This window comes from Paenibacillus sp. J22R160 (assembly GCF_059692135.1).
Window position 1 is genome coordinate 57,672 of record NZ_JCAUAU010000008.1, and the last position, 57,671, is coordinate 115,342.

The 57,671-nt window shown below is 45.2% G+C and carries 51 protein-coding genes (2 of these 51 cut by a window edge); 35 read left to right on the forward strand and 16 right to left on the reverse strand.

Features of this window, described 5'->3' with window-relative positions; all coding sequences use genetic code 11:
• The 4 genes from AC58UW_RS18455 to AC58UW_RS18470 form a co-directional block, all read left to right on the forward strand.
• On the forward strand, positions 1 to 128 hold the end of the coding sequence (locus AC58UW_RS18455; protein WP_497422076.1) for an ABC-F family ATP-binding cassette domain-containing protein. The gene continues 1,612 nt to the left of window position 1, outside the view; 128 of the gene's 1,740 nt are visible here — the last part of the coding sequence; the start codon falls outside the window, past its left edge; its stop codon occupies positions 126 to 128.
• 355 nt (positions 129 to 483) lie between these two features.
• Entirely contained in the window at positions 484 to 1,680 is a 1,197-nt protein-coding gene (locus AC58UW_RS18460; RefSeq protein WP_497422077.1) for an MFS transporter, read from the forward strand.
• A 152-nt stretch (positions 1,681 to 1,832) separates the two neighbouring features.
• Positions 1,833 to 4,997 (forward strand): ATP-binding cassette domain-containing protein, encoded by a 3,165-nt coding sequence (locus tag AC58UW_RS18465; RefSeq protein WP_497422078.1) that lies wholly within the window; start codon positions 1,833 to 1,835, stop codon positions 4,995 to 4,997.
• Positions 4,998 to 5,113: 116 nt separating this feature from the next.
• Complete coding sequence (locus AC58UW_RS18470) at positions 5,114 to 5,581, forward strand: DUF8821 family protein (RefSeq protein ID WP_497422079.1); 468 nt, start codon at positions 5,114 to 5,116, stop codon at positions 5,579 to 5,581.
• Positions 5,582 to 5,656: 75 nt separating this feature from the next.
• Here the strand turns inward: AC58UW_RS18470 and AC58UW_RS18475 are convergent, their stop codons facing one another.
• From AC58UW_RS18475 to AC58UW_RS18495, 5 genes are all read right to left on the reverse strand, one after another.
• Positions 5,657 to 6,463, reverse strand: a complete 807-nt coding sequence (locus AC58UW_RS18475) for an inositol monophosphatase family protein (protein ID WP_497422080.1) — start codon at positions 6,461 to 6,463, stop codon at positions 5,657 to 5,659.
• 7 nt (positions 6,464 to 6,470) lie between these two features.
• Complete coding sequence (locus AC58UW_RS18480; protein WP_497422195.1) at positions 6,471 to 8,180, reverse strand: ABC transporter permease; 1,710 nt, start codon at positions 8,178 to 8,180, stop codon at positions 6,471 to 6,473.
• A gap of 15 nt (positions 8,181 to 8,195) precedes the next feature.
• Positions 8,196 to 9,209 (reverse strand): ABC transporter ATP-binding protein, encoded by a 1,014-nt coding sequence (locus tag AC58UW_RS18485; protein ID WP_497422081.1) that lies wholly within the window; start codon positions 9,207 to 9,209, stop codon positions 8,196 to 8,198.
• Positions 9,210 to 9,320: 111 nt separating this feature from the next.
• On the reverse strand, positions 9,321 to 10,427 hold the full coding sequence (locus AC58UW_RS18490) for an extracellular solute-binding protein (protein WP_497422082.1): 1,107 nt from the start codon (positions 10,425 to 10,427) through the stop codon (positions 9,321 to 9,323).
• Positions 10,428 to 10,707: 280 nt separating this feature from the next.
• Positions 10,708 to 12,873 carry an extracellular solute-binding protein gene (locus AC58UW_RS18495; RefSeq protein ID WP_497422083.1) on the reverse strand — a complete coding sequence of 722 codons (2,166 nt, stop codon included), beginning with the start codon at positions 12,871 to 12,873 and terminating at the stop codon, positions 10,708 to 10,710.
• A gap of 155 nt (positions 12,874 to 13,028) precedes the next feature.
• On the opposite strand from AC58UW_RS18495, the gene AC58UW_RS18500 reads away from it, so the two are divergent.
• The 8 genes from AC58UW_RS18500 to AC58UW_RS18535 all read left to right on the forward strand — a co-directional run bounded on the left by AC58UW_RS18500 (position 13,029) and on the right by AC58UW_RS18535 (position 22,923).
• Entirely contained in the window at positions 13,029 to 13,901 is an 873-nt protein-coding gene (locus AC58UW_RS18500; RefSeq protein ID WP_497422084.1) for a glycerophosphodiester phosphodiesterase family protein, read from the forward strand.
• A 241-nt stretch (positions 13,902 to 14,142) separates the two neighbouring features.
• Positions 14,143 to 14,526 (forward strand): penicillinase repressor BlaI, encoded by a 384-nt coding sequence (gene blaI, locus AC58UW_RS18505; protein ID WP_497422085.1) that lies wholly within the window; start codon positions 14,143 to 14,145, stop codon positions 14,524 to 14,526.
• A gap of 2 nt (positions 14,527 to 14,528) precedes the next feature.
• The gene (locus tag AC58UW_RS18510) at positions 14,529 to 15,956 is read left to right on the forward strand and encodes a M56 family metallopeptidase (RefSeq protein ID WP_497422086.1); all 1,428 of its coding nucleotides are present in this window, start codon (positions 14,529 to 14,531) and stop codon (positions 15,954 to 15,956) included.
• Between the two features lie 33 nt (positions 15,957 to 15,989).
• A complete protein-coding gene (locus tag AC58UW_RS18515; RefSeq protein WP_497422087.1) occupies positions 15,990 to 16,433 on the forward strand; it encodes a DUF488 domain-containing protein in 444 nt (147 codons plus the stop codon).
• A 145-nt stretch (positions 16,434 to 16,578) separates the two neighbouring features.
• Positions 16,579 to 19,008 (forward strand): EAL domain-containing protein, encoded by a 2,430-nt coding sequence (locus AC58UW_RS18520; protein WP_497422088.1) that lies wholly within the window; start codon positions 16,579 to 16,581, stop codon positions 19,006 to 19,008.
• A gap of 132 nt (positions 19,009 to 19,140) precedes the next feature.
• Positions 19,141 to 20,613 carry a spore germination protein gene (locus AC58UW_RS18525; RefSeq protein WP_497422089.1) on the forward strand — a complete coding sequence of 491 codons (1,473 nt, stop codon included), beginning with the start codon at positions 19,141 to 19,143 and terminating at the stop codon, positions 20,611 to 20,613.
• Positions 20,614 to 20,641: 28 nt separating this feature from the next.
• Positions 20,642 to 21,739 (forward strand): GerAB/ArcD/ProY family transporter, encoded by a 1,098-nt coding sequence (locus AC58UW_RS18530; RefSeq protein WP_497422090.1) that lies wholly within the window; start codon positions 20,642 to 20,644, stop codon positions 21,737 to 21,739.
• On the forward strand, positions 21,736 to 22,923 hold the full coding sequence (locus AC58UW_RS18535; RefSeq protein WP_497422091.1) for a Ger(x)C family spore germination protein: 1,188 nt from the start codon (positions 21,736 to 21,738) through the stop codon (positions 22,921 to 22,923). The genes AC58UW_RS18530 and AC58UW_RS18535 overlap by 4 nt, the downstream gene beginning before the upstream one ends.
• Before the next feature lie 63 nt (positions 22,924 to 22,986).
• Here the strand turns inward: AC58UW_RS18535 and AC58UW_RS18540 are convergent, their stop codons facing one another.
• Positions 22,987 to 26,058 (reverse strand): chondroitinase family polysaccharide lyase, encoded by a 3,072-nt coding sequence (locus tag AC58UW_RS18540; protein ID WP_497422092.1) that lies wholly within the window; start codon positions 26,056 to 26,058, stop codon positions 22,987 to 22,989.
• Positions 26,059 to 26,396: 338 nt separating this feature from the next.
• Between AC58UW_RS18540 and AC58UW_RS18545 the strand changes: the two genes are divergently transcribed.
• From AC58UW_RS18545 to AC58UW_RS18560, 4 genes are read left to right on the forward strand one after another with little or no spacing between them, the layout of a single operon-like run.
• On the forward strand, positions 26,397 to 27,413 hold the full coding sequence (locus AC58UW_RS18545) for an SDR family oxidoreductase (RefSeq protein ID WP_497422093.1): 1,017 nt from the start codon (positions 26,397 to 26,399) through the stop codon (positions 27,411 to 27,413).
• 22 nt (positions 27,414 to 27,435) lie between these two features.
• Positions 27,436 to 27,804 carry a DUF4180 domain-containing protein gene (locus tag AC58UW_RS18550; RefSeq protein ID WP_497422094.1) on the forward strand — a complete coding sequence of 123 codons (369 nt, stop codon included), beginning with the start codon at positions 27,436 to 27,438 and terminating at the stop codon, positions 27,802 to 27,804.
• Entirely contained in the window at positions 27,794 to 28,753 is a 960-nt protein-coding gene (locus AC58UW_RS18555) for a hypothetical protein (protein ID WP_497422095.1), read from the forward strand. Before AC58UW_RS18550 ends, AC58UW_RS18555 begins: the two co-directional genes overlap by 11 nt.
• Before the next feature lie 17 nt (positions 28,754 to 28,770).
• Positions 28,771 to 29,139: a VOC family protein gene (locus AC58UW_RS18560; RefSeq protein WP_497422096.1), complete on the forward strand. Its 369-nt coding sequence runs from the start codon at positions 28,771 to 28,773 to the stop codon at positions 29,137 to 29,139.
• A 63-nt stretch (positions 29,140 to 29,202) separates the two neighbouring features.
• On the opposite strand, the gene AC58UW_RS18565 is transcribed toward AC58UW_RS18560, so the two are convergent.
• Together AC58UW_RS18565 and AC58UW_RS18570 are read right to left on the reverse strand one after the other, a co-directional pair.
• On the reverse strand, positions 29,203 to 30,048 hold the full coding sequence (locus AC58UW_RS18565; RefSeq protein WP_497422097.1) for an aldo/keto reductase: 846 nt from the start codon (positions 30,046 to 30,048) through the stop codon (positions 29,203 to 29,205).
• 178 nt (positions 30,049 to 30,226) lie between these two features.
• A complete protein-coding gene (locus tag AC58UW_RS18570; RefSeq protein WP_497422098.1) occupies positions 30,227 to 31,972 on the reverse strand; it encodes a sigma-54-dependent Fis family transcriptional regulator in 1,746 nt (581 codons plus the stop codon).
• Positions 31,973 to 32,210: 238 nt separating this feature from the next.
• Between AC58UW_RS18570 and adh the strand changes: the two genes are divergently transcribed.
• The 7 genes from adh to AC58UW_RS18605 all read left to right on the forward strand — a co-directional run bounded on the left by adh (position 32,211) and on the right by AC58UW_RS18605 (position 38,367).
• Complete coding sequence (adh, locus tag AC58UW_RS18575; RefSeq protein WP_497422099.1) at positions 32,211 to 33,731, forward strand: aldehyde dehydrogenase; 1,521 nt, start codon at positions 32,211 to 32,213, stop codon at positions 33,729 to 33,731.
• A gap of 13 nt (positions 33,732 to 33,744) precedes the next feature.
• Positions 33,745 to 34,107: a DUF779 domain-containing protein gene (locus AC58UW_RS18580; protein ID WP_497422100.1), complete on the forward strand. Its 363-nt coding sequence runs from the start codon at positions 33,745 to 33,747 to the stop codon at positions 34,105 to 34,107.
• 439 nt (positions 34,108 to 34,546) lie between these two features.
• On the forward strand, positions 34,547 to 35,839 hold the full coding sequence (gene rpoN / locus AC58UW_RS18585; RefSeq protein WP_497422101.1) for an RNA polymerase factor sigma-54: 1,293 nt from the start codon (positions 34,547 to 34,549) through the stop codon (positions 35,837 to 35,839).
• Between the two features lie 213 nt (positions 35,840 to 36,052).
• Positions 36,053 to 37,246 (forward strand): Alp7A family actin-like protein, encoded by a 1,194-nt coding sequence (locus tag AC58UW_RS18590; RefSeq protein WP_497422102.1) that lies wholly within the window; start codon positions 36,053 to 36,055, stop codon positions 37,244 to 37,246.
• Positions 37,243 to 37,677, forward strand: coding sequence for a hypothetical protein (locus AC58UW_RS18595; RefSeq protein ID WP_497422103.1), 435 nt, complete (start codon positions 37,243 to 37,245; stop codon positions 37,675 to 37,677). The genes AC58UW_RS18590 and AC58UW_RS18595 overlap by 4 nt, the downstream gene beginning before the upstream one ends.
• Positions 37,678 to 37,713: 36 nt before the next feature.
• Complete coding sequence (locus AC58UW_RS18600) at positions 37,714 to 38,172, forward strand: hypothetical protein (RefSeq protein WP_497422104.1); 459 nt, start codon at positions 37,714 to 37,716, stop codon at positions 38,170 to 38,172.
• A 12-nt stretch (positions 38,173 to 38,184) separates the two neighbouring features.
• A complete protein-coding gene (locus AC58UW_RS18605) occupies positions 38,185 to 38,367 on the forward strand; it encodes a hypothetical protein (protein WP_497422105.1) in 183 nt (60 codons plus the stop codon).
• A gap of 270 nt (positions 38,368 to 38,637) precedes the next feature.
• On the opposite strand, the gene AC58UW_RS18610 is transcribed toward AC58UW_RS18605, so the two are convergent.
• From AC58UW_RS18610 to AC58UW_RS18625, 4 genes are read right to left on the reverse strand one after another with little or no spacing between them, the layout of a single operon-like run.
• Positions 38,638 to 39,648: a FecCD family ABC transporter permease gene (locus AC58UW_RS18610; protein WP_497422106.1), complete on the reverse strand. Its 1,011-nt coding sequence runs from the start codon at positions 39,646 to 39,648 to the stop codon at positions 38,638 to 38,640.
• Positions 39,645 to 40,643: a FecCD family ABC transporter permease gene (locus AC58UW_RS18615; RefSeq protein WP_497422107.1), complete on the reverse strand. Its 999-nt coding sequence runs from the start codon at positions 40,641 to 40,643 to the stop codon at positions 39,645 to 39,647. The genes AC58UW_RS18610 and AC58UW_RS18615 overlap by 4 nt, the downstream gene beginning before the upstream one ends.
• 22 nt (positions 40,644 to 40,665) lie before the next feature.
• On the reverse strand, positions 40,666 to 41,601 hold the full coding sequence (locus AC58UW_RS18620) for an iron-hydroxamate ABC transporter substrate-binding protein (protein ID WP_497422108.1): 936 nt from the start codon (positions 41,599 to 41,601) through the stop codon (positions 40,666 to 40,668).
• Positions 41,549 to 42,397: an ABC transporter ATP-binding protein gene (locus tag AC58UW_RS18625; protein ID WP_497422109.1), complete on the reverse strand. Its 849-nt coding sequence runs from the start codon at positions 42,395 to 42,397 to the stop codon at positions 41,549 to 41,551. Before AC58UW_RS18625 ends, AC58UW_RS18620 begins: the two co-directional genes overlap by 53 nt.
• A gap of 175 nt (positions 42,398 to 42,572) precedes the next feature.
• Between AC58UW_RS18625 and AC58UW_RS18630 the strand changes: the two genes are divergently transcribed.
• The 5 genes from AC58UW_RS18630 to AC58UW_RS18650 all read left to right on the forward strand — a co-directional run bounded on the left by AC58UW_RS18630 (position 42,573) and on the right by AC58UW_RS18650 (position 46,460).
• Positions 42,573 to 43,622 (forward strand): NAD(P)/FAD-dependent oxidoreductase, encoded by a 1,050-nt coding sequence (locus tag AC58UW_RS18630; protein ID WP_497422110.1) that lies wholly within the window; start codon positions 42,573 to 42,575, stop codon positions 43,620 to 43,622.
• Between the two features lie 79 nt (positions 43,623 to 43,701).
• A complete protein-coding gene (locus AC58UW_RS18635) occupies positions 43,702 to 44,496 on the forward strand; it encodes an amino acid ABC transporter substrate-binding protein (protein WP_497422111.1) in 795 nt (264 codons plus the stop codon).
• A gap of 12 nt (positions 44,497 to 44,508) precedes the next feature.
• A complete protein-coding gene (locus tag AC58UW_RS18640) occupies positions 44,509 to 45,189 on the forward strand; it encodes an amino acid ABC transporter permease (RefSeq protein WP_497422112.1) in 681 nt (226 codons plus the stop codon).
• A 14-nt stretch (positions 45,190 to 45,203) separates the two neighbouring features.
• Complete coding sequence (locus AC58UW_RS18645) at positions 45,204 to 45,977, forward strand: amino acid ABC transporter ATP-binding protein (protein WP_497422113.1); 774 nt, start codon at positions 45,204 to 45,206, stop codon at positions 45,975 to 45,977.
• Positions 45,978 to 46,100: 123 nt separating this feature from the next.
• Positions 46,101 to 46,460, forward strand: coding sequence for a hypothetical protein (locus tag AC58UW_RS18650; RefSeq protein WP_497422114.1), 360 nt, complete (start codon positions 46,101 to 46,103; stop codon positions 46,458 to 46,460).
• 83 nt (positions 46,461 to 46,543) lie between these two features.
• Here AC58UW_RS18650 and AC58UW_RS18655 read toward each other — a convergent pair whose 3' ends face one another.
• Positions 46,544 to 46,975: a VOC family protein gene (locus tag AC58UW_RS18655; RefSeq protein WP_497422115.1), complete on the reverse strand. Its 432-nt coding sequence runs from the start codon at positions 46,973 to 46,975 to the stop codon at positions 46,544 to 46,546.
• A gap of 252 nt (positions 46,976 to 47,227) precedes the next feature.
• Here AC58UW_RS18655 and rlmN point away from each other — a divergent pair, with 252 nt between their 5' ends.
• On the forward strand, positions 47,228 to 48,310 hold the full coding sequence (gene rlmN, locus AC58UW_RS18660; RefSeq protein ID WP_497422116.1) for a dual-specificity RNA methyltransferase RlmN: 1,083 nt from the start codon (positions 47,228 to 47,230) through the stop codon (positions 48,308 to 48,310).
• 293 nt (positions 48,311 to 48,603) lie between these two features.
• Here the strand turns inward: rlmN and AC58UW_RS18665 are convergent, their stop codons facing one another.
• On the reverse strand, positions 48,604 to 49,119 hold the full coding sequence (locus tag AC58UW_RS18665; protein WP_497422196.1) for a hypothetical protein: 516 nt from the start codon (positions 49,117 to 49,119) through the stop codon (positions 48,604 to 48,606).
• Positions 49,120 to 49,356: 237 nt separating this feature from the next.
• On the opposite strand from AC58UW_RS18665, the gene AC58UW_RS18670 reads away from it, so the two are divergent.
• Positions 49,357 to 50,016 (forward strand): glycosyltransferase, encoded by a 660-nt coding sequence (locus AC58UW_RS18670; protein ID WP_497422117.1) that lies wholly within the window; start codon positions 49,357 to 49,359, stop codon positions 50,014 to 50,016.
• A 59-nt stretch (positions 50,017 to 50,075) separates the two neighbouring features.
• Here AC58UW_RS18670 and thrC read toward each other — a convergent pair whose 3' ends face one another.
• Both thrC and AC58UW_RS18680 read right to left on the reverse strand, forming a co-directional pair.
• A complete protein-coding gene (thrC, locus tag AC58UW_RS18675; protein ID WP_497422118.1) occupies positions 50,076 to 51,464 on the reverse strand; it encodes a threonine synthase in 1,389 nt (462 codons plus the stop codon).
• Positions 51,465 to 51,600: 136 nt separating this feature from the next.
• Positions 51,601 to 52,305 carry a hypothetical protein gene (locus AC58UW_RS18680; protein WP_497422119.1) on the reverse strand — a complete coding sequence of 235 codons (705 nt, stop codon included), beginning with the start codon at positions 52,303 to 52,305 and terminating at the stop codon, positions 51,601 to 51,603.
• Between the two features lie 178 nt (positions 52,306 to 52,483).
• Between AC58UW_RS18680 and AC58UW_RS18685 the strand changes: the two genes are divergently transcribed.
• The 5 genes from AC58UW_RS18685 to AC58UW_RS18705 all read left to right on the forward strand — a co-directional run.
• Complete coding sequence (locus AC58UW_RS18685) at positions 52,484 to 54,226, forward strand: ABC transporter ATP-binding protein (RefSeq protein WP_497422120.1); 1,743 nt, start codon at positions 52,484 to 52,486, stop codon at positions 54,224 to 54,226.
• Between the two features lie 22 nt (positions 54,227 to 54,248).
• Entirely contained in the window at positions 54,249 to 55,997 is a 1,749-nt protein-coding gene (locus tag AC58UW_RS18690) for an ABC transporter ATP-binding protein (protein ID WP_497422121.1), read from the forward strand.
• Between the two features lie 625 nt (positions 55,998 to 56,622).
• On the forward strand, positions 56,623 to 57,066 hold the full coding sequence (locus AC58UW_RS18695; RefSeq protein WP_497422122.1) for a MarR family winged helix-turn-helix transcriptional regulator: 444 nt from the start codon (positions 56,623 to 56,625) through the stop codon (positions 57,064 to 57,066).
• A gap of 98 nt (positions 57,067 to 57,164) precedes the next feature.
• On the forward strand, positions 57,165 to 57,566 hold the full coding sequence (locus AC58UW_RS18700; RefSeq protein ID WP_497422123.1) for a DoxX family protein: 402 nt from the start codon (positions 57,165 to 57,167) through the stop codon (positions 57,564 to 57,566).
• 69 nt (positions 57,567 to 57,635) lie between these two features.
• On the forward strand, positions 57,636 to 57,671 hold the start of the coding sequence (locus AC58UW_RS18705; RefSeq protein ID WP_497422124.1) for a ring-cleaving dioxygenase. The gene runs 918 nt beyond the window's last position; 36 of the gene's 954 nt are visible here — the first part of the coding sequence; the start codon lies at positions 57,636 to 57,638; the stop codon falls past the right edge of the window.

Genomic DNA, 57,671 nt, shown 5'->3' on the forward strand with positions numbered 1-57,671 from the left:
ACTATCTAGAAAATGAACAAAATAAAAAATCACTTGAAATGAAAATAGAATTGGCTTTAAAAGATACGAATTTTGAACTTGCAAAAGTATTGGTTGATGAGCTAGAAGAGCTGATTAAGTTGCTTTAATAGTGAATTAGTCCGAGTTCAACGATGAAACATGATGATGGCGGAAAAGCATCAATAAAAGAGACACTGATGGATAGAATCTCAGTGTCTTTTTGCTGCATTGATTTCTTAATAGCTCTTGCCAAATTGCAGCTCCCCTTTTTGGTTCAAGATAACTTCCGGTTGGCCCTTTTTTATTGACATGAGACAGATTTGTCTGTATTATTCTATTATAAAAAACAGACCTGTCTACCTCATTATCCAAGGAAGCAGGCACTGTCAAACTTTATAATAAGAGATCGAAAAGAGGGAAGATTAAACTATATCGCTTTTTTCGCCAAGTAACTTATTATTTTCACAAAATGGAGGATGACTAATGAAAGGCAATTCAACTAAAGCTGCATTTTGGATAGTCGCCTGGGTACTCGTGCTCTGTTTATGGTCGAGCGGGGCCCCTTCCATTGTGTTTCCTATATACGCAACGGAGTGGCACCTTTCCAAATCAATAACGACAGGCATCTTTGCTATGTATCCAATTGCCATCATTTTGGTGCTCGTTATAGTAGGTAATATTTCAGATTACATCGGACGCCGAGTCACGTTGATTGGCGGACTTATTTTTCTCCTCTTAGGCGCATTAGTCTTTGCATTAGCTCCGAACATGCACTGGCTGTTTGTCGCTCGAGCGCTGCAGGGCTTAGGGGTTGGATTGACATCGGGGGCTGGAGGGGCAGCGCTTGTAGAGTTTAATCCATCGTCGAACACGAAATTTCCCGGATCGATAAACACGATTACTCAGGCAGTCGGTGTATTCATTGCACAAATTCTCGGTGCAATTCTAATTAAATATGCGCCATTTCCGCTACATTTAAGTTATTGGGTGTTATCCTTACTTATATTTGTCAGCATTATCCTTTGTTTCTTCCTTCCGAATAATCAAACACCTCGATCCGATGGTAAATCGAACTGGAAACCAGCGGGGGTTAAGGTGCCAAAAGGATTATGGGGCATTTATCTCATAGCAGCATTAGCGGTAGGAATCGGCTTTGCCTACGGGGGTATATTTTTATCTCTTGGAGCTCAGATTGCGCGCGATCTTATTGGGACGAAAGACATTCTTGTGATCGGCATGGTATTGTCGGTTTTGAGTTTGTTAATCGGGGTAGGTGCTACCCTTGCAGGACGAACGAGTCCGATACCTTCAATTCGTACCGGAACGGTGTTGATATTCTTGACATTGGTTCTTCTCGTCATGTCGTCGGAGCAGCATTCTTTCATCCTATATGTCATTTCGTCGATTTTAGGCGGACTTGGCTATGGATTCTCGGTAACTGGAGGGATCGCACTTGCTGTCATGCATGCGTCTTCCCAACACCGAGCGCAGTTTTTATCCTCCGTTTTTGTCGTTTCTTATCTGTTTCAAGGAGCTAGCGCATTTGGCGGCGGTGTAGCTTCCACCGCATATGGCTTTGGCCCCGCGATATGGATGCTTTCAATTGTCGTCGGATTCATTGCTCTCATTACGCTGTTGTTTACGATGATAATCCGCCAGAAAGTGGCATTTGCCATGTAGGTTAAAAGTTGTAGAAGTAGACCATCCTCTCAAACAGGCTGGTCTACTTTTTTGTCATTTTCCAACATAACCTCAATAAAAAAACATTCCTAGCATTTAACAGTGTGCTAACATGGAAATAATAAGTGTAAAAGAAAAGAAAGGATGTACTTATGAAAATCATTCAATTAATTTCGAACAATATTCATCGATTAGATGCCGATCTCCCAGTAGATAAATCGTTAGGAATTGCTGGTCTATCTGGATCCGGTAAAACAACGTTTTGCCAAACCATTGGCGAGGAATCCAAGAAACGTCTCGTTTCTTTATTGCCAAAGGCGGAATATCAGTATTTATTTCCCGAGATTATGGAAACTAATTTTAGCGCGATTAAGATGGAAGAAATGCCTTTAGTCCTTTTTCTCGGAAAATCATCGATCTCATCTAATCCTCGTTCAACCATTGGCACACACACGGGCGTTTTTAAAGAGATTCGCGAGCGTCTAGCCGAACAATTCAATCTTTCTCCAGAAGTGTTTTCCTTTAATAATGCCTTAGGTTGGTGCCCAGATTGTAAAGGACGCAGTACGACTCAAAATGTAGAATGTTCCAAGTGCCAGGGCAGGCGCTACAATCAAGAAGTTGAGCAATACAAAATGGCATTATTGAATAAACCACATAGTATTTCTGATATCAATAACTTGAGCATGGAAACGATTCTTTCTCTTGCAGAGGAATTACAGATCAGTGAAGGAAAGCAGCATATTCTCCAAAATATCATTAATATGAATATTGGTTACTTAACATTAAATCGCATTATGGGTACATTGTCAGGTGGAGAGATAACCCGGATGTACTTGGCAGAATTCATGGCAACGAGTGAAAATACAGTTATTATTATTGATGAAATCTCTGTGGGTCTTGACCACCAAACGCTACTGAAAATCTTAGAACAGATTAAACAATTAGGAGATAAGAATCAGATTTGGCTCATTGACCATTCCGACACGGTGCTGGATACGACAGATGAGCAATTATTCTTTGGACCTGGCAGTGGGAAATACGGTGGAAAGATTGTTGAAGAATCACCGCGGCCAGCACCTATTATTTCGGCACGCAATCAAGCAGTACCGACAGAATTCTATCAATTTCAAGATCTGCATTGTCGTAATATTCAAATGGCTAACATTGAGATTCCGAAAAATAGACTTGTAACCTTTACGGGAGAGTCCGGTTGTGGTAAATCTACGCTTGTTAATGAGTGTATAGTGAAAGATTTTCAGACACGTTATCCCAAAGATAAACTGGTCGTGGTTGGGCAAGATCGTAACCAGTCGATTTCCAGCAGGTCCACCGTTGCGACATTTCTTGATATTAAAAAGAAGCTCACCAAATATAGCGAGGACATTGATGATATTTTTCAGCGCTCGATTGAAGATATTATTGATGAGCTGCCAGTTGAAGACATTGCTCATAAACGCTTGAGCTTATTGAACAAACTAGGTCTCGGTTATTTGACGTTGGAAAGAAAAACACAGTCCCTATCGACGGGTGAATTTCAATGTGTCCATTTAGTTTCTGAGCTGTTTGCGAACGCAAGAAACCCGCATATGCTTTTTATTTTTGACGAGCCTTCAAAAGGTTTATCTCAAAATATTTTAAACCAATTTATTGATAGTGTCAGGGACATTCTGGAAGATGAGTCGGTCTCCATCCTGATGATTGAACATAATGCATATATGCTGGAAAGCTCTGATTTTATCGTTGATTTCGGCAAAAGGCAGGTTGAGCCTGTTAGGCACCTAGACGTTGTCAGTCATGAGGACTATTATCGTCAGAAAAATGGGGAAGAGCATAGTACTCCATCACCTATTTCCTCTACACTCAAGTCGCAACAAGGGATTCATTACTTGCAAGAAAATCATTTGAACTATTTTAAAAAGGCAGAAAACGTCTATAAGGGTGGAATCTTAAAAAGTCTATCGCCAATCGCCCGTGTGATTTATGGTGAATACGAATCTGAGACGATTGCACCGGTTATCGCGATTGATCTTGAGCGACACCTGTATAGTCAATATAGTTTTCTCTATGAAATAGGCGGACTGATCAACCATATCGTGGCTGCTCATCCGACGAATAAAGATACAAGCAGCTTTGATTTCTATTATCAAGATAATCATTGCCCTAGCTGTTCGGGTCGCCGCGTCATTGAACAATTCGATATGACTATTCTCATGCAAGACAAAACGGTGCCATTCTGGGATGGCATGTTACTTCCAGAAGTCATGGATGTCTTGAAATACTATCAACATGCCAAATTGCACTTCCTTTTTGAAGAGATAAAGAATGAGCTTGGTCATGATATGGGAAAAAGCTTCAATGAAATGTCCGAAGCCGAGAAGAATACGTTTTTATATGGTTACTGGGAAAAGTCATTTTATGATCGAGCAGGGAAGGCCTCGAGAACATGGGAAGGCTTTAATTTCATCCTTGGGCGTTATATGGTTATTTCGAAAAATATTCCTCTCAAAGAGGCTATGAAAGCCTCCAAAGAAATGATTAACTGCCCAGTTTGTCATGGAACCGTGTTAAAGCATCATAAAAAGCTAAAGTTCGGCAGCACGGATATTCGTGAGGTTATTCAGCAGCCGATTGATCAGGTCATACAAACCGTAGGGAATCTGCCAGAACTAGAAAAGCTAAAATCAATCGTCGGCGGCGAGCTTGCACTTACCGAAGAAGTCTCCTTACTACCTAGGGAAACACAAGTTGCGCTGAAAATGCTAGAATTGGAACTTGCCAGCTTTGTAGGCTATGAAGTGGTTTTACAAAATGCTGTGCCTTTTTGGAATAAGATTAAAGGTAATCTCGAGGCCATCAGCCGTAAAAACACGATTACCATCTGTGATTTTCCAGATATTGTAGAAACGAGAGAAAGTATTATTGATAAGTATTTTACGAATGGCAAATATAAAAAGCTAACTTATGTCTATGAGGCGTTTGGTTACGCTAAAATTGTTACCCAAATTAATAAGATCAAAGCCAGTCATCCATGCCCATTCTGTGGCGGTAAGAGAGTCATTTCAGAAGATGGGCTTCATGATGGCGTACAGAAATTATCGGTGCCATGTGTAAGCTGTTATGTAAGTGGCATCAATGATGAAGGACGCAAGGAAGTCGTAGAGGGCATCGATGTACAAACGTGGCTAACTGGTAAAGTAAGAGATGTTGTCGCGGAAAGCTCACGCACGGAGGCAGTTGCGGATATTCCTATTTTCAATCGGATTCGTGAGTTGAATAAACGAGATATGATGGCTGTGTATCATAGTCTGAAGTGAATGAAAAGTTCCTCTCAACCCATTTTTGATATAATATGAATAGAACAACCGTTTATTTTTTGGTCAAATATGGAATCCTATTAATACCAAATAATGAGAGAAAACGAGGGATGGAAATGTCGTATATCGTTGATTTTAAAAATGTGTCTACGGTAGGTTTAGAGTCTTCACCTGTAGCAGAAGCGCTTGCTGGTTTACGCGCGAATGAAGCCCGTTATTTCATGAACAAATACAAGCATGAATTTGAGGTTGTACCAGCTAGCGAAAGTCAGGAAAACCTTGATTATGCGAACAAAATTTTGAAAGAACGTGACATTGAATTTGCTGCCAAACCTTTAGAAACGTCGCGTTTTCAAGTGGAAAATATTCAATTTACCTACGTTTTTTACGAGGATGGTCTTTCGATTAATGTGATGTATACGGTTGATGACCCCAAGAAGCGGGCTGTTGGTTTTAAGCTTTCTGAGGGGATGGAGGTACCAAAGGAGCTAGAAACGAAGTTTAAATTTGCTAGACAGAAGTCCAAGTTAGCTGGAACCATTCGAGGCTCGTTCTTCGTAATTAAAGGAGAATATTCCTATTAATTGAAACTTGAATAAGAGGGTGCCCTGCCAGCATTCATGGCTTTTGGGGCACCCTCTTTTACGCTTCATATCGTTTCACGCTTCCTGAACGGCCTTATTTAACGATCGGATGATTTGATCATGAAGGACCATGCTCGCCGCGGCCACGCCACCGCTGTATAACATGTCAATGTCACTTCCCGCTAAATCCGAGAATTTGCCTCCAAGCTCCTCTAGTACGATTCGGCCTGCCGCATAATCCCATGAATTGACGTGATATTGGACGAAACCGCCTAGCACTCCCATCGCCATATCGTTCAGTTCCATGGTAGTCGCTCCATAGACCCTTACACCCCGAACTTTGGTTGCCAACTCATATAAGTGCCCCCAATGCTTCATCTCATCCGTGTTTCTCCAAGGCGTGTTTATCGCAAGCAACTCATTCTCGAGCAGACTGTCCGTAGGGAGGGGATTCAGTTTCACGTCATTAACGAAAGCACCACTTCCCTTGTGAGCGTGATACAGATTCCCAGCCATGACATCATATACAAGACCGAACACTCCGCGATTAATTTCACCAAATGCTAGGGAAATAGCAAAGTCTTTTTTACGATTAATGAAATTGCTCGTCCCATCGATAGGGTCAATGATCCATACATAAGGGCTTTCAGAAAGCCGATTTCCGACGTTCTCCTCGCCGACAATATTATGATCGGGATAGTGTTCAATGATTTTGCTCACTAAAAAGGTCTCGATCTCACGGTCAACTTCTGTCACGACATCGGCATGACTTGTTTTCTGCTGAAAGCTAGTAGTGCTTTCTTGCATCCTTGTTTTAATGATTTCCCCGGCTTCCAATACCCAAGCAGTGGACTTCAGATAGATTTCATACTCCTCGCGCATGATGGACTCACTCCTTCGATTTTCTTCCGTAGACGAAGTACAGAATAATGCTGGATATTATCATCAAGATAACGGAGTAAACAAAAACTAGTGCCTGTACATCACCTGATGCTTGTTCGCTTGTACTATTTTTGATTACAATACCTAACGGCTGTAGTAAGGGGTGGAATAAGAAAACCGTTAGATCATAATCAGCCAAGTGCCCGTTGAAATTCATGGCCCATACCGCCAAAGTAGAAGGCAATATGATGGGCAGGAGTACTCTTCTGAACGTGTAGAAGGCACTGGCGCCTAGGCTTTTGGCTGCATCTTCCAAGGAGCCGTCTATGGTGAAAAAGGCAGCTCGTAACATTCTTATTGTAAACGGAATTTGGACAATAACATAGGCAATTAATAAAATCCACACAGTTCCTGTCAGGACCTTATTCAGTACGATTAGCTTAGGAGAATCATAGGTGATAATCAGTCCTAAGGCGATTAGTGTCGAAGGCAATAACCAGGGTATTAACATGGCATACTCTAACAGGGTTGAGAACATATTTTTGTACTTATGAAGAATCCGTGAAACAACCAACGCTAAAATCACCACAAGGATGGACGAAACGGATGAATAAAAGATACTAACGCCATACGGCTTAAAATCACTGAAATGCGTAATTAATCTTGCATAGTTATCGAATGTGAAATGATTCACGGATAAGGTAGCGGAGGTGATACTGAAGCTGTCTGTGAAGGAGAAGATAACAATTGAGACCACAGGCAGCACATATATAATAAACAACAAGTACGCTAGTGCATGCACAATCGTATTGACCAACTTGTTATTAATTTTTTGTTTTACGATTTGCGATTTCACTTTTGAAATCGAAATATAGTTGCCGCCTTTTTCCACTTTCCTCATGATGGTTAATAGAATTAACGTAAACACACCTAGAATAATGGCTAGAAGTGAGGCCATATCCCGTGAGGTGACGCTTTGGGCAAAGGCTAATATCATAGGGTTAATCGTTTGGAAATCTCTACCCCCAACGACTAGTGGAGCTGAAGTGGCACTTAAGCCCGTGAGAAAGATTAAAACAGTGACCGCGAACACCGTAGGCTTTAATACAGGAAATACAACTCTTCTTAAAATGTAGAAGGAAGAGGCTCCCATGTTCTTAGCGGCTTCAATGGTTTGATAATCAATTTTCTTAATGGCATTGGATAGGAAAATAACATGATTGGAAGTAATGGCAAAAGTCATGACATATAGAACAGCCCAGTAACCTGTAAACCACGTAGCATTAAAATCAGGGAAGAGATGAACTAGAAATTTTGTTACAATGCCTCGTTCTCCATAAATAAATTTATAGCCAAACACGAGCACGATACCGCTGTAAATAAGTGTTGTCGAATAACCTAAACGTAACAGCTTAGCGCCTTTAATATCAAAGTAATCGATGACAAGCACTAAAAAGGTGCCAATAACATTAACAGTAACGATAAGAGAGACAGCCAGAATAAAACTATTCAGTAAGCTTTTTAATGCCCTGGTTGAGAGCAGAAGCTTCTGAAAGGGCTCAAAGGATAGGTGACCATCTGCAAAGAACGTCGCAAATAGTAGATTGATGTTAGGATATATTAAAAATGCAGCAATAAACCATACTAACAAGACAGCAGTTATGATTCCGATGATTTTACCGGAAAACAGAGCTTCTTTCAAACTATTTAGTTTCAACACAAGAAGCCCCCCTTAATATTGCTTAATATCATCAGAATGAATAAAGATCTCGGTTTCATCACCTATTGCATATTTCGTCATACCGTCTTCTTTTTCCATATTTTTAATCGTCGACCCGCCAATATCGAATGTGTATTTGGTATAAAGTCCATAATACTCAGCATCCACCACTTTAGCTTGTAACTTAGCCATGCCAGGAGCAGCTGAGCGAGCAGAGGAGTGCACTCTTTCTGTTCGTACGTAAGCAGCTTTCGACACATCTAGAGGTTTGCTGATTTGAACTTTGATTTTCTCCAGAAGGCGAGAGTCGAGAAGATTGTTGTCCCCAATGAAATTGCATACAAATTCGGTAGCCGACTGATTGTAAATTTCCGAAGGAGTTCCTACTTGCTCAATAACACCTTTATTAAAAACGGCAATTCTATCGGATAAGGATAAGGCTTCTTCCTGGTCATGTGTGACATAGATGGACGTGATTGCGAATTTCCTCTGCAGTTTTTTCAGTTCGTTTCGCAATTGTACGCGTAAGCTTGCATCCAGATTGGAGAGAGGCTCGTCCATAACAAGAATACTCGGTTTAAGTACTAAAGCTCTTGCAATCGCCACGCGCTGCTGCTGACCGCCGGATAGCTCAGATACTTTTTTAAGTAACTGCTCATCGCTTAAATCGACTTTTTGTGCAATATCTTTCACTTCAGCTTCAATTTGTTGTTTGGGTAACTTTTTAACTTTCAAGCCAAATGCGATATTTTCAAAAACATTTAACGTTGGAAATAGGGCGTAGTTCTGAAATACCATGCTGATTTCTCTTTTTTCGACGGATAAATTTGTAATATTTGCCCCATTTACATAAATACCGCCGCTTGAAGGATTTACGAATCCGACGAGACTTCGTAGTGTCGTTGTTTTCCCGCAGCCAGAAGGACCCAATAAGGTGAAAAATTCCCCTTCTTCGACTTTCAAATTTAAATTCTTCATGGCGACGAAATCACCGTATTTAATTTCAACATCTTTAAATTCAATCATCTCTCGCACTCCCTGCTCCTAGTAGACACATGATTTGCAAAAAAAATCATCGAGCAGATTGATTCTGTAAAGCGATATACAGAACCAATCTGATGGATGGATTTTCAGTCATTATGGTAAAAGCTGAAGTTCAATTTTCTCTACCCATTTATTGATGTTTTTTGCTACGAAGGACCAGTCAATGTTTTGTGCTTTCAAAGAAGCATCAAGATCTTTGATTTCTTTAGCTGCGCCTGCAAGAGCTTTCTCATTTGCCGGCATGCTAGTGAACTTTTTCGACCATTCTAGTTGCACATCTGCACTTCCGAACCAGTTTACAAATTGTTGCGCGGTGTCCATATGCTTCGTTCCTTTAATGATTGCAACTTGCTCAACAACAAACGGAACTCCGTTAGCTGGTTTCACAATGCCTGCTTTAACACCGTATTTTTCCTCGCGTGTCGCGATGCCGCTTGACCACATTGGACCTAATGGGGATTTACCACTTGCCAGGTTAGCATAGAAATCTTCACCTTGTGCAGCATGATAACCAAATTTCAAGTAGTTTTTAATCTGATCCCAGCCCTCTTTAGAAATGCCATACTCGCCGTTTGGATCTTGATATCTGACTAAAATACCTGCAATAACAGCTCGAATTGTTCCTCCGCCAAAAGCAGTAGGAGCATCATATTTATTGTGGAATTCATCCTTCGTCCAAAGATCAGTCCAATCCTTTGGCGCTGTGTTCTCATCATAAAGTTTCGAATTGTAGATGAGGAGAATGGCTTGTTTAACTAAGGAATGATAATAATCATCTTTATCGTTCAAACCTGCTGTAACTTCATCGGACCAAGTAGGCTTGAATTTCTCTAATAAGCCTTGCGCTTTAAAACCTTCATAATCGATTGTGCTTAATCCGAAAACCACATCCGCCACAGGATTGTTCTTTTCAGCGATTAAACGATTGGTAATTTCTCCACCACCGGCTTCTACAAATTCCAGTTTATAACCTTGCGCTGCAGCTTTCTCTTTCAGCCAATCGCCTCGGCCATCAGATAAGGAGTTTGAATAGATAACTAACGATTTGCCATCATTTTTAACGGCTGCAGGGGTAGTAGATGCCGTTGATGCATTATTTGAAGAATTTCCTGCTGAATTATTATTTCCACAACCAGCTAAAAACATCAGTACCGCTAACATAAGCCCCGTCATGATTAACACAGATTTTTTAAAATTCATGGTTTTACTCCTTTTTATTGAGAAAGTTGATTTACCTGTTCATCTTAATTACAGCCATAGGATTTGAAACCTATCACCTCAATTCAATCAAATTGGAACGTGTCATTTTATTTCATTTTTATTATATTAACCACATTGGAACGAGTCAATGAGTTTGCAAAGAATTAACTTGGCGCTTACATTGCCCAAACATTTGATTCATTTTTATGGAGACCTCTCATAAATCTTGGATATGAAAAAACCCACCTTTGTTTAAAAGGTGGATTCTAATAGTACCTATTTATTGATGCGAGAATAACGTTAAGTTGTTGTTGATTTGCTCAATGGTCTGTTCCATAGTAAGCCGATTATTTATAGCATTTTCAATCGATAAGCCGATTATTCGCTCGACCTCTTTGGTATTAAATCCGTCACCGTTAGAGAACTTCGTATCGCGAATCCCTTCCACATTCGCTTTGTTCGCTTCGTACAACCAAGGGTAAAGCATGGATATCGTTTGATTGTTGCAAACATTAGGGTTTGCCGAAGTTCCACCTAATAACGTGATTTGCTCTGCAATCTCAATCTTATTAACCCAATTTATGAAACTAACCGCTTCTTTCATTCTTGGAGTATGCTTCGTGATCCCTATCACGCCTCCGCCTAAGATCGGCTTATCGCCAGGCACGGGAGCCGAACCCACAAAGTGTCCATAGTCACTATTCGCAATCCTGGAAACGTGGTTCATGAACCCGATGACCATGGCGGTTGTACCTCTGGTGAAGCTATTGACAGACTCTCCCCACCAAGACTCGTTAATTTTCTGCGCAACGGAAACCGTTTCTAAATAGTTAGTAAGAGCTTTGCTCGCAATTTCTGCATGTAATTTAAGTTCATTTCCCTGTATTAACTTGCCGTTCTCCGCGTAGTATCTTGTTAAAAATTCTAAAGCGATAATTTCCGACTTGCCTAAGGTAACGCTCGTACCAAACTCAGTTGGCGAATGTTTGAAATATGATTTCGTAAAGAACCTAGTCAAATCTGTATAGGAAGCAAAATCTCGAGGAATGGTTAACTGTTTCTTGTACTTTTCGTAATACATGCGCTTGATTTTCGGATCTTCGAATAAATCTTTGCGATAAAACAGCATTTGAATACTAGGATCGAATGGAACCGCATAAGACGTGCCTTCAATCTGTGAGTAATTTTCTTTCATATGCAACGGCAACGACTGAATGAGCTGGTCCAGATGATTGTCCATCTTCATTATTGGCTGAAATACGTCCTTCCCGAACCAAGGAAGCCAGGCCATATCCATACGAACGATATCGTAATGACTAACATTCGTTTTATCAGTAAGAATTTGGTAAATTTCTTCAAATGATTTAATATCCAATGTGACTTGTATGCCCGTACTTTTGGTGAACTGCGGGAGCAGCTTTAATAGTGCATCCGTAGTCGGACTAATAATGGTTAGTATCGCAAGCGAGCTTTTCGAATGAGGTTTCTCCAATAATGTCCAATTCGATATACCGCTGTTATCCATAACCATTTTTTCGGCTTTCTTCGGATGGTTGACTTGTTCGATTAAACGTTCAGCGATTTCGCGGCCTAACAAATGATAGTTTTGTTGATATACGATTAATTCATCTGTAAATGAGGATTGAGCAATGCCTAGACTTAAAATTTTTGGAGGTTTTTGCATGGAACCGAAGAAATGCGCATTTTTCAGCCAATTCGCTTTACGCAAGCTTGTCGTGATGACAAGATCCGGAGGTTCATTTTCGAAGAACTCGAAAGATTTAATGTGCGATTGGTTTAAATGGGCATGAAGCATATTTTTTATCTCTACACCCTTGGCATTTTGAACGATCGCATCAACAAAAAGTTTCTCACTCGAAAATTTCATTTCATCAGAGAAAATACCGATTGACGTATACTCGTTTTCTTTGATAAAGGCACTAACCTCCTGGCCAGCCTTCTCAAAATCAAAAGAAATAAACTGTTCGGCATTTTGGAGCTGTCTATTTATAAAAACGACATTTTCTTTGGGGATATCCACTTCTTCATAGTACTCATTCGCATTATCTAAGCAGGAGATGGTTACAATGCCAGTAACACGTTCTTCGGCAATTGCTTTAATAATACTTTTTTCATTATTCGGCAAGTCATAGGTGATATATAAATGGGTGCGGTACCCTAAATTAGTTAACGTTTTATCTAAACCTTTGTACAGTTGAACATATTCATCGGATTCAATCGTGGGAACAATGATAGAAACGGAGTTGGTTGCCCCTGATCTTAGGGATTTCGCCTTATAGTGCATTTTATAGCCTAATTTTTTCGCAACTTCTTCAACTAGCTGAATTTTTCTAACGCTGACGTTGCCTTTCCCGTTCAGAACATTAGATGCTGTGCCATGCGAAACTCCTGCTGCTTTTGCAATATCTTTTATTGTAATTGTCATATCACACTATAAACCTCCTCGACTTCTACCCTTCAATATTAACTTATTTTACTCCCAACGCAAACAATAACGTAATGAGAATCAATTTATTGACACGTTCCAATATTGAGTGTTATCATGTGTATGATCAAAATTTGGGGTGAGGGTGGAACAGGATGATCGGGAAAAAAGCGTACAACCACATCAACGCTTTATTGAATAAACAACTGGATGAGCGTGGCGTATTAATTGCAGTTCATAGAGGAAGTGCGACAGGTAATATCATCGAAAATACCATTCCAGCGTTAAAAGCTGCCCTTCAACTCGGTGGAGATATGCTGGAGATTGATGTATTTAAATCCACAGATGGTAAATTCTTTGTTTTTCATGATGGGGCGGAGAAAAGACTTCTCCAACAGCCCGATAATGTTAAAACAATGGATTCGAAGAAAATCGATAGCTTAACTTATTTCAACAAAGATAATGTAAGAAACAATTATAAGGTAGAACGACTTGAGGATGTCCTTGCTTATTTTAAAGGAGATGCTCTCATTAATATTGACCGCGCTTGGGATATTTGGCCTGAATTATTGCCTGAGTTGGATAAATACGATATGGCGAATCAGTTAATTCTAAAAGGACCCGTTGTAAAAGAACAATTGGACTTCTTGGATCAGTATGAAACGAAATATATGTTCATGCCAATCACCCATTCCTTAGACGACATTGAGACTGTGCTTACTTATCAAAACCTCAATTTAGTTGGACTGGAATTAATCGCCACTTCGGAAACTCATCCTTTATTCCAAGATGAAGTCATCGAAAAGCTGCACAATATGAACTTATTTGTATGGGCGAACGCAATCACTCTGGATGATGAGACCGTATTATTCGGTCGTTTGGATGATGATATCTCCATTATTCAAGATCCCGATCTAGGGTGGGGTAAGTTATTTGATAAGAAAATCGATGTAATTCAAACAGATTGGCCAACATTATTAGCGTCATATCGGACTCGTAGGACTGAGCCAAGCAAAAACCTTAAGTAACATCTCCACGGAGAAATAAAAGCACCCCGATTAGGGGTGTTTTTTTTTTTGATACAATAGATTTTGAAGTAATTTATAATTAAAAACGGACAATAGCAGGATGAAGAAGTGATCTTTCGATGACACAGGGTGGTTTTTTTCGATATTTTACGACCAATCGTTGAACTTGACAAGAATGGATTACAAATGTAATACTGAGTGTGTATTACATTTGTAATCCATAAGGAAGGAGGTAGCTAATTTGAAAACTGTCCCTCATATTACGGATGCTGAATGGGAAGTTATGAAAGTGCTCTGGAACCAATCACCACGTACGGCGAATGAAGTGATTGAAGCTATGCAGGACCAGACGGATTGGAAGCCCAAAACGATTCGAACCCTGTTGAACAGATTAACGCAGAAGCAGGCCCTGTCATTTACGCAAGAAAACAGAGTGTATGCCTATTTCCCTTTAGTTTCTGAGGGTGAGTGTGTGAAATCAGAGACGCAATCTTTTCTAAAAAGAATGTATGGCGGTGCTTTTAAGCCGATGCTGGTTAACTTTTTGAAGGAGGAGCAGCTTTCGGAGGAAGATATTAAAGAACTAAAACATATTCTCGAAAATAAATCCGAAAGGAAAGGGTGAAAGTGAACCAAACCAATGAACTCCTCAAGGGTATATTTGAATGGATTTTGTCTGTATCGGTAATGGCAGCTATTACGGTCGTGTTGATCATGCTGACTCAGCGTATCTTGCATAAACGGATAAAACCTAGATGGCACTATCTCATGTGGTTGTTGGTGATGGTGCGACTTCTCCTACCCTGGGACCTGGAAAGCGACTTAAGCATCTATAATTGGATATCTTACCCTGATAGCATGCACGAAATCGACTCAGCGGTTCAGATAGGAATGCACGAGGAATTTGTTGCAGTGGAATCAGCCGGTCATATTTTGTACAGGTATTCCATGTATGTATGGCTGCTTGGTATTGTCGTATTTGGTATCTATACATTTGTGATCAACCGTAAATTTGCGCTGAAAATAACAGAAGAAACGAGTCCGATAACAGACATCGGCATCCTGCAGTTGTTCACTCAATGTCAAAAGCTTATGTCGGTACATAAACCGGTCACGCTAGTCGTATCGGATCAATTGACGATGCCGACTCTATTTGGATTCTGGAACCCACAATTAGTTATACCGCAGAGGGTGGTTAACAGCTTAGATCAGGAACAAATACGGCATATCTTTCTGCATGAACTGGCACATTGTAAACGAAATGATATTGGAGTTAATTGGATCATGCAATTTTTATTGATTATTCATTGGTTCAATCCTGTCCTTTGGTACGCGAATCAACGCATGCGTGAAGATCAGGAGATTGCAAGCGATGCGTTAGCACTTTCTTATCTTGAGCCAGCGAAAAGAGAGAGTTATGGATATACGCTCATTCAATTATTAGAAAGCTTTACACGTCCTGTTAGCGTACCTGGAAATGTTAATTTATCTGGCAGCAAATCTCAGTTAAAAAGGAGAATTATTATGATTAAACAGTTTCAATTTAATTCGTACCGGTGGTCGTTCGTTGGGTTAGCCGCTGTTCTAATAATTAGCGGTTGTTCATTGACGAATGCTAATGTGGATAAGCAGTCTTCAGCTCCATCGAGCTCGCCGACTGTTGATCAAAAGACGACGGATACAACAAATACAAGTACACAAACAACAGATACGGATAAAAAGACGGAAATGCAAACAACAGGTGAAACAAAATCAGCTGACTCTGTGACACCAACTACGCCACCGACAGCTACTGCCGAAGAGGCAAGGTCAATAGCTGCCGCTTCAAGGGCCAACGAGTCGAAACCATCACCCACAGCATCGGTCGAGGAGTTGAGGCGAGCTGCCGCAGCTCAAGCCGTGGAGAAACCGAGACAAGCGAGCGAGGTAACGCCAGCACCACCAACCCGTGATGTAAAAAGGCCTACGGCAGTGCCAGTACCAGCACCCGTTACTCGACCAGCACAAGCCGAACCAAACACGAGAGTGCTAACTCCGGAGCCGGTGGCTCAATAATAATTCATTGGATAATTAGGGGTGAAAATGACCATGAGCAGCGTATATACGATCGGTTTTGCTGAGAAATCCTTACGAACATTCGTGAATCATTTGCGCGAAAATCAAGTGACCAAGGTTGTTGATACCAGGCTTAATAATGTGTCGCAGCTAGCGGGCTATGCGAAAAAGGAAGATTTAACCTACATCTTGGAGCTAGTAAACATCAAATATGCACACGAGCTTGATTTAGCACCAACAAAAGAGCTTCTAGAAGCTATTAAGAAGAAGCTAATTGCTTGGGATGAATTTGAAAAAATCTATGTAGATTTGATCGCGGAACGTAAGATAGAGCATAAGATGGATGTTTTTCTTGGGGAAGAGGAAGCCGTGTGCTTCTTATGCAGCGAACATAAACCGCATCAGTGTCATAGACGGCTGATTGTTGAATATTTGAGGGAATTTAACAAGGACATTCAAATCCACCATTTATACTAAATGGCATAATCTGTGTCGAAAGGGTTAACTGTGAATCAGTTAGCCTTTTTTTACATGATAGGATGCTATTTATCTCTCTATAAATCAGGTAATATATATATTATATTTAAATACCAATATTTTATAGTTGAAATGAGGTTTAGAAGTGCATCATCTGCATGGTACATACGATATGGTTTTAGTTGCATTTTCCTATGTGGTTGCTGTCGTGGCATCCTATACAGTCCTCGATTTAGTAGGAAGAATCAGCACTTCCAAAGGGGTATCTCGCTGGTTGTGGCTCCTTTTCGGAGCGATCGCAATGGGGCTCGGCGTATGGTCCATGCATTTTGTCGGGATGCTTGCATTTTCGCTGAACGTTTCAGTTGCTTATAACTTAGTCAATGTCATACTTTCCGTCGTGGTCGTTATCGCGGCTTCTTTCCTTGCCTTGTATGTGGTTGGTCGAAGTCAGTTATCCTGGCATTTATTGCTTGCAGGAGGACTGCTGCTTGCAACGGGCATCTCGGCAATGCATTACATTGGGATGGCAGCGATGGAAATTAATATTACCTATAAGCCTGTTTATTTCGTTTTATCGATTCTCATTGCTGTTGTGGCATCCATTGCGGCGTTGTGGCTAGCTTTCTATTTCCGTAAGGGTACAGAGCCAAGTAAAATGTGGAAGAAGCTAGGCAGCGGCTTAATCATGGGAGCTGCCGTAGTTGGCATGCACTATACGGGCATGTATGCAGCGCAGTTTCAAGTGCTTGATGCCTTAGACGAAACCAAGGGTATGTTTCTGGATCAGAAGCTTTTGGCATATACGATCGCGGGAGGTACGCTGTTCACTTTGGGTTTATCGCTTTTTGGCATTTATATTTCCAATCGATTGTCACGCAAAGACAACGAAATTCAGGAGCATGAAAAATGGTATAAATCCTTATTTGAAAATAATCAGGATGGCATCATTTCGATCAATAGGAAGTATCGCATTATTGGGTTCAACTCAGCTGTAACGGAACTCACAGGGCTAACCAGTGATTGGTTCCGCAATCAAACGATAGACAACATCTTACCTTTCATTGTGCCGGAGGATCAGGAGCGCACGAGGGAGATGTTCGTAAAGTCCCGAGACGGAGAGATGCAGACCTACCAGACTGCGATTATGCACGAGCAAGGACACCGCGTCGAGCTCAGTGTGATTAACGCCCCAGTCATCCTAGATGGACAGGTTGTCGGCAGCTATATCATTGCCAAAGACATTACGGAAGAAAAGCAGTCCAAAGAGAAGATCCAACATCTCGCCTTTCATGATGAGTTGACGGGGATGCCCAATAGGCGAATGTTCAATGAAGTGCTGAGCCAAATGATTGATAGCGATGCTAAGCAGTTCGCTGTCATGGTGATGGATCTGGATCGGTTTAAATTAATTAACGATTCGCTTGGGCACACGTATGGAGACCAATTTTTGCAGGAAATGTGTGAACGTATCCGTCAGTGCATGGAGGGTATGCAAGTGACCTTAGCCCGCATGGGTGGAGACGAGTTCACACTGCTCTGTGACAGCAGCTACGCAAGTGACCAAGTTGCAGATTTGGCCGAACAAATCATTAAAGCGATTGGCGTACCCTATCGACTTAAAGAGAATGATTTCTATGTCACAGCAAGCATCGGTATAGCCGTATATCCTAACGACGGCGCTGATGCGATGCAGTTGCTCAAGAATGCGGACACTGCCATGTACGAAGTGAAGAAAAACGGCAAGAACGGGTACCAGTTCTATACGGGCGAACTGAACGCGCAATTGCAGGAGAAAATTGAGCTGGAAGTAGATCTGCGTCAGGCCATTGCGCGCAAGCAGCTATTCTTGAATTATCAGCCGCAGATTCGCGCCGGGGATAGCCAGATGATTGGCGTCGAGGCGCTCGTTCGTTGGAATCACCCGACGAAAGGCACGATTTCTCCAGGCGTTTTCATTCCCATTGCAGAAGAAACAGGCATTATTTATGAAATGGGCACCTGGGTGCTGAGAGAAGCTTGCCGGCAAATGAAAGAATGGCATCGTGGAGGCGGACCTCTGATTCCTGTTTCCGTCAATTTATCCTCGCAGCAGTTTCATCAGACCAATTTGGCGATGTACATTAAGGAAATTCTAGAGGAAACTGAACTTGAGCCGCAATATTTGGAGCTGGAAATTACGGAAAGCATGATGATGGATGCATCTGTTTCTAGAAGTATTTTAAATGAATTGACGGAATCGGGCATTCGGATCAGTTTGGATGATTTCGGAACGGGATATAGTTCCTTGAGTTATCTGAAGCTTCTGCCGATCCACAAGCTCAAGATTGACCGTTCGTTTATCCGCGATATTACGGAGAACAATAATGATAAAGCGATAGTTGCAACGATTATCTCCATGGCGCAGCATTTGAATATGGACGTCATTGCGGAAGGCATCGAGACGAAGGAGCAGCTGGATATTTTAATGGATAATGACTGTAAAAAGATTCAAGGTTATTATTACAGTCGGCCGCTGCCTGCCCGAGATGTAGAGGAAGCTTTTTTCGCGCCGATGCGAGTAAGTGGATCATAAAGGCGCCAATCAGCAGTTAGAAACCCGATTAGCTCAGTAGAGCTGGTCGGGTTTTTGTTTAGTTAGTATAAGTAATTCTTTCCAAACAAATAATACCAAGAAGATCTGACAAATGACGTTGGAAGGTGGGGAATGGAATTGATTGCGAGTGAATCCCTTTCAGACAGTGTTAAATCGATTATGGATGTCATCGGGCACAATCATGATGTTATTTTGCGAGAAATTGTACTTGGAAGTACAGGGCGGAAAGCGGCAATTATCTATATTACTACCATCGGGAGTTCGGAAGTTATTAATAAAAGCGTGCTGCAACCACTGATGCAGATGGTAGCTGCAGACGACGATTTTCATTCGGATCGATTCAAAGAAAGAGTGCTGAGCACCACGATTGTGCTTTCCGAACTGATCGAAATCGACTCGGTGACGGCGTGTATTCGCAATATTTTATCAGGAAATACCGTACTCATCATTGATCAAATTAGCAGTTATATCATCCTTAGTACGGCACATCAAGAAGGAAGAAGCATTCAAGAACCGAAGTCGGAATCCGTGGTACGGGGCTCGCGCGAAGGTTTTGTTGAGAATATTTCAACGAATATTTCACTAATCCGTCAGCGGATTAAAGATCCCTCGTTCACGATGCTCCAGTATCACGTTGGCAAGCGTACCGAGAGAGAGCTAATCATCACTTTCATTAAGGATATAGCTAACGATCAGATTGTGGAAGAAGTCTGTCGCAGGATCGAAACGATCGATATTGACGATGCAGCAGAATCGGGGTTTATTGAACAATTTATTGAAGATAATTCGTTCTCGCCCTTCCCCCAAATCATGAATACAGAACGTCCGGACAGAGTTGTCGCAGCGTTGATGGATGGCAAAGTGGCTATTCTCTTGGACGGCACACCGTTTGTCCTTATCGTGCCAGTGACATTTCCGATGATGCTTTACTCTCCGGAAGACAGTAACGAACGCTGGATCTATTCAAGTCTAATCCGCATGATGCGGTATGTACTCGTCGTTGTTTCACTGTATTTGCCATCACTTTATATTGCTTTTATATCTTTTCATCAGGGGCTAATTCCCACCAAGTTGGCCATATCGATCACTTCCAGCAGAGAAGGTGTTCCATTTCCCACCTTTGTAGAAGCCATGATGATGGAAATAACCATTGAAATCCTACGTGAAGCCGCTATTCGGCTACCCAAGCCAATTGGGCAAGCGATCGGTATGGTCGGCGGTCTAGTCATCGGGCAATCGGCGGTACAGGCGGGTATTGTGAGCCCAATCATGGTCATTGTCGTGGCGGTGACGGCAATCGCATCCTATACGATACCGATATATTCGGCAGGAATTGCTATGCGTTTGCTGAGGTTCTTCATGATGCTTGCGGCTGCAGTGTTAGGCTTATACGGGATTATTATGGTTACGCTGCTGCTCCTGTCTCATATGATGAAGTTAAAAAGTTTTGGGACCAACTATGCAGGCGTGTACGTGCATTATCACGCGTCAGACTGGAAGGATTCGATTATTAAATATCCCTTGAAATGGTTAAAAGAGCGACCGAAGATATTAGATCCCAAAGATAAGAAGCGAGGGAATTAAAGACAACTAGTGAAAGGGGAATGGACACATGAAGATTATGCGAAGTGATCAGATCTCGATTTCGCAATTAACTGTCTTAAACACATCCATGATTCTCGGGTTGTCCATCCTCACGCTGCCAAGGGCCACTTCTGAGAAGATTGGTACTCCTGATGTATGGATCAGCATCATCATAGCGGGGTTAATCTCTGTGCTGTTAGCCGTCATTTGTGCGAAGGTAAGCCAGCGATTTCCCGGGAAAACCATTTTTGAATACAATAAGGAGATTGTAGGCAAAGCGATAGGGATTGCTTTTAGTGTCGTATTTTGCGTGTACTACATTTTGATGGCGGCATTCGAGGTGCGTATGCAAGCCGAGGTTATCAGGCAATTCCTGTTAGATCAAACACCGATTGAAGTGACAATGATCACTTTTTTATTTGTTGCCGGTTATTTACTCTTGGGACAAATAAATCCGATAGCCCGACTCATGGAGTTTTTATTGCCGATTACCTATATCAGCATTCTGTTAGTCATGCTGCTCAGCGTCCAAGAATTTGACATTGATAGGTTGCGTCCGGTTCTAAGCGAAGGAATACGTCCTGTTTTCAGCGGCCTTCTCTCAACAGCACTTTCGTATTCGGGTTTTGAATGTATTATGGTGTTCTCCGCTTTCGTCGATAAGCCCAATAATATGGTGCGCTCGGCTATCATCGGCGTTGGCTTGATCATCGTTCTGTATACGATAAATGTGGTTATCGTTATTGATGTATTGGGCGTTTCAGAATCTAGTATGCTAACCTGGCCGACTTTGGAATTAATTAAAAACGTAGAGGAGGCAGGGTTTTTTTTAGAAAATTTCGAAGTCATTTTCATTGCCGTCTGGCTAGTTGAAATTTTCACCACTTATATCGTTTCCCATTACATCGCAAGTCTGGGCATTAGCAAAATGTTGGGCATCAATATTAACTATGTGCATATTGGTTTGTTGGTTGTTATTTATTTCGTTGGCATTTACCCAAGCGATTTGAACGGGAGCATAAAGCTCGGAGAACTTATTGGTAATATATCCTTATTCACGGCGGGAGTCATGCCGCTCTTATTGTTGCTTATTGCTGTACTTAGAAAAAGGGGACATACACCGTGAAACAACGTGCAAAACGGACGGTCTTCTTCTTCTTCTTCTTCTTACTGTCATTCCTTGTACTCACTGGGTGCTGGGATAAACGGGAAATCGAACAAATTGGCATGATCGCCGGAATCGGACTGGATCAGGGAGATGACGCAGCCCACCACCGGATAAAAATGACACAGCAGTTCGTCAATACGACTCTTGGATTGAAGGAAGGCGTAATAAAAGGATATTTTAACCTTATCGATGAGGGCTCCAACATTTTTGAAATCGTTAGAAGAACGTCAACTCGAACGGATCGTTCTCCCTATTATACGCATTTGAAGGTCATCGTCATAAGCGATAAGATCACATCCACAACGCATTTGATGGATTTAATAAACTTTTTTCAGCGGGATCATGAGATGAGACGAACCGTGCGTGTGTATTTCTCCAAAGGGCAAGCGAGCACCGTTCTTGATAAACAGACGGAAAATAAAGAGATTCCTGCCTTTAATATTTTTCAAAAGTCCCGGAATCATTACAAAACGTTAGAAATACCTCATCAAGTAACCTTGGGTGAGATGTCCGTTTATCTCTCTAGTCAGCACAGCTTTCTGGTTCAAGTCATTGATATTTCGAACGGGTTCGATATGCAGGGAGCTGCTATCGTTTCAGGAAAAAAGAAGCGGTTAATCGGTTGGTTGACGAAAGAGGAGGTTTCAGGCGTTAATTGGGTTTTGGGGACTAAGAAAGGAAGCGGTGGAGGAGTTATGACAGTAATAGATAAGAAAACAAAGAAAGAAATTATATATGAAGTTAATCGTATAACTACAAAAATCAAACCAATAGTGGAAGGAGAGCAGATTACCTTTCATGTTGCCATTGATTCCGAGGGTCGTATTGGGGAAGATTGGACCATAAATGACGCATTTGATGAGGATTTTATTAAGAAGACGAATGAACTGATAGCGGATGAAGTGAAGCATGTTGCGGAACAAGCTATTTCGAAAATGAAGGACACCTATAAAGTGGATATTGTTGGTTTTGGTGAACAGTTAAGAATCAAGAACTACAAGGAATGGAAGAAAGTAAAGGATGACTGGGATGATGCATTCAGCCGTTCGAACGTAGAAATTGAAGCGAAAGTAAACATTCGAGAGTTTGGATCTAAAGGCAGGAAAGTCCCCAAAACCCCAGAAAGTAAGGATAAAAAGTAGGAGCGGAATCTGAAAAGTCTGCGCAAAGCCAATACTTAGCGGCTTTGCGCAGATTCTTGTCGTTTATTTGATCAATTCGATATCGATTGACTTCCCATTCACTGCATCGAACTCTATGGTCGTTGTCAAAGCACTTGCGCTAACTACCCGCGCTTCGCCGCTGGCATTCTTCAGATGCCAGGCGCCTTTTAATATTACGGTGTCCCTCAACATGGCACTCGGAGTTAACAGATCGGTTAGACGCAGATCAGGATCCGCAACGCTTAGCACAATATGGTTGGGACTTAATGATTGGACCATCGCCATGATGGGGTTGCTGCTGCTTTGAATCAGGCCTTGATTGATCGGCACATTGCTGTTAAAGATGGCATAGCTGGTAACCTCTTTCCCCGGCTCCGTGTTTTTGACAATATGCGCATTACTATTTTTTTGCAAAACTGTGTATTGCATGTTGTTCGCGAATGAGGCCGCCTCCTGTGCTCCTGCCCCTACTTTAATGGCATATTCGTAACCCGCCGATGCTGGAGCAGCACCGTGATTGATATAAGCCGTCGTGTAGTTGCCGGACGTATTTTTCGTGTCGGCGCTGTTTCTAGAGTTTTGCGCACCGCGCATAATGACGGTGCCAGCCGCATTCGGCAGCACATATCCGTTCCCATAAGGATCTACGATCCAGGCCGGGGTTGTACTTGTGATCGTGCTCGTATAAGTCGCATTAGTGACCGAGGTGTCGGAATTATACCAAAATGGCATCGAACTGCTCGGCATATACGATTGAAACAAGGTAGTTTCCGTATTGTGCATGGCGTCCGTGTTTTGAATATCAGAGCCTAAGCTGACCATTTTATCCCCAAAAAAGAAGACCGATTTGTTGGCTCGGAAACTTGAATCAAAGACGGTATCATGCAGTTTCATAGCGAAAACGCCATATTTCTTCTGAGAGGATACCCCCCCTACGAAGGTGCTGTCCGTAAAAAGTCGCATATGATCCGTCTTTTGTGCCAGCTCAGAGAGAGACAGGTGTTTCACAGTCGTACCTGGCCAACGGCTCCAATCCCAACCGGCGTCAAGGTTAATTCCACTTTCGAGGATTCCGGAAGTCAGTCCGTTTTTCAGTATCTGCATATTGCCGTAATTCTGGTAGGCGCCATACACATTCTGATTGTTGGCAGATTCGAAGTTCCAAGCATATTTACTCCAACCTTTTATTCCGATCAGCAAGTCATTCACTCGATTGACAGCCATTGTGCCATAGGGCATGACCCAGTATCCTTGCGGATTGGCCTTCGGCGTGACCCCCGCCTTCGACAGTTGTTCTGCAAGCTGCAGGCCGCCAAGCGTATCCAGATACTCAACACCGTACGAGTCGGCTTGTTTAAATAGGCCTTGCATCAACTTGGATTGCGGTTCCCAAAGTCTTGTGAAGGTGGAAGCAAGCTCCGGGTCAATTGGGGTTGTGGCCAAGGCCAGGTAGGCGTATGCCTGCAGACTAGTCAGCGGGCTGGTCGTAGTGGGGAAACGTCCGGTTGCCCCGATGGGCATGGTGTATTTATTGGAAGCTAGCTCTAATGTGAGTAGTGCTTTCTTGATGTTATTCTTTGCATCATCGGATAGGGCGTAAGGAGTTCCGCTCAATAGGTAGGCAATCAGCGAAGCTGTCTGCATCGCATGATCCCCATATGCATTCATATAGACTCCGCGATGATGGAAAAGGGTACCGTCAGGCTTGATCGTATCAGCGAAACCAGGTGCGATTTGCAGCGCTTGTTCATATAAGCCGACGAGGCCTTTCATGTACTGTGTTTTCTTAGGCGTGTTATCCATACCGAGAACGTAAAGTAAGTCATACATGAATTTTGTTCTGATTTCGTCCGCCGTCGTCTCTTCGTAAACGGAATTATCGAATGTTTTACCGAAGTTCGTGTACCAGAATATCGTGTTGAGCTCCCGTTCAAAAATACCTGCAGCCTTCAGCTCATTGCGCATAAGATAGACGGCATGAAAGTACCCGCTGTGCCGGTTTGCTTCATGATCCTGAGTGCCGATGGCACTGCCATTCGCCCAACCTTGGTCGTTCATATAATCGAATACATCGATCGCTTTTTGTTTGCTTAACACATTACCGTTGATCTTGTAGTCGAAAACGAGCGGCAACAGCACCGTTTGGCTGACATTATCGCCGAATTTAAGCGAATGAGGGTCTGCGTTTGCATATAGCGCTTCTCCGGTCATTGTACCATCAGGGTGTCTGATGATATGCAGCGCGTTGTACGCAGCAAGCCCCGCTTGAATGAAACGTTGGAGGGCGTCATATCTCGTTTTGATCGGCCCGGTTAACTGTGCATACTGCAGGGCATCGCCATAAATCCACTTATCATACCGGCTTGAGATCATATCGAAGGCACTAATTTCCTGCGGAGTGATTGTCGCTGGCAGCGGGAGCGTAGGCTGTTGTTGGCTGTAAAAGTAGACATTATCCCATGAGCTTTGGCCGACATTTAGGCCAGGCTTGGGCATTTGGTAATCGGCGGATCTTGCCGTTACCATCGAAGGGGAAAATTCCAAGTTATCGAAATAAAGGCTTCCCGATGGTACGGAGGCAGGGGGAATGATTTGCATCGCCTCGAGCGGCTCATTCATGTTTTGCGTATAAGCGGGATTTTTACCTTCTTCTCTAAACTTGATCCAAACGGCCCGCCATCCTTTGAAATTCAGGTTCACTTTGATCGAAAAGTGATTGATGCCATTGTTGATTTCTGTCGTTTTGCCTAAATTGAACGTCACTTGGTCATTGACTGGATTTTCGTTATAAATCCATAGTTTCATGCCGCCATGCTTGACGTTCGCTGCGGCTAGATTGGCAGGCTGCGTGTCGCGCAGCTTGGAGCCATTCGACCATGTCCAGTGCAAGGAGCTGCCCCCGTGCTTGTAATGCTTTCTTGATAGCTCAGCCGATCCGCCGTTTTCCACTTGCCAGGTGGAAGGAAGCGCAGCGCCCTCGAACGACTCCGTGCGGGAATAATCGTCGGCTGCGTACGTGGCACCTGGATATGCCCCTACGCTGGATGCCAGAAGCAGCGCCGCAGCCAGAAGCCGCATGTTGTGTTTTCTTCCTCTTTGTAATGTTGTGTTCACATGAATTCCTCCTTACATTTTTTTATGACAAGGGTTCTTTTTGTCCTCGGAAGCTCGTGCCTATAGTCCCCCGTTGACCATTTCTCGTGATTATCACCTCCAAAACTTATCTTGGATATCGGATGTAAATTACTTAAATATTATGAAAATTACAGAAAAGCAAAAAAATACATATTTAGACCTAATCACAGGATCTATATGCTAGCAAATTCTGGAAGTACAAAAGACACCCATGGGGTGCCCTTTGTACTAGGTGGGGTTAGCTGATCAGCATAGGAGGTTTCAATGTCCTTATGGCGAATAAATAAAGGATTGTTCAAGAATCCTGGAGGTGGAAGATGAAAGCGCTATTTATTGGAGGTACAGGTACAATTAGTTCAGCAATTACAAAGCAGCTGCTGGAAAGCGGGTGCGAGCTTTATCTGCTGAATAGAGGCACAAGAAATGAATCATTGCCGGCGGGGGCTAGTTTGCTCACCGCGGACATTCGCGATGAAGAGCATGTCGCTAGTTTAATTGAACACTTGGAGTTCGATGTCGTTGCGGATTTCATCGCGTTCGAACCGGCTCAGCTGGAGAGAGATTACCGCTTATTTCAAGGTAAAACGAAACAATTTATGTTCATAAGCTCAGCATCTGCCTACCAAACACCGCTGTCTGACTATAGAATTACGGAAGGAACGCCTTTATCCAATCCGTATTGGGAGTATTCGAGAAACAAGATTGCTTGTGAGGAATATTTACTTAAGCAGTACCGTGACCATGGTTTTCCTATTACAATCGTAAGACCGAGCCACACCTACGATGAACGCTCCATTCCGCTTGGCGTGCATGGTAGTAAAGGCAGCTGGCAGGTCGCCAAACGTATGCTGGAGAACAAACCCGTGATCATTCATGGGGATGGGACTTCACTGTGGACAATGACGCACAATAGCGACTTTGCTAAGGGTTTTATTGGCCTTATGGGCAATATTCATGCCATTGGGGAGTCCGTACATATCACATCCGATGAATCTCTTACTTGGAATCAAATATATGAAGCCATTGCTAGCGCGCTTGGAGTCAAGCTGCAGGCTGTGCATGTTTCATCTGAATTTCTGGATGCGTGCAGCACGGAGAACTACAGAGGCGGTTTGCTTGGAGATAAGGCGAATTCCGTTGTTTTCGACAATGCGAAGCTGAAGCGTCTTGTTCCGGAGTTCGTTGCGACTACTCGTTTTGATCAAGGGATTAAAGCGACCGTTGCCCATATTTTAGCTAAACCCGAGTTGCAAAGAGAAGATCAGGAGTTCGACCAATGGTGCGATAAGGTGATTCAGGCCTTAGATGCGGCAGTGCAGGCAATTCGGGAATAGATTCGAAGGGGATGGCCAATGCATGAACATATCGGTGGATATCAGAAATAACTCCAAAGTCGCTATTGTCGAAAGCGATGACATCCTCATCAGCGATGTGCAGGAGGCTTTGGACTTAATGGCTTCTGTGCAATATGTGGAAGAATGCCATAAAATCATGATGGACAAATCCAACATCACGGAAGACTTTTTTGAGCTTAAGACCCGCCTTGCAGGCGATATTTTGCAGAAGTTTACGAATTACAAGGTTAAATTTGCGATTATTGGGGATTTTGATGTGTATGACAGTAAAAGTCTGAGGGATTTTATCTATGAATGCAATCAGGGGAACTCGGTATTCTTCCTCAAAGACAGAGGGGCAGCGCTAGACGCCCTTCATAATGCCAATTAACGCGATGGATAAAAGAGTGCTCGATGCCGGCTTGTCGATTATTTCGGCGTGCAAGAGGCAGACAGGCGATATTTGGGACGCTCATTACGGAGCGGCGGCGATAGCCAGTTACTTTTTTGTCGAAGAGAATGAGCTGTCGATGGACACCAAAAAGTCTATTCAAGCTCAAGCCGAAGCTATGCTCGATAAACATGGCTGTTCAAGATCAACTAATGCTGACCAACATCCAATGGATCTTGCGGATGCCGCGCATGCGATTTTGGAAGCTCTCGATGTTTCAATCGATCAGCTTCATTGGGTCGGGCACAATGTGATCTATGCGGCAGTAAGTTTACTGGCTATACGTGAACTTGGGGGATGGGGGACAAAGGAGGAAATTGACGAGATTTGTTCCTTACTCCGCTCCTTTGAGAAAGCGATTCCCGGTAGATCCTGGCTCGGATACACAGTTTCCGACATAAAGAAAATGTCGATCGATGAAAGCGATCAAATTCCTGCGGCTCAGCAACCCGAGCAGCTGTCGACTTTTATTCTGGGAGAGCTGTCAGCCATTAGCGTGATTTATCGCGCAGAGTCGCATCATGACTTAATCGGTCATATGCTTACTTTTTCCCATGCGCTGAATATCCTTCACGACCTAGGTTATACGGACTATTTCTATAGAGGTCTTGAGCCGCTTCTGAAAATAGTTAAGGTACTTCGCAGAAGTCGACATCTCGATCCGCAGCGGCCACTGCCATTAAGCTCTCCCGCAGACCGTTTGCCTTTGGTGGAGGCGATTCGGTCGGTATGGCTCCCCGTTGAATATGGCTATTGGGCTAAAGATCACAGGGAGCATGAATGGGATTATGGGCATACGTTTAAGTTCCCATTCAGCTTTTATGACCATTTGAACCGAAGCTCTATGCCTAATTCGACAGCAATTGAGAAATTTCGTTACATCATTTAGAATTGGAGGGAACCTTAATGAACAAGGTGTTACGTTTTGAAATGCAAGTGCCTGATCCAGAGAAAGTGATCGAGTTTTATTCGAATGCTTTCGGATGGAAGTTTTCAAAATTTCCAGGGCCGCAAGATTACTGGTTTATTCAAACGGGTGAGTTGGATGAAAAGGGCATTGACGGAGGGTTAATGAAATCGCCTGATGGCGCGGCTAGAACGGTGAATTCGATCGAGGTGCCCTCAATTGATGATTACTTAGCCTCCATCTCTGACAATGGCGGAACCATTGTAGTTCCCAAAATGAGCATGCCAGGAATGGGGTATCTTGCTTATTTTACGGACCCTAGCGGCATGATCCTTGGAGTTTCGCAGGCGGACCCGAACGCACGGTAAACGAAAAGAAAAGGCACCCTTTCCTCCATTTTGGAAGGAATGGTGCCTTTTTTATTTGGCAGCTTAGAAATCAAAATTGTCCGGATCAGGTCCGACGCGCCGATTCTCGTTCAAAGCATCGATGCGCGCCATCTCTTCGTCGGTTAACGAGAAGTCAAAGACGTTGGCGTTATCGATGATGCGCTGCTCTTTGATCGACTTCGGAATCGTCACAATGCCGCGCTGCAGATCCCAGCGGAGAATGACTTGAGCAACCGATTTGCTGTGATTAGCGGCGATGTCATTTAGAACGGGATGATCGAAAAGCTGGCCCTGCATGAGCGGAGACCATGCTTCTAACTGAATGTTATGCTCTTTGGAGAAGCTAAGCAGCTCTTGCTGTGATAGAAGCGGGTGAAGCTCAACTTGGTTCACCATTGGCTTGATTTCCGCATCTTTCATCACGTCTTCCAGGTGATGAATTTGGAAGTTGCTGACGCCGATGGCTTTCACGCGGCCTTCTTTGTACAGAGTTTCCATAGCGCGCCAAGCTTCTTTATATTTCCCTTTGACCGGCCAATGGATGAGGTATAGGTCTAGATACTCCAGCCCCAGCTTGGATAAGCTTGCTTCATATGCAGCAATGGTCGACTCATAGCCGAGATCGGCATTCCACACCTTGGAGGTCACGAACAGTTCCTCTCTAGCAAGTCCTGTTTCAGCAAGTGCCTCGGAAATGGCTTGTCCGACTCCTGTCTCGTTGCCATAAATAGCTGCCGTATCCATGCTGCGGTATCCATTGCGAATGGCCGCTTTGACGGAGCTCACTACCTCAGAACCGTCCTCTACTTTGAAAACACCTAACCCGAACCATGGCATTTGAACGCCGTTATGCAGGGTTGTTGTGGATTGTAAATGGTTGATCGTCATGCGTAATTCCTCCTCATGTAACTGTATATATGTTGGCCAACCGGCCTTCATCGCATCATAATTCCTTACCATCAGTAGGATGTCACCTGTTGGCATTTGTTATTATGAACGTTTCATGAGGAGATGAACAGTACGTACTTTTTAGTACGATAGTTACTCTTCTGTGACCATTGGTTCTTTAAGTAATCCCATATTCCTCAATTTTACGGTACAAAGTTGTCCTTCCGATCTTCAATTTGGCGGCTGCTTTGCTGAGATTCCACTCAGAGGCCTTCAGCGCCATCTTGATCGTGTTGATTTCCGCTTCTTTTAGCGTCAACGGATGCCCTTCGACCGATTCTTCCGTGTCACTTTCATCGGAAGCTTCTAGCATCAGATGATCAGCATCAATCGGCTGACCTCCAGCCATGAAGATCGCTTGCATCAGAATGCCGCTCAGTTCTCGAATATTGCCCGGCCAACGGTAGGCCAGCAGCTTGCGCTTGGCGGCTTCCGTTAAGACACAGCACGGTGAAGCATGCTTCTGGAGCAGATGAAGCGCCAAGGTCAGGATATCGCTTCTTTCCCTTAGAGCAGGCAGGGTGATCGGGATGCCCTTCAGCCGATAGTAAAGATCGGCCCGGAATCCGCCAGTTTTCACCTCGGCGGCCAAATCCTTATTCGTTGCGGCAATCACGCGCACATCAATGGCTTTACTCTTGGCGCTCCCAACCGGAGTAATCATACCGTCCTGGAGCACACGCAAAAGCGCAGCTTGCGCTCGAAGGGGCATATCGCCGATTTCATCGAGGAAAATCGAGCCCTTATGCGCAGCCTCGAATTTCCCGATATTGCCGTCCTTGCTTGCGCCTGTGAAAGCGCCGCGGACATAGCCGAACAATTCGCTCTCGACTAGGCTGTCTGGGATGGCGCTGCAGTTAAGCGCAATGAATGGCGCCGCTGACCGAGCGCTTGCGGTATGGATGGATTGCGCGAACAATTCCTTGCCAACGCCGCTTTCGCCCAAGAGCAGTACAGGGAAGTCAGAGGTTGAAGCCTTCTGAGCCAGCTCTTTCTTCTGCAGGAACGTCGGACACGTGCCGATGAGGTCCTTGAACGTGTACAGATGCTGCCCATTTCCCGACGTCCTTCGAATGGAGACCGACTGCCACAGCTTTTGATGCTCATTATGTAGGGTTTGAATAGCAAAGCCATTCAGCGTCGGCAATGGTTTACCGATCACATCGCAGCCTATGATTCGCATAGCAGCGTGATTCGCGCGAACGATGTGGTTGTCCCGACTGAGCGAGAGCAGTGGCAAGGGATGATGCAGGGAGGAGTGATCCAGCTCTCTTAGCGTGATGAGGTGTTCCTTCTTCGACTCCTCTAGCAGAATCTTGTTTTGCAGCGATTGAGCAGCCAAACAGGCGAGGGTAAAGGTATAGGCATGGAAATTCTCTTGCTTGCCGCTAATATTGACGATCCCGATAAGCTCGCCGATGGCGTTGAAGACAGGGGCAGAAGCGCAGGTTAGGAAATGGTTGGATGTATAATAGTGCTCTTCGGCATGCACGCGCACCGGCTTCCGCTCCGTGAGAGCGACACCGATGGCATTCGTGCCTTTGCGATGTTCGGCCCAATTGGCGCCTACTTGCAGCTGAACCGCTAGCGCTCTGCGGGAGAAGTCGATATCTCCTGCCGTGTGAATAATGGTTCCTTCCGGGTCGATCAGTAGTGCCATCTGGCCGGATTGCTTGATGCCAGCATGCATCTGTTCAAATATTTGCTCGGTGTATTGGATGGTTTGCTCATTATGTTTGAGTAGAGACTGCATGTGAGTTCCAGTTAAAATGTTATCGTCAATGGGGTCGGTGGGCACTAAACCAAATTCGTGACAGCGCTTCCAAGACGCTGCCGCTGTTTCGGATAAAAAGTTGTTTTCCACGGATAGCAAAAAAGATCACCTCCATTGCAATCGTATCTTATCCGATCATACCATAGTTGCTTTTAATAATGGAGGGCCGATGGAAAGAATGTCCCATAATGGAACACATCCTATGTATCAAAGCGGAACATCGAACGTCGTGCACAATTCGTAAAGGCCGGAGTGGCAGCATTCCGTCCGTTGGCACGATTCTTGCTTATTTATGTTATGTATCCCATTTTAAGGAGGCTGAGCGAGAATGATTTATGAACAACCTGGACAAAACGGATCCAAAGTAACTTTCAAAAAACGATATGAAAACTTTATCGGTGGACAGTGGGTCGCGCCTGTTAAGGGGCAATACTTCGATAATCCCTCTCCTGTAAATAATCGTGTTTTCTGCGAGATTCCACGTTCTAGTTCGGAGGATATCGAGCTGGCTTTGGATGCGGCGCATGCTGCCAAAGAAGCATGGGGACGCACATCAGTTGCCGAGCGCGCACTTATCTTAAATAAAATTGCTGATCGAATGGAAGCTAATTTGGAAATGCTGGCTGTTGCCGAGACTTGGGATAACGGCAAGCCCGTTCGTGAAACGCTTGCGGCCGATCTGCCGCTGGCGATTGATCATTTCCGCTATTTCGCAGGGAGCATTCGCGCTCAAGAAGGCACACTCAGCCAATTGGACGACAATATGGTGGCTTACCATTTTCATGAGCCGCTCGGCGTTGTCGGGCAGATCATTCCGTGGAACTTCCCGCTGCTGATGGCGACATGGAAGCTTGCTCCGGCGCTTGCGGCAGGCAATGCTGTGGTTCTCAAGCCCGCTGAGCAAACGCCAGCTTCCATTCTGGTGCTGCTCGAGCTCATTCAAGATCTGCTGCCGCCGGGCGTCGTCAATGTCGTTAACGGCTTCGGACTTGAAGCGGGCAAACCGCTTGCCTCAAGCAGCCGGATCTCGAAGATCGCCTTTACGGGTGAAACGACAACGGGCCGCTTAATTATGCAATACGCTTCGCAGAATTTGATACCGGTTACCTTGGAGCTGGGCGGTAAGTCCCCGAATATCTTCTTTGAAGATGTGCTTGCGCGGGATGATGCTTTTTACAATAAAGCGCTTGAAGGTTTTGCTATGTTTGCTCTTAACCAAGGGGAAGTGTGCACGAGCCCATCACGCGCATTGATTCAGGAATCGATTTACGATCAATTTATGGAGAGAGCCCTGAAGCGGGTTGCTTCCATTACGCAAGGCAATCCTCTTGATACAACTACTATGATTGGGGCGCAGGCTTCAACCGAGCAAGTTGAGAAAATTATGAGCTACATCAACATAGGCTCGCAGGAAGGCGCGGAGTGTCTGATTGGCGGCGACAGGGCGAAAGTAGAAGGGGAGCTTTCCGAAGGCTACTACATTCAGCCAACCGTGCTGAAAGGGAATAACAAGATGAGAATTTTCCAAGAGGAAATTTTCGGACCTGTGCTTGCGGTAACGACGTTCAAGAACCAAGAAGAGGCACTGGCTATTGCCAACGACACGCTCTATGGTCTTGGAGCAGGTGTTTGGACACGCGATATGAACACAGCCTACCGGATGGGTCGGAGCATTGAGGCGGGTCGCGTATGGACGAATTGCTACCATGCTTATCCTGCCCATGCAGCTTTCGGCGGTTATAAGACTTCAGGTATTGGCCGCGAGAATCACAAAATGATGCTGTCCCATTACCAGCAAACGAAAAACCTGCTCGTCAGCTATAGCCCTGATGCATTGGGCTTCTTCTAAGAGAGCTGCAGGGATGACAGAGGCAAGTAAGGTTGTTGCAACTGAGGCCGCTCTGGAGCTGATTGAAATCGTCAAAGCCAAACATGGCCCCGTTATGTTTCATCAATCCGGCGGCTGCTGCGACGGCAGTTCTCCTATGTGCTATGCGCAGGGGGAGTTTCTGATCGGTGACAGCGACGTCTGGTTGGGTGATATCGGCGGTGCCCCCTTTTATATGAGCAAGCCACAGTACGATTATTGGAAAAACACGATGCTGATCATCGATGTGGTTCCCGGCCGGGGCGGGATGTTTTCGCTCGAGGGCCCGGAGGGCCGGCGCTTTCTGACGCGCTCCAGGATGTTTACGGAGGAAGAGCGGCGCGTGTTAGGTTTGTAAGCAGTGAGTCGTACATAAGGACCTGGCGATGCTTCATCGCTAGGTTCTTTTTGGATTCGCTTTTGCGTCAGCAGTTGCCAGTTGGCAGCTGGCAGTTGGCAGGGGAACTACAGAGCGCTATTTTGCGATAAACGGGCTGTTGGGCGAAGCAGAGGAACTGTGGTCCGCTATTTCGCCGTGATGGGCAGATTTTCAGGCGATTGGGGTGAAATAAGACCCTGTAGTCGCCATCAAGCCCCGAAATTTCTGATTTATATCATAATAAGGGATTGGAGTTCTCCTATTTAAGGCCGGGTACCCACGGGCTCATCTGAGCACAGTCGTTCTACACGCAGAACCAGCTGCTTGAAGGGTGAAGCCTTTTTCATGGTGGATTTTACAGTACAAGCACGAATATACTAATGGTAAGCGATTACATGATGAGAGGAGGCACTTGCAGATGGAAATTTCACTGACTGCCCTGCAGGATCACAAAATGCTGCTTACACCACACATGCGGCAGTCAATGGTAATTCTGCACATGTCCTCCTTGGACTTGCATGAGTTGGTGAAGCAGCAGGCAAATGAGAATCCTTTTATCGAGCTTAAGGATATTAAAGAAAACCGCCGTTTTAGCGGCACTAATAATGATTGGTGGCTCAATGTAGATCACAGCGCTTCCATTACGTTAGAATCGGTTTTATTAGAACAGATAGCCTGCTTGAATTTGGACAGTACATTAAAGGTTATCTGCAAATGGATCATCGGAAACCTGGATGCAAAGGGCTACCTTCCCTATACGAAAGAAGAAATTACCGCTATTCAAGGCTCCTCGTTGGAGCATGTCAGTCAAGCTATTCGTATAATCCAAAGCTTAGAACCATATGGTGTGGGGGCTTCAACCCTAGCGGAATGTCTCCTCCTCCAATTGCAGCAGATGAAGGGGATAGAGCCCTTAGTGATATCTCTGATCGAGCAGGACCTGCATGATATTGCTGCTGGCAAGCTTCAACAGTTAGCGGCGAAATACGGGACAGAGCTCACACGCATCCAAGCAGCAATTGACCAAATAAAAGCTCTCAACCCTAAGCCTGGAGCCAAGTACAGCAGAGAACAGCCGCAGTATGTGATACCAGATCTTAAGTTGAAGCTGGTGGAGGGGAGATATATGGTCATTCTCGAAAATGCTGCGCTCCCGGGTATCACGCTCAGTGATTCCTATCTCCATCTGATGGAACAGAAGGCTTCGCAAGATGCCTACCGTTTTTTGAAGCAGCAATGGCAGGCCGCAAGGGGGCTTATGGACAGTATCGAGCGTAGAAATGCTACGCTGTTGCAAACAGCATGCATGATGTTTGAGCTTCAGCCCGATTTTTGTGCGCAGGGCTCCGCGCATATTGGGCCGATGACCATGAAGCAAGTGGCTGCTGCGCTGCAAGTGCACGAATCCACCGTAAGCCGTACGGTTAGCCGGAAATATATTCAGACTCCGTGGGGGATGTTTGAGCTGAAATATTTTTTCTCCTCTTCGATGAAGCAGGCCGATGGGACGTCGGTTTCTTCTTTTTACATGAAGGAGAGGATTAGAGAAGCGATTAAGGGAGAGAATCGGGACCATCCCTTCTCCGATCAACAGTTGGCTGAGCGCTTAAATAGCAAGGGTCTCATCATTTCACGCAGAACAGTGGCTAAATATAGAGAGCAGATGAACCTTCCACCCGCTGTAAAAAGGAAACGAGGACCTAACGTTTAAATGTTAAACTTTAAACGCTAAGCCTTGAATTTCGAAGTTTAAAGCTTAAAGTTTAAAGCCTAAACTTTAAAGTTCAAACCTTAAAATTTAAACTTTAAAGTTTATTCCAATTGAACGATATAATTAACGAAATATTCCAAATACCCACTCATTCTTCCTTCCTACTGCGAATAGGTATATAGATTCAAATCAAGGTAGGAGAGGGGAATTGACTTGACAAAGAACGAAGTCTTAACCACTACCATCACGCTGTCCATTGATAACGGCAGCAGTCATGTCAAGGTCATCTATGACCATCTGGACTGTAGCTTCATTTTCCCTAATGTACTAGCACAACCGTTTGGTGAACGATTTCTTTTGATGGAACAAGGTGATCCCCTGGATTTCCTCGACGTACAAATCACATCGCCTGCCATTGAAAGCGACCAGTATCGCCATGTTTATGTAGGGAATCTCGCCATTGGCGATGAGGGTATTCTTCATGAGATTGTTGGAGATAAAGCCGTGCAAAAGAAAGCCCAAAGACCTGAAACCATGGTGACGCTCCTGACGGCTGCGGCCTATGCCATTGCCAAACAGAATGAAGGCGCTATCAAAAAGGGGAAAAAGCGGATCAAAGCTGCCGTGAACCTAGGCACAGGTTTGCCGATTCGCGAAATCACGAAATTTCGCGATGAGTTTGCCCGTAAAATCACCGGAGGTGTTCACTCCGTCACGTTCGTAACGACCCCTGTTTTCAAAGGTATCACGGTGGAAATGGAATTCTCGCTTCCAACCGATATCAGCATAGACGATGTATCCGGCGTTTATGATTTGGAAGCAACTTCGAAATCCCACCTGTCGCACAAGGGCTTCGGCATTGCCGATGTCGGCGGCGTCGATATGGATATCGCCTTCTTCCGACCAGGTCTAGATCTGGATCAACGGCACTCCACTGGCGCCAAAATTTATCTCAACGATGCGCTGGAAAGCATTCGGAACGAGGTCAATGCGCAGGGTGAGGAGCTGCTTGCAAGCACGGCCGAATTGACGCTCATGCTCGTCAACAAAGAGTATGAGATCTATGCCGAGGGCAAGGTTGTGTTTGATATGACGAGCCTGATCAATAAGCACATGCGCATATTAGCGGAGAAAGTGCTGAAGTTCGCCCGCAGCTCTTGGAAGCACGTTCGTTATGCGAACGAGTTCTGGTTTATCGGCGGCGGAGCTGTTGTTTTGCAGCCATGGATTGAGAAAATTAATGCCGAGCTGGGTTTGCCCATCCGGTTTGATACAGCCGAACATAGCCAATTTCGGAATGTGCGAGGCACCTTCCTTATACTGGACCACGCGCTGAAGCATGAGGACGAAGTCGCGGCTGGCGCAGATGCCAAAGGAGTCTCCGAGAACGGGAGCGGTCAGGATTGAAAAAACGCCGATCCACCGTCTATGTTCGCTCTGGCAAGGATGTAACCTTGTATATTCCATCGGATACGCCGCCCGAGGTCATCAACTATTTGAATCAGTTGAAGATGGATGGCTATTTTAGCCAAGGCATTATAGATATTCTGACGAGATATGTTCGTGAAGAGCGCATACCCGCATCACCATCAGCAAATTCAGAAATTGAAATATTTCCCGGGAAAGAAAGGCTCCGCGATATAGACATAGTAGGCTCACCTGCAGAAACAGAAGAGACCGATCCCGCGTTTGAGTTGGACGAGCCTACACAGCCTGTTCATGCAGCGATTGCTGAGGGAGAACAGAAGAAATTTAGTTTGGCACAAATATTCCGGCAGTCCCTGCAAAACTCAGGGAAGCTAGTGCCTACCTCGGATCATGACAGGGAGCCTGAGTAGGTGAACTCCATGATTCAAGATAAGGAGGACACCCGAATGGATAACAATCAGGGCAAAGAAGCAGCTAGGCATTTTACACTGACTGATGATATATTTCGTTATCCTGGCATGGATGTATATACGCAAATGACCGTTATCGTGTTAAAATGCTTTTCCTCAGAATCGAACATCCCCGAGCTGGTTGACATTGCAAAGCTTGGTCGGATGAATCTGAAGCAGGCAACGAAAGCGTTACAGAATCTCGTCGAGATGAAAATTATTTCCCAGAAAATGTTTCGCCGGTTGGTCGGTGATTTCCAGGACGATCGGTTATCTTGGGCAGCCAAAGGCTTGCTCGCTTTTTGCAAAGAACATCCTCATATTGACTTAACTGACCTGTTGGATCTGTCCAGCGAATCAGGAGAGGATGAGAGCAGCATCCGTAGGGCATTAACAGAGCTGCACCAGTATGGGTACTTGGACGAGTATCCGGTGTGGAGTCAAATTGCTAATTGAGGGGAATCGACCGTGCGATTATTAGACGGAGGTAAAGCTTTCAATTACGGTGTATTAAATGGAAAAACTACCGTTAATCTGCGCTGCTCGGTGGCAGGGATTGAAATAGCGGTAGAAGCTCCATCTAAATCGCGAGTAACTAGACGAAATTTGCTAGATCTGGCGGAATTAGCGGTAGAAACTGCAGTTACTTAACCAAAAGTGGGTCAATTGCTGAAAATAGCGGGAGGAATCGGCGTTAAGTACAAGTCATTCATCGACTCTGTGCTCAGTTCCGAGGGAACGGTACGAATTGAGCTTTGGAGGAATGGATGGAAAAAGAAATCCCCCTAGTAATGCTAAATTAAGCATATACTGTAAATAACAGCAGCTATTATTGATAATATTAAAAAAAGCTATTCCCCCAAAAAATCGGGGGGATAGCTTTTTTTGCATGCCGGGCCGAGAACAACCAGCTGTCTTTCCTCAAGCTTTTTTCAATAGTAAATACATGAAATACGGCGCACCGATCAGGGCCACCATGATACCGGCCGCAATCCCATCGGGGTCGAGCAGATTGCGCCCGACCGTGTCAGCCAGAAGCAGCAGCCATCCGCCGATAAGAATAGCGACAGGAATGAACAGTTGATTCCTAGGCCCAACCAAAGCTTTCGCGATATGCGGAGCCATAAGCCCAATAAAGCTGATGCCTCCCGTGACGGAAACGGCTGAAGCGGCAAGAGCGACGGAGGCGAGAAGCAGGAGAATACGCTCTTTTTCCACCGATACACCAACACCGATGGCGACAGGCTCGTTAAGCCCAAGCAGATTTAACCGGTTGGCTTTGTACAAGGTGAACGGGATGAGTACGACAAGCCACGGCAGAAGCGCCCAGATAAACGGCCAATCGGTCCCCCAGATGTTGCCTGCCAACCATTTGGCGATAAAGTCCACCTTCGAGCGTTCTGCTGACGAGATCACGACAATCATGATGCCGGATAAGGCCATTGAGAAGCCAATCCCCATTAACACTAATCGGACGGGCTGAAGTCCTTCTTTTCGACTATAAGAAAGCAAGTATATGCAGGCAGCCGTCACCAAAGCCCCAAGGAAAGCGACTAGCGGAAGAAAATACACGAAGGAGCCTGCTTTTACCGGGAAAAAGAGAAAGAAGACGGCAACAGCGACACCCGCACCTGAGTTAATCCCAATAATGCCGGGGTCAGCTAAATCATTACGTGTAACGCCTTGCAGAATCGCGCCGGATAGGGCAAGTGCCATGCCAGCTAATAAGGTAATCAGAATGCGAGGTAATCGAATTGAAAACAACACAAATTCTTCTTTGAAAGTCCCATGTCCAAACAGGGTAGGGAGCAGCCGGTTATAGGACAATGAGGAGTAGCCTAGTCCCATTCCGATCACAATCGTAACGACGATAAGAGCTAGAGCTCCAACTAAGAGAAGGCGTTGTTTTCTAAGAATAGACGGATGAATCATGGGAAAGCCTTGCCCCCTTTGCGTACGATAAACAGGAAGAAAGGTAAGCCCAGCATCGCGACAATGGCCACCACAGGCGTTTCATACGGCGCATTCATGGTACGCCCGAGTGTATCTGCGAGCAGCATGAACGTACCGCCAGCGACTGCGGACATAGGAATGATGAACCTATAATCGGTGCCAACGATGGCACGCACGACGTGTGGTATCATGAGACCAATGAAAGCCATATTGCCGACAAGGGCAACGGAAGCACCTGCAAGTAGAATAATGATGATGAAGAGAATGGTTTTGATTTGCGCCGTTTTCTGCCCTAAACCGACAGCAACCTCTTCGCTTAAGCTAAGTATAGTAAGCTGCCTGGAGAGCAGGAGGGCTACCAACGATCCCACCACGATAAAGGGCACGATCACTTTCAGCTGGTCCCATGACGCGCCGATCAATCCGCCTGCTGTCCACATAGTGACATCTTTTGAAATTTTGAAATAGAGGCCGAGACCGTCGGAAACGGCGTATAAAAAAGCCGAGACAGCGGCTCCGGCGAGCACGATGCGAATGGGCGAGAACCCGCCTTTTTTCATCGCCCCGATACCGAAAACAAGGAGCGCCCCAATGGCTGCTCCAATGAAGCAAGCGAGCATGATGCCCAAGTAGCTTGTTGACGGGAATAAAGCAATAGTTAGGGCGAGTGCTGCGTTGGCTCCTGCAGTAAGGCCCAGCAAGCCGGGGTCTGCAAGAGGATTTCGTGTAATCCCTTGCATAATGGCGCCTGAGACGCCTAAAGCCGCTCCAACGAAAATCCCCGCGATTTCGCGGGGTAATCGAATTTCACGGATGATCGTAATCGCATCACTTGTAGTGTGTGAAGTTAGTGCCAGCCAGACATCCGAGAGAGTAGCATCTGCTGCCCCAAACACCATAGCAACAACAAACATTCCCACAAACACAAGGAGCCCAAGGGCAAATTTATAACCAAATGAAATGGAATACTTCATCCGAGAAAGCTCCTCCGTGATGTTATTTAAGCAAATTTTTGATGAAGAAATCTAGTTGGTAATTGAGTGTTAATGGATCATTAAAGTAGAAGATCTTGGCATTAGCTTCATAAACGTGACCGTTTTTTGCAGCTGTTGTATTCTTATAGGTCGCTGTTTGTTGGAAAGAGTTGTCGGCATCCGGGTTTTTACTGAAAATCACGTAATCGCCCATAAATTGCGGCAGAACTTCTGTAGACAAGGCATAATAGCCTTCTTTCAAAGCCATTTCCTTCACTTTTGGAGGCATTGCCAATTTCATTTCTTGATATAGAATTTCGGTTCCACGACCCCAGTTGTCGCCATAAACGTAAAGCTGTTTGTCAAAGCTCTCGATGACGGAAATGGTTCTATCCGCGCCGATTTTGGCTTTAATGTCTGTACCTGCTTTTTGCGCACGTTTCTTGAAGTCGTCAACCCATGCTTTCGCTTCTTTTTCCTTGTTCAAAAGCTTACCGATTTCGATATGTTGGGTGAGATAATCAACTTTTCCGTATGTATATGTAACGGTAGGAGCGATCTGTTTAAGCTTATCAATATTTTTAATATTGGATAGACCGATAATGAGATCAGGTTTTAATTCAATAATTTTTTCTAGATTTTCATCCGAAACCTCCTGCACATCTTTTAAGGTTTTGTCAAAGTTGGGGTTGGCTTTGGACCATGACTCCACTCCGACAAGCTTCACATTTAACGCCATTACGTTTCCTGCAAAAGCAGAAAGGACAATGACACGTTGTGGGTTGGCAGGTACTTCAACGGGTCCGTTCTCGGACTGGTAAGTGATTGTTTTGGACCCAGCCGCAGCAGTTGTAGCCGGCGTCGCAGCGGCTTCTTCTTTTTTTGGAGCAGCAGATCCGCACGCGCTAGTAGCTAGTACTAGGATGAAGAGCAGGAATGGAATCAGTAGTTTTTTCACTAGAGTAGTCTCCCTTTAATAAATTGTAGGTAATGCACATAGGTTTATGAGTTCGAGGATCTCTTCCGATCTCCGCATCAATGTGGAAAACTTGCTTGAGAACTTCAGGCTGCATCACTTCTTCGCAATCGCCGGCTTTGACGATTTCGCCATCCTTCAGAGCGATGATGTAGTCAGCGAATCGAGCGGCTTGGTTCAAATCGTGCAACACCATGACAATCGTTCGGCCTTGTTCTCGATTTAATCTTTGCAACAGCTCCAGCACCTCTAGCTGATGGGCCAAATCCAAATAGGTCGTTGGCTCATCGAGGAATATAATGTCGGTTTCCTGTGCGATAGCCATTGCAATCCAAACGCGCTGCCGTTGACCGCCCGATAGGGAATCGACAGGTCTGTATTTGAAATCTTGGGTGCCTGTCACTTCGAGAGCCCAGTCAATAGCGTCATAGTCCTTTTTCGTCAATCGGCCGAAGCCGGTTTGATAAGGGAAGCGGCCGTAAGATACCAATTCACCAACGGTCAATCCGCTGGCGCTTTCAGGCGTCTGTGGGAGGATCGCCATCTTTTTGGCGAGAACTTTGGTGTTTTCTTTCGAGATGAGAGCCCCATCCAGAACGATACGTCCGGATTGGTGAGGAATAATCCGTGTTGTCGCTTTCAAAAGGGTCGATTTACCGCAGCCGTTAGCGCCGATAATGGTCGTAATTTTCTTGTCGGGGATGGCGGCACTAAGGTTTTTGACAATTGAACGTTCTCCATAACCAATGTTGAGTTCATCTATATACAGGCGAAACATGATACACCTCCACGATGTCATCGATATTGATAATCATTATCAGTATGACTAAACATACTTTACGGTAACAACATGAGGTTGTCAATGTTTTTTTTGTTGTCAAAAGAAAAAATTAACCGTATAGTTAATTGATAATGATAATCAATTTCACGTGAGTGAGGAGGAGTGAACGTATATGGGAAATCAGGAATTGTATGACGTAACGATCATCGGAGGAGGCCCGGCAGGGCTTTACTCTGCTTTCTACAGCGGTTTGAGAGAAATGAAAACAAAGATTATTGAGTATCAGCCACAGTTGGGCGGCAAGGTGCATGTCTATCCGGAAAAGATGATCTGGGACGTTGGCGGTCATACGCCGCTGCCTGGCGCAAAGCTGATAGAGAAACTTGTCGAACAGGGATTAACGTTCTCACCAAAGGTTGTATTAAGTGAAAAGGTTGACTCGATCAGGCGCAATGAAGAGGGGATCTTCGAACTACTCACGGCGTCTGGCGGAAAGCATATGTCGAAAACAGTCATTGTCGCGGTAGGCGGGGGTATTCTCAATCCCAAAAGACTAGAAATCGAAGGCGCGGAACGGTACGAGGTGTCTAATTTGAACTACACCGTGAAGTCCCTGGAGCGCTTCAAGGGTAAAACTGTCGTCATCTCTGGCGGTGGCAACTCAGCCGTTGACTGGGCTAATGAGTTGGAGCCAGTGGCTGGCAAGGTTTATTTAACGTATCGCAAAGACGCGCTCTCCGGTCATGAGGCTCAAGTAAAGCAGCTTCTAGAAAGTTCAGTGGAATGTATCTGTAATTCATCCATTTCCAAATTAATTGCTGGTGCAAATCACGAGATGATCGAACATGTTCAGTTGGAGAACCACGAAACGGGAGAAGTTTCGTACTTAAAAATCGATGAAGTCATCATTAATCACGGCTACGAGCGGGATACGACGTTGCTTCAAAATAGTGAAGTGAAGATAGAAATCGTAGACGACTATTATATTAAAGGCAGCGCGGCGAGTGAATCTTCCATCGAGGGCATCTACGCAGCCGGAGATATTCTCAATCATGAGGGGAAAGTCCATCTGATCGCGGGCGCTTTCCATGATGCGGCGAATGCTGTAAATAAAGCGAAACAATACATACAGCCAGGCGCCTACAAGTATGCTATGGTTTCTTCCCATAATGAAGTTTTCAAAAAACGTAATCGGGAATTAGTGAAGCAAATGTTCAGCTAGTTGGACTCTTAAAATTGGATTGTTTGGGAATAATACCTCTCGTACAAGCAAAAATGGTTTGTTTACGGGAGGTTGCACATTGAAGAAGATAATCCGAATAACCTTCGCGCTAACTGCGGTGCTAGCGCTCGCGGGCTGTGGCGCCAAAGAGGGGCAGAAGGCGGGCGAGAGCAGCAGTGCTCCGACGGCTAAGCCGGCAGCTGAAATAACCATTGGGACCGAAGGAACGTATGCGCCTTTCACGTTTCATGATAAGAGCGGGACTTTAACGGGCTTTGATGTAGAGATTGCCCAGGAAGTGGCCAAACGGGCTGGTCTCACTCCGCGTTTCGTAGAAACCAAGTGGGATGGGATGATTGCCGGTCTCGACGCGAAACGCTACGACATGGTCGCCAACGAAGTGGCTATACGTCCAGACCGCTTGGAGAAGTACGATATGTCTACGCCATACATCGTATCTAGGGCAGTTCTTGTTGTTGGGGCGAACAACGCGGATATCAAATCTCTGGATGACCTGAAGGGGAAGAAGGTAGGCCAATCCCTTGATAGTAATTATCGGAAAATAGCGGAAGATCATGGCGCCGTTAATACAGTAGTGGAGGGCTTCAACCAAGCGATCGATTTGGTCACTTCTGGCCGTATTGACGCAACGATCAACGATAGCCTGTCTTTTTTGGATTTGAAGAAGCAGCGCCCAGACCTGCCGATCAAAACCGTCTACGAGGAGCCAGAAGCCACCAGTAACGCTTTTCTTTTACGTAAGGGGAGCACCGAGCTGCTGGATAAAGTGAATAAGGCTCTAGCCGATATGAAGTCCGACGGAACGTATCTGAAGATATCGCAGAAATGGTTCAATTCTGATGTATCGAAGTAAGGAAAACGGCCTATGACAACAGATCGCATGGAACGAATTATAGGAATCCTTAGTGATTCCTTTTTTCCGATTGTAAAAGCAGGCTTGGTCTTCACGATTCCCTTAACCTTAATTACGTTCACATTAGGACTGATTCTGGCTTTTCTCACGGCGTTAGCTCGCTTGTCCGATTTTAAACTTTTGGTGCTCATCGCAAAATTCTATGTTTGGGTATTCCGCGGCACGCCGCTGCTTGTTCAGCTATTCATTCTGTTCTATGGCTTTCCGAGTCTGGGGATCACGCTGGATCCATTCCCGACGGCTATTATTGGTTTCACCTTAAATAAGGGTGCCTACAGCTCGGAAATTATTCGCGCAGCGATCTTGTCTATCCCGAAAGGCCAAAGGGAGGCCGCCTATTCCATAGGCATGACCAAGTGGCAGGCGATGCGGCGCATCATCCTTCCGCAGGCGGTTCGCGTAGCCATTCCGCCGCTTGGTAACTCTTTCATCAGCCTCACGAAAGATACATCACTTGCTGCGACGATTACGGTGACAGAGATGTTTCAAAAAGGGCAGCAGATCGCCGCGGTGACCTATGAGCCTCTCTGGCTGTACATGGAGGTAGCCGCTGTTTACTTGATCTTCAGCACGGTTCTTTCTTATTTCCAGAACAGGCTGGAAAGACGGTATGAACGCAGCGTAGCAACGTAAAGGAGGGCTTCAACATGATTCAGATCGAGATCGAACAGCTTCATAAGCATTTTCAAGGCGTGGAAGTTCTGAAAGGGATCGATTTGTCCGTTCAAAAGGGCACGACGACCGTCATTATTGGGCCCTCCGGGTCAGGCAAAACGACGCTGCTTCGCTGTCTAAATCTGCTGGAAATTCCGAATCAAGGCAGGCTAACACTCGCGGGTACGAGCCTCTCTTTTATGGACAAGCTTAAGGTGAATTACTCCGCTCTAATGTCGATACGCAAACAAACGGGGATGGTCTTTCAGAACTATAATCTATTTCCTCATTTGACGGCATTAGGAAATGTGATGGAGGGACAAGTGATTGTTCAAAAGCGTTCCAAATCCGATGCTCGGAACTTGTCTTTGCAGCTGCTGGACAAGGTAGGTCTGCGGGATCGTGCTGACAGTTACCCTCATGAGCTTTCCGGCGGGCAGCAGCAGCGCGTGGGTATTGCGCGGGCAATGGCCCTGCATCCAGAGGTTCTATTATTCGATGAGCCGACCTCGGCGCTGGACCCTGAGCTTGTTGGCGAGGTTCTCAAGGTCATGAAGGACCTGTCGGCCGAAGGCATGACGATGGTCGTTGTCACACATGAAATGGCGTTTGCCAAAGAGGTGGCTGATCAAGTCGTGTTTATGGACCAAGGGGTCATCTTGGAAAGAGGTAGTCCTGAGCAGGTCTTTGAATTGTCAAACAACGAGCGAACCATGCAATTTCTGAGAAAAATTCAGGGAAGGCCCATGTTTACAAATTTTTCCTAACAAAAGACGACAATATTCCGTGGCATTCCCGAAAAATACTATAATCTTGCTCCCCTCACTTCGACAGCTATTCCAAGCAGGGTGTTGTACTATTTTAGTACATACATCTAGGAGGTGCAGTGGTTGATAGATAAGAATATGAAGAGCAGAGCAGTTTGGTTCGTAAAAAGTGAAATGGAGCGGGTTGTGAGGGATTTGGAAAGTGGGATCATCACTAGGGATCAAGCCATTGGCAGTTTGAATACACTTTTCAACATCTCTTCCGGGATTGAGGATACCATGCAAATGCAGATGATTTGTAGAGTTATTGCCTACATACGATCAACAACCTTTTATGGTCAAATTAAGAAGATGTATGCAAGCCAAATGTTTCATGAGCAGCCAACACCAACGCCAGCGCCAACACCTGCACCTGTACAAGTACCTGTAGCCGAAGAGATAGCGGCCCCTCCTATGAAAATCCTCGAGAAGATCGTTCGATAAGCATGTTATGGGTTTTACATAAAAAAAGCCTTCAATCCAGCGGTAGATATGGAATGAAGGCTTTTTGGCTTGCCAATTAGATCTTAGTTGTTCGTTGGTTGGTCTGTGAAAATGTGGAAGCTCACGCCAAACTTATCGACGACTTGACCATAAGCAGGGCTGAAGTGGGTCTCAGACAGGGGCATGATGACGCGTCCGCCATCTTCCAGTGCATGGTAGATCGCTTTGGATTTCTCAGCATCTTTGATTGAAATACAAATGGTAACATTTTCACCCTTCTGAACTGGTTGTCCAGGGAATGCGTCGGACAGCATCAGGCGCGTTTCGCCAACCATCAGCATCGCATGCCCAATAAGCTCATTTGCCTCTGTAGGGAGCGGGAATTCAGGATTTGCGGGCATTTCGCCAAACGTTTGTACGAAAACTTGCTCAGCACCTAATGCCTTTTCATAGAATTGAATGGCTTCCTTAGCATTACCTTCCATGACTAAATAAGGATCTAAGCGTACTGTCATCATCCTTCAGCTCCTTGGGTTAAATTTGAGTAGAATCATTGCTAAAAAACCTTACCTCTTATTATTACCATAAAACGCTGCAAAAATAAAGAACGTATGTTCGATTTATTTTATAAATGTTTCATGAACGACTGGAAGCTCACTCCTCTTGTGTTCATGCACGTTTTTTGGCACAATAATAACTAGATGGTAGGCTTCGGCTGTTTCGTAGAATTTGGACTGTAAGTGAAAGTCTTGAAAAGAGGATAAAGCATGAATAAAGGGTCCATTTATGGATTAACGTTTGATCAATTAGTTGCTTGGCTCGCTGAAAAAGGATTCAAAAAGTCGCGGGCTTTACTTGTATGGGATTGGCTGTACCGGAAGCGGGTAACTGCCTTCTCGGAGATGACGGATGTTAAACAAGACTGCCTACAGGTATTGGAAGAACATTTTGCTATCCAAACCTTGACGGAGCATTTAAAACAAGAGTCAGCGGACGGAACGATTAAATTCCTGTTTAAATTGATGGACGGCAACCTGATTGAAACCGTGCTGATGCGTCATAAATACGGGCTATCCGTGTGCGTAACGACACAGGTTGGGTGCAATATCGGATGCAGCTTCTGTGCAAGCGGTCTGCTGGCTAAGAGCCGTGACCTTACGAGCGCAGAAATCGTGGAACAAATTATGAAGGTTCAGCTTCATCTGGACAGCAAGTGCGCGAACGAGCACGTTAGCCATATTGTTGTGATGGGGATTGGCGAGCCTTTCGATAATTTCAAGAACATGGTGGATTTCATTCGCGTCGTGAAGGATCAGAAAGGTCTTGATATTGCGGCTAGACATATCACCGTTTCCACAAGTGGTCTTGCTGATAAAATCAGAGAGTTCGCGGATTCCGATTTGAAGACGAACCTCGCAATTTCCTTACATGCCCCGACGAACGAGCTTCGAACGCGGATTATGAAGATTAACAAAGCAATTCCAATTGAGAAGCTGATGAGTTCGATTGAGTACTATTTGGAGAAAACGAACCGGAGAATTACAATTGAGTATATTTTGCTCAAGGACGTGAACGACGGCAAGGAGCATGCTATCCAGCTTGCAGAGCTGATACAGCACATCCGCCAGCTCGCCAATGTGAATCTCATTCCGTACAATCCAGTAGATGAGCATAGCCAGTACCAACGGAGCGAGAGGGAGTCTGTGCGGGCCTTCTATGACACGTTAAAAAAGCAGGGCATTTCCTGTAGCGTTCGTCTTGAGCACGGAACGGACATTGATGCCGCTTGTGGACAATTACGAAGCAAACAGATCAAGAAATCCACAGAGGATAACTTGGTTGCCCAATAATAAAAGAACCTTCCTTACCACATTCGTGGTTTGGAGGGTTTTTTGTTGTGAGCAGAAATGCTTGGGAGGAACTAGAGTCCGCTATTTCCCTGAATGGGTACAAGTTTCATATGCAAGGGGAACTGCATTCCGTTATTTCATGAATTCCATTCGAAAAACGTGCCACGGGAGACATATAAGACCCTCTAGTTCCACTCAGAATGGAAATAGCTCTTTTTTCTCCAGATAGAGGACTCCAGTTCCCCTAAGTATACGGAAAAGAGCGTCAGGAAGATTCCCGACGCTCTTTCACGTTAATACTTGCTAGTCTCCCGACCGCTGCGCATAAACATCAAGACCAAGCCGGCACCAATGAGCACGATGGCGAAGATAGGCTGATTGTGGAAAATGCCGGAGAAGAGCGATCCGATAGAGAATATCGCAAAGAACAAGAGGGACATCACGGTCAAAATGTTGATCGGAATCAGCAGCCATTTATTGCGGCCTCCGAACCAATAGAGCTCGAACAAACCGACGGCGACGGCCAGCATAAAGCCAGGCCACATGAGATGCCAAATGTCGAACAGCATGGAAACTTGGCAAATGACGCCTGCCGTTAGCAGAATGCCGCCGGGTACTAGAACTCCTACGCCCCTGCGCTGCAGGATGAAGAAGTACAACCAATGAAAGAACACACCCACTGGGATGACGAATAAGGTTGGCCAAAAATATTCAAAAATGGTGCCCGTACTGAACGTGATTTCCCCTTTTAGAAACATGAAGATGCCTAAAAGAATCAAGATCGGGCCGAGAAACGCGCTGCGATTCATATTCACTATACTCACTCCTATTCGTTTAATCATTGCATCTAGCATATCACGGTACCAGAAACATGTCCTCCTGCTTAGGTGGAGGAGCCTATCGGTCTGAAGACTGATTTTGCCTAGCAGATTTCGTGCATGGTGCCATCTTGCCGGGGCTTCCTCCCTCTTTTATGAATGAAAACGACTCCAGAGTACACAATATAACGAGCTGTTTCCAATTTATATGAAAAGGGGAATCTACCTATGAAAGGCAAGTTGATCAAGTTAACGCTGTTGTCTCTATCTATTGCGTTCAGTACGGCTCCACTTCGGGCAGAAGCTCATATGGACGACCGCACAGTGGCCGCTAAGCCGATGATGTATACGCAATCGATGGTGCAGTTGAAGGGTGATTTAAGAAGGCTATGGATGGATCATGCGATTTGGACACGCAATTATGTGGTAAGCACTCTTGCCGGTCTAGAAAATAAAGATAAAATACTAGCTAGGCTGTTAAGAAATCAGAAGGATATTGGGAATGCAATTAAGCCATTCTACGGGGAGGCTGCCGGGAACCAGCTGGGTGAGCTGCTGACGGAGCACATTGTGATCGCTGGCAAGGTGGTGGACGCGGCGAAAAGCGGGAATGCAGCCGAGCTTGAGAAAAACAATAAGGACTGGTACCGCAACGCCGACGATATTGCCACATTTTTAAGCAAAGCTAATCCGAACTGGACGAAGCCGTTGGTACAGGATTTGATGTACGTTCATTTGCAAATGTTGACGGAAGATGTGAAAGCAATGCTGGCTAAGGACTGGGATGCCGATATCATGTGGTTCGATAAAGGCGCTGATCATCTTATGATGATGTCCGATGCGCTGACCGATGGCATTATTAAGCAATTTCCGCAAAAGTTTAAGTAGACGAGAAAAAGGGACTGCTCCGAAGGTCATTTCAGACTTTCAGAGACAGTCCCTTTGATTTAGAAGAACTTCACGAGCTGATCTTTGATCTCATCATTCGAACCGCCAACCACCGTCTGGAACTGCGGTTTGTCGAATAGAGCTTGAATTTGCTGCGGGTAGGTTTGCTCAATACCGCGCAGACGGATGGACTCATCGAATTTCGCCGGATGAGCGGTGGAGAGCGCAACGGTCACTTCGCCGTCAGCAGCGATGTGGTCGGCAGCAGCTACGCCGCACGCTGTATGCGGATCAAGCAGATAGCCATACTCCTTGTAATAGGAGCTGATTGTATCCAAACATTCCTCGTTCTGTACACCGTACGCGGCGAAATCGGCTTGCACGGCTTGCAACTTGTCAGCAGGAATAACAATGCGGCCTTCGGCTTTGAACTGCGCCATCAGCGAGGTCACTGCCTCGGCATCTTCGCCGTAGAGATAGAACAGGTAGCGCTCGAAGTTGCTGGCTACTTGAATGTCCATGGAAGGGCTGTGCGTACCGCGGAAAGCTCCCGGCTGGTACACGCCTTCCTTCACGAAGCGCTCAAGGATGTTGTTCTCGTTCGTCGCAAGAATGAGCTTATGAACAGGAAGGCCCATCTTCTGAGCGAGATAACCAGCGAAAATATCGCCAAAGTTGCCAGTTGGCACGCTAAAGTTAACTTTAGCTCCTGCATCGCCAGCTGTAACTTGAAAGTAAGCATAAAAGTAATAGACCGTTTGCGCCAAAATACGAGCAATGTTGATGGAGTTAATCGCACGCAAGTGATAGCGATGTTTGAACTCAACGTCAGCGAACAGCTCTTTGATGATGCGTTGGCAGTCATCGAAAGTGCCTTCAACGGACAGATTCAGCACATTTTCGCTATCAACCGTTGTCATTTGCAGCTCTTGCACACGGCTCACCTTCTGGTGAGGGTGAAGGATACAGATGCGGATGCCTTCTTTGCCGCGCACACCCTCAATGGCGGAAGCGCCAGTGTCACCGGAGGTTGCGCCGAGAATGTGAATGATCGAGTTCGTCTTGCGGGAAACGTACCCATACAGATTGCCCAGGAATTGCAGCGCGATGTCTTTGAAAGCAAATGTAGGACCGTGGAACAATTCCAGCACATAAGTGCCATCGTTCAGTCGTTTGACGGGCGTTACTGCTTCATCGCGGAACGTGCCGTAGCTGTCGTCAACGAGCTGCTTCAGCTCAGCGCGCGGGATTTCATTTTCAATAAATAGGGAGAAAATTTCAAGAGCCAGCTCCGGGTAGGAGAGTTTTTGCCACTTCTGGAGCGTGTCTGCGGATAGTTGCGGGATCGTTTTGGGAACAAGCAAACCGCCGTCGTTCGCCAATCCCATCAGGATGGCATCGATAAAACCGAGGGGTTCTACTTTTCCACGTGTGCTAATGTATTCCATATTAGTCCCCTTATTCGAATGAATTTTCAGTTATTGTATCAAAAAACGAACCATTTGGACAGAGCGATCAGCCACGTTAAACAAAGAAACCTCCCAATTGGTAAGGAGGTTTCCGCTTTTACAATAACTTTTTAAATTATTCTTCTTTATCGACTACAACGATTTTCCAAGCTGTACCGATAGGCGGCAGGCTCTTAGTCAGGGCCGGTCCGTAGAATCCAATGACATTCGCGCCTTTCACAAGCTTCGAAATCTGGACTTTATCCCCATTTTTGTCAACAATAGCGGTATCTTTCGTCAAATGCAGAACGACCTCGCTAGGCGATGTTTCTGTTAAGCCTTCGCCTTTCACGCGGATGCTCAGATCATCCTTGTTTTCGCTGCGAACTTCTTCAATAACGCCAGCAGTTCCGAGCAGGCCCGCTTGCGTTTTGGCATCCAATACCGTCACCTTGGACGTTGGCGTTTGCGGTGGCAGGCTCATCGTCATAACCATGGAATGTTCAGCCGCAACGGTTAAGCCTATATGCAAGTCGGCAAGACTAAGCTTAGTGCCATCTAGCATTTGGAAGACCGTTTCTTTGTCGACGTTAAGAACAAGGCCATCTGTGCCTACACCTTGAATGTGGATCAATGCATGATCGCCGTCTTTACGAATGGAAGTGATTACGCCGGTTGCTAGTACTTTTTTGGCCTCCGCCTTCATGGGGATCGTGCAGGTTAAGTTGCCTTTTATCAAACCTACAGCATATGTATCATTGTGTGCAGCGTAAGCTGTGCCCGCAGTCATCACGGAAGATAAGGCTAGGATGGCAAAGCTTTTTTTCATAACAGGATTCATGGCAGTACTTCCTTTCCGTATGCAAGGTTGTCATTAGTCTGTCCTTCAAAAGGTAAAAAGTTTCCAGCATGCTGCAGAAACAGGAAAGTTTGATTAAACTGAACTTCCTCATGGACTTCATTCGAGCGAAACTATAGAATCAATTTATGTGCGCAATTCATGGAAAGAGGTGGAATCCTTGTCTTTTATCATCAAGCTTCGGTGGTTCTTCAAAGAAAGATGGAAATATTATGTGCTCGCGATCGGCCTGCTGATTGGTGTGAATTTACTGGCAACAATTCCGCCTAAAATGATAGGAAATACAATTGATCATATCCGCAATGGAAATCTGACAGCTACTACGCTCAATCATACGGTCCTTTTACTTGTGGGACTTGCTGTTCTTCTATACATCATGGCTTATGTGTGGATTACGACTTTATTCGGTAACTCGGCATTGGTGGAAAAGGTGCTTCGCGGCCGTCTGCTAGCGCATTTGACGAAAATGACGCCGGCGTTCTTTCAACGCAACAGCACGGGCCAGTTGATGGCCTTAGCTACGAATGATGTGCTGGCAATCGGTCAAACCTCGGGGTACGGCGTGATGACATTAGTGTCCACGTTAGTAGGGGCATCGGTTGTTATTATCATGATGGTTTCCCTCATCTCCTTTAAATTAATGATTGCAGCGCTAATTCCGCTGCCATTTCTAGCTTTTGTAATCAGCAAATTGGGTCAAAAGGTGAGGGTGCGCTTCCTCGCGGCGCAAGCTTCATTTGGGAAAATGAACGATCATGCGCTGGAGTCGATCTCCGGGATTCGTGTGATTCGGTCGTATGTGCAGGAAGATCATGATTTAACAGCATTTGATCAAGTCACATCCGAGGTTATGAACAAGAACAAACGTGTTTCGATGCTCAATGCGCTTTTTCAACCGTTGACCTCTCTTATTGTAGGCTTGAGTTACTCTATTGGTATCGGCTATGGTTCGTATCTGGTGTTTCATGATGAGATTTCACTGGGGCAGCTCGTTTCGTTCAACATCTATCTCGGGATGCTGATCTGGCCGATGATTTCCTTCGGCGAGTTTATCAATGTCCTGCAGCGCGGAAGCGCCTCCGCTGACCGTCTGGATACGGCCCTAACACAGAAGGCCGATATCGTAGATGTAGATAAGCCAGTTGTGGTGAGTGTGCCTAAGCGCATCGAAATGAAGGATCTCAGCTTCACTTATCCGACCGCGAATCACCCAAGCTTAGCGCATGTGTCTTTTGAGCTGGAGCGCGGCCAAACCTTAGGCATTGTAGGACGCACGGGAAGCGGTAAAAGCACGCTGCTCAAACAGCTGTTGCGACAATATCCGATTCCACCTGAGAAATTGCTGATATCTGATGTACCGATTGAGCAGATTGCGCTCGATCAAGTGAAAAGCTGGGTTGCCTATGTTCCGCAGGAGCATTTGCTTCTGTCCAAATCGATTCGCGACAATATCGCGCTCGGCAAACATAATGCTTCGCCGGATGAGATAGCTCGGGCGGTGGAGATGGCTTCTTTTACTCAGGATATTGAGCAAATGCCGGAAGGCCTCGCCACTATCGTCGGCGAGAACGGCGTCATGCTGTCCGGCGGGCAGAAGCAGCGCTTGGCGATTGCCAGAGCCCTGCTCATCGATTCCGAGATCCTCCTGCTGGATGACTCGTTATCCGCGGTAGATGCCCGGACGGAAAGTCGTATTCTACAAAACATCCGCAAGGAACGAGCAGATAAAACAACATTAATCTCAACCCATCGATTATCAGCGGTCAGCCATGCGAATTGGATTCTCGTTCTAGACGAGGGGCGGATTATTGAAGAAGGAACGCACGAACAGCTGATGCAGTTTGGCGGTTGGTACCGGGAACAGTGGGACCGTCAACAGATGGAAGCGAGTTTAGACGAATAGGTGAAGGAAGGAGGAGAACAGGATGAATCAACCATCAACGGCTAGAAGACTTGTCTCGTACGCGCTTGTCTATAAATTCAGGATTATCGGTGCGCTGCTCATTTTATGCTGTGCAGTAGGCGCCGAGCTTGCAGGACCTTATATCACCAAAACGATCATCGACAAGCATCTGACCATGGATACAAGCCAGATGTCCTCTGTGCTTAAACTGATTGGTCTCTATATGGGGCTGCTTTTAGTAGCAAGTATTTGCAACTATTCGCAAGCCTATTTATTCCAGTCCACGGCGCTTCAAATCATTAAAAACATGCGTATGGACTTAATGCGACATATCCAGCGAATCGCACTGCGCTATTTCGACACCACGCCAATTGGTCAGGTTGTGTCGAGAATTGCCAATGATACGGAGGCGGTACGCGATTTATTCATGAGCTTCATGGCGACGTTTGTCGTCAGTACCATGCAGCTTATCGGTATTTTCGTAGCCTTGTTTATTTTGGATTGGCACTTGGCTGTCTACTGTCTGGTGCTGCCGCCGATTTTCGCTCTCATTATGAAGATTCACTTGAAATATTCGAAAGGGTACATCACGATCATGCGTGCGCGGCTTAGTGACATGAACGCAATGATTAACGAGTCGATCGTCGTGATGCCGATTATTCAAGCTTTTCGCCGCGAGAAAGTGACATTGGACGAATTCGAAGAGCTGAATAAAGACCGTTATGTGAATCAATTGAAGCAGTTCCGCGTTTTTTCCTTGTCCTCCCGTAATATAGTAGGTACAATCGGGAGCTTGGTGACGGCGATGGTCATTTGGTATTTTGGCCGGGAGTCACTGAGTACGGCTATTTCGTTCGGGGTCTTCTATGCGTTCATCGATTATCTGGGGCGTATCTTTCAGCCGATTATCGGGATTTTCGATCAGCTGACGAATGCGCAAAGGGCCTTTGTTTCCGCAGATAAAGTGTTCGCTATCATGGACATTGAAGGCCAGGAGGTTGAGAAAACAGACAAGGTGAGCCGCCCAGAGGGGATTGTAAAATTCGATCAAGTCACTTTTGCTTATAAAGAAGGGGAAAATGTTCTGAAGAAGATTTCCTTTGAAGCTCGCAAGGGGGAGACCATTGCATTGGTCGGTCATACCGGCTCGGGCAAAAGCTCGATCATGAACCTGCTGCTCGGCTTTTATGAACCCAATGAAGGCACTATTACAATAGATGGCCGGGACATTCGGACGATGTCGAAGCAGGCGCTGCGGAAACATATGGGTATCGTACTGCAGGATCCATTCTTATTTGCTGGGGATATTAAGTTTAATGTGAGCCTCTACAATGAGGAGATTTCTTTGGATCGGGTGAAAAGCGCACTGAAAGATGTCGGCGCAGCGCCTTTCATCGAGCAGCTGCCTCATGGCTATGACGAGCAGGTTGTGGAGCGCGGCAGCACGTTGTCCTCAGGGCAGCGGCAGCTCATTTCCTTCGCGCGGGCGCTTGCCTTCGATCCGTCCATCCTCATTCTGGACGAAGCGACAGCCAGCATCGACAGTGAGACCGAAGGGCTGATTCAGCAGGCGCTGAAGGTTGTCAGCGAAGGGCGCACGACGCTCGTTATCGCGCACAGGCTATCTACGATCCGCGATGCGGATCAGATTCTTGTGCTGCATCGCGGGGAGATTGCGGAGCGCGGCAATCATGAGGAGCTGATGGCGCTGAATGGCCGATACGCGAAGATGTACCAGCTGCAGAAGGGTGAGTCGGCAGTGGTGGGTTAAGGTCCGGGCATAGGGAAACAAGGCATAGGACGAGATTGTCCTAAATGGTTCAAAAAAAGAGGCGCTCACTTGGTTATTGATGACTTGGGACAGCCTCTTTTTTTATGGAGCTGAATCGAATAGCGGGAAAAACTCCCTTTATTTCTAGCAAATCCTGGATCGAAATACTGCATAACTGGAGAAAATCCCGTTAATTTGATGCTTACGTCCTGCTTCCAAGCTCAATCGTCCCCATTAACGGGAGAAATTCCATTTATTCATGCTGTAGCTGTGTTACTCAACTATTTAGAGGTAGTATTTCCCTTTATTCTCAATAGACGCTCTCAAAAGTTCAAAAAATGCTCTCTCTCTATCTCTACATTTAATGACTTTCAGGGCAGCTTTGGTTTGTTCGCTCGGGATGTGTCTATGTAGTCTATGTGTGGGGGCTTACAATCAGCAAATAACGGATCCACAGTCCGGTAGCTCTTCCAAATGGCGACTAATTGGATAAATCGCAGTCGCTGAGTCCGTTAGAGTGGACAACAAATTTGAAAATCAGGTGTTGACATTTATCTTTAAATAAAGTATCTTTAAATCAAGACATTGAACACAAACAAAACCACAACGAAATGAGGTGAACCTGATGAGCGACAAGCGAAATGATTCCTTGGATCTGTATATCGCACTTTCCAGAGCAAGTGAATGGGTCAACGCGCACGGCGACCGCGACATTCGCAAGCATGGATTAAACCGGACCGAATTCGGCGTACTGGAGCTTTTATATCATAGAGGGGCTCAGCCTATTCAACAAATCGGCTCCAAAGTGCTGATGAGCAGTGGAAATATCACCTATGTGGTCGACAAGCTAGAGAAGAAAGAGTTTGTAGTCCGCCGGACATCTACGGAAGACCGAAGACTTGTTTTTGCGGAGATTACAGTTAAAGGTAAGCAATTTATTGAAGAAGTTTTTCCTCAGCATATTGAAGTGATTGAGAGCGCGGTGGCTGGCCTTACTGCGGAAGAGAAGAAGGTCGCTAGTCAATTGTTAAAAAAGCTCGGCAAGTTCGCCCAGGACGGTTTCAAATAGAGAAGTAGTTTGTCCTCAAAAAGGAGGAGTAACTGCTTTAACTTTTATCAAATATCTTAAATTGAAGATTCTTAAATTTGAAATGGAGGAGATTGTTTATGAGTTTCGCATTAGGCTTGTTATTAATCCGATTGGTTCTAGGGTTGAGTTTTATGGCCCATGGCGCGCAGAAATTATTTGGTTGGTTCGGGGGCTACGGTCCGAAAGGAACGGGCGGTTGGATGGAGTCCATTGGCATTAAGCCTGGGGTTGCAATGGCGGTTCTGGCTGGTTTGATGGAATTTGCAGGTGGATTATTGTTTGCAGCGGGTCTAGGGACAGTGGTTGCATCCTTGCTAATTGCATTGACGATGGTGATGGCCATTGCCAAGGTACATGGTAAGAATGGCTACTGGAACACAAGTGGCGGTTATGAGTACAATCTTCTGCTGCTTGCCGTTGTGATTGGCGTAGCATTAACCGGAGCCGGCGCGTACTCCATTGATGCATTATTATTCTAAGATTCTTTCTGCACACAGCAGGACATAACTAAACTAACTAATAAAATTAATTAAGAGGAGTGTATTCAAATGACAAAACAACAAACAGCAGGTATTCACCATATA

Coding starts and splice junctions, on each gene's coding strand:
- AC58UW_RS18515 (WP_497422087.1), top strand. CDS start 15,990: ATGAGCAGCGTATATACGATCGGTTTTGCTGAGAAATCCTTACGAACA.
- AC58UW_RS18470 (WP_497422079.1), top strand. CDS start 5,114: ATGTCGTATATCGTTGATTTTAAAAATGTGTCTACGGTAGGTTTAGAG.
- AC58UW_RS18645 (WP_497422113.1), top strand. CDS start 45,204: ATGATTCAGATCGAGATCGAACAGCTTCATAAGCATTTTCAAGGCGTG.
- AC58UW_RS18475 (WP_497422080.1), bottom strand. CDS start 6,463: ATGCGCGAGGAGTATGAAATCTATCTGAAGTCCACTGCTTGGGTATTG.
- AC58UW_RS18680 (WP_497422119.1), bottom strand. CDS start 52,305: ATGAATCCTGTTATGAAAAAAAGCTTTGCCATCCTAGCCTTATCTTCC.
- rpoN (WP_497422101.1), top strand. CDS start 34,547: ATGGAAATTTCACTGACTGCCCTGCAGGATCACAAAATGCTGCTTACA.
- AC58UW_RS18665 (WP_497422196.1), bottom strand. CDS start 49,119: ATGAATCGCAGCGCGTTTCTCGGCCCGATCTTGATTCTTTTAGGCATC.
- AC58UW_RS18525 (WP_497422089.1), top strand. CDS start 19,141: ATGGAATTGATTGCGAGTGAATCCCTTTCAGACAGTGTTAAATCGATT.
- AC58UW_RS18555 (WP_497422095.1), top strand. CDS start 27,794: ATGCCAATTAACGCGATGGATAAAAGAGTGCTCGATGCCGGCTTGTCG.
- AC58UW_RS18565 (WP_497422097.1), bottom strand. CDS start 30,048: ATGACGATCAACCATTTACAATCCACAACAACCCTGCATAACGGCGTT.
- AC58UW_RS18690 (WP_497422121.1), top strand. CDS start 54,249: ATGAATCAACCATCAACGGCTAGAAGACTTGTCTCGTACGCGCTTGTC.
- AC58UW_RS18500 (WP_497422084.1), top strand. CDS start 13,029: ATGATCGGGAAAAAAGCGTACAACCACATCAACGCTTTATTGAATAAA.
- AC58UW_RS18655 (WP_497422115.1), bottom strand. CDS start 46,975: ATGACAGTACGCTTAGATCCTTATTTAGTCATGGAAGGTAATGCTAAG.
- AC58UW_RS18460 (WP_497422077.1), top strand. CDS start 484: ATGAAAGGCAATTCAACTAAAGCTGCATTTTGGATAGTCGCCTGGGTA.
- AC58UW_RS18670 (WP_497422117.1), top strand. CDS start 49,357: ATGAAAGGCAAGTTGATCAAGTTAACGCTGTTGTCTCTATCTATTGCG.
- adh (WP_497422099.1), top strand. CDS start 32,211: ATGATTTATGAACAACCTGGACAAAACGGATCCAAAGTAACTTTCAAA.
- AC58UW_RS18560 (WP_497422096.1), top strand. CDS start 28,771: ATGAACAAGGTGTTACGTTTTGAAATGCAAGTGCCTGATCCAGAGAAA.
- AC58UW_RS18490 (WP_497422082.1), bottom strand. CDS start 10,427: ATGAATTTTAAAAAATCTGTGTTAATCATGACGGGGCTTATGTTAGCG.
- rlmN (WP_497422116.1), top strand. CDS start 47,228: ATGAATAAAGGGTCCATTTATGGATTAACGTTTGATCAATTAGTTGCT.
- AC58UW_RS18485 (WP_497422081.1), bottom strand. CDS start 9,209: ATGATTGAATTTAAAGATGTTGAAATTAAATACGGTGATTTCGTCGCC.
- AC58UW_RS18545 (WP_497422093.1), top strand. CDS start 26,397: ATGAAAGCGCTATTTATTGGAGGTACAGGTACAATTAGTTCAGCAATT.
- AC58UW_RS18625 (WP_497422109.1), bottom strand. CDS start 42,397: ATGTTTCGCCTGTATATAGATGAACTCAACATTGGTTATGGAGAACGT.
- AC58UW_RS18615 (WP_497422107.1), bottom strand. CDS start 40,643: ATGAAGTATTCCATTTCATTTGGTTATAAATTTGCCCTTGGGCTCCTT.
- AC58UW_RS18695 (WP_497422122.1), top strand. CDS start 56,623: ATGAGCGACAAGCGAAATGATTCCTTGGATCTGTATATCGCACTTTCC.
- AC58UW_RS18580 (WP_497422100.1), top strand. CDS start 33,745: ATGACAGAGGCAAGTAAGGTTGTTGCAACTGAGGCCGCTCTGGAGCTG.
- AC58UW_RS18600 (WP_497422104.1), top strand. CDS start 37,714: ATGGATAACAATCAGGGCAAAGAAGCAGCTAGGCATTTTACACTGACT.
- AC58UW_RS18530 (WP_497422090.1), top strand. CDS start 20,642: ATGAAGATTATGCGAAGTGATCAGATCTCGATTTCGCAATTAACTGTC.
- AC58UW_RS18640 (WP_497422112.1), top strand. CDS start 44,509: ATGACAACAGATCGCATGGAACGAATTATAGGAATCCTTAGTGATTCC.
- AC58UW_RS18550 (WP_497422094.1), top strand. CDS start 27,436: ATGAACATATCGGTGGATATCAGAAATAACTCCAAAGTCGCTATTGTC.
- AC58UW_RS18700 (WP_497422123.1), top strand. CDS start 57,165: ATGAGTTTCGCATTAGGCTTGTTATTAATCCGATTGGTTCTAGGGTTG.
- AC58UW_RS18495 (WP_497422083.1), bottom strand. CDS start 12,873: ATGACAATTACAATAAAAGATATTGCAAAAGCAGCAGGAGTTTCGCAT.
- AC58UW_RS18630 (WP_497422110.1), top strand. CDS start 42,573: ATGGGAAATCAGGAATTGTATGACGTAACGATCATCGGAGGAGGCCCG.
- AC58UW_RS18610 (WP_497422106.1), bottom strand. CDS start 39,648: ATGATTCATCCGTCTATTCTTAGAAAACAACGCCTTCTCTTAGTTGGA.
- thrC (WP_497422118.1), bottom strand. CDS start 51,464: ATGGAATACATTAGCACACGTGGAAAAGTAGAACCCCTCGGTTTTATC.
- AC58UW_RS18465 (WP_497422078.1), top strand. CDS start 1,833: ATGAAAATCATTCAATTAATTTCGAACAATATTCATCGATTAGATGCC.